The 48484-nt window shown below is 38.6% G+C and carries 48 protein-coding genes and 1 riboswitch; of the genes, 3 read left to right on the top strand and 45 right to left on the bottom strand.

The window, feature by feature from the left end; translation table 11 throughout:
- Window positions 1-81: 81 nt before the first annotated feature.
- From FFM59_RS01775 to parE, 15 genes are all read right to left on the bottom strand, one after another.
- Window positions 82-297, bottom strand: a complete 216-nt coding sequence (locus tag FFM59_RS01775) for an alcohol dehydrogenase catalytic domain-containing protein (RefSeq protein WP_137601347.1) — start codon at window positions 295-297, stop codon at window positions 82-84.
- A 14-nt stretch (window positions 298-311) separates the two neighbouring features.
- On the bottom strand, window positions 312-815 hold the full coding sequence (locus FFM59_RS01770; protein WP_137601346.1) for an SRPBCC family protein: 504 nt from the start codon (window positions 813-815) through the stop codon (window positions 312-314).
- Between the two features lie 157 nt (window positions 816-972).
- Window positions 973-1482 (bottom strand): GNAT family N-acetyltransferase, encoded by a 510-nt coding sequence (locus FFM59_RS01765; protein ID WP_225420268.1) that lies wholly within the window; start codon window positions 1480-1482, stop codon window positions 973-975.
- Between the two features lie 109 nt (window positions 1483-1591).
- A complete protein-coding gene (pgmB, locus tag FFM59_RS01760; protein ID WP_137601344.1) occupies window positions 1592-2263 on the bottom strand; it encodes a beta-phosphoglucomutase in 672 nt (223 codons plus the stop codon).
- Between the two features lie 113 nt (window positions 2264-2376).
- Window positions 2377-4632, bottom strand: a complete 2256-nt coding sequence (locus FFM59_RS01755; RefSeq protein ID WP_137601343.1) for a glycoside hydrolase family 65 protein — start codon at window positions 4630-4632, stop codon at window positions 2377-2379.
- 42 nt (window positions 4633-4674) lie between these two features.
- Window positions 4675-6036: an SLC45 family MFS transporter gene (locus FFM59_RS01750; RefSeq protein ID WP_137601342.1), complete on the bottom strand. Its 1362-nt coding sequence runs from the start codon at window positions 6034-6036 to the stop codon at window positions 4675-4677.
- A gap of 298 nt (window positions 6037-6334) precedes the next feature.
- Window positions 6335-7309 (bottom strand): LacI family DNA-binding transcriptional regulator, encoded by a 975-nt coding sequence (locus tag FFM59_RS01745; protein WP_137601341.1) that lies wholly within the window; start codon window positions 7307-7309, stop codon window positions 6335-6337.
- A 26-nt stretch (window positions 7310-7335) separates the two neighbouring features.
- Window positions 7336-8169, bottom strand: a complete 834-nt coding sequence (locus FFM59_RS01740; protein ID WP_137601340.1) for an aldo/keto reductase — start codon at window positions 8167-8169, stop codon at window positions 7336-7338.
- A 25-nt stretch (window positions 8170-8194) separates the two neighbouring features.
- On the bottom strand, window positions 8195-8578 hold the full coding sequence (locus tag FFM59_RS01735; protein WP_137601339.1) for a DUF1634 domain-containing protein: 384 nt from the start codon (window positions 8576-8578) through the stop codon (window positions 8195-8197).
- Entirely contained in the window at window positions 8578-9429 is an 852-nt protein-coding gene (locus tag FFM59_RS01730) for a sulfite exporter TauE/SafE family protein (RefSeq protein ID WP_137601338.1), read from the bottom strand. Before FFM59_RS01730 ends, FFM59_RS01735 begins: the two co-directional genes overlap by 1 nt.
- 23 nt (window positions 9430-9452) lie before the next feature.
- On the bottom strand, window positions 9453-9971 hold the full coding sequence (msrA, locus tag FFM59_RS01725; protein WP_137601337.1) for a peptide-methionine (S)-S-oxide reductase MsrA: 519 nt from the start codon (window positions 9969-9971) through the stop codon (window positions 9453-9455).
- A 152-nt stretch (window positions 9972-10123) separates the two neighbouring features.
- Window positions 10124-11053, bottom strand: a complete 930-nt coding sequence (locus FFM59_RS01720) for a manganese-dependent inorganic pyrophosphatase (RefSeq protein WP_137601350.1) — start codon at window positions 11051-11053, stop codon at window positions 10124-10126.
- Window positions 11054-11072: 19 nt separating this feature from the next.
- The gene (locus tag FFM59_RS01715; RefSeq protein ID WP_137601336.1) at window positions 11073-12083 is read right to left on the bottom strand and encodes a LysR family transcriptional regulator; all 1011 of its coding nucleotides are present in this window, start codon (window positions 12081-12083) and stop codon (window positions 11073-11075) included.
- A 187-nt stretch (window positions 12084-12270) separates the two neighbouring features.
- Complete coding sequence (gene parC, locus FFM59_RS01710; RefSeq protein ID WP_137601335.1) at window positions 12271-14718, bottom strand: DNA topoisomerase IV subunit A; 2448 nt, start codon at window positions 14716-14718, stop codon at window positions 12271-12273.
- A gap of 20 nt (window positions 14719-14738) precedes the next feature.
- A complete protein-coding gene (parE, locus tag FFM59_RS01705; RefSeq protein ID WP_137601334.1) occupies window positions 14739-16838 on the bottom strand; it encodes a DNA topoisomerase IV subunit B in 2100 nt (699 codons plus the stop codon).
- A 237-nt stretch (window positions 16839-17075) separates the two neighbouring features.
- Here parE and plsY point away from each other — a divergent pair, with 237 nt between their 5' ends.
- Window positions 17076-17690, top strand: a complete 615-nt coding sequence (plsY, locus tag FFM59_RS01700) for a glycerol-3-phosphate 1-O-acyltransferase PlsY (RefSeq protein WP_137601333.1) — start codon at window positions 17076-17078, stop codon at window positions 17688-17690.
- A gap of 62 nt (window positions 17691-17752) precedes the next feature.
- On the opposite strand, the gene FFM59_RS01695 is transcribed toward plsY, so the two are convergent.
- From FFM59_RS01695 to FFM59_RS01650, 10 genes are all read right to left on the bottom strand, one after another.
- Window positions 17753-18631 carry an aldose 1-epimerase family protein gene (locus FFM59_RS01695; RefSeq protein ID WP_137601332.1) on the bottom strand — a complete coding sequence of 293 codons (879 nt, stop codon included), beginning with the start codon at window positions 18629-18631 and terminating at the stop codon, window positions 17753-17755.
- Window positions 18631-19548 (bottom strand): tyrosine recombinase XerC, encoded by a 918-nt coding sequence (gene xerC, locus FFM59_RS01690; protein ID WP_137601331.1) that lies wholly within the window; start codon window positions 19546-19548, stop codon window positions 18631-18633. The genes FFM59_RS01695 and xerC overlap by 1 nt, the downstream gene beginning before the upstream one ends.
- 58 nt (window positions 19549-19606) lie before the next feature.
- Window positions 19607-21724, bottom strand: coding sequence for a type I DNA topoisomerase (topA, locus tag FFM59_RS01685; protein WP_137601330.1), 2118 nt, complete (start codon window positions 21722-21724; stop codon window positions 19607-19609).
- An 81-nt stretch (window positions 21725-21805) separates the two neighbouring features.
- Window positions 21806-22666: a DNA-processing protein DprA gene (gene dprA, locus FFM59_RS01680; RefSeq protein WP_137601329.1), complete on the bottom strand. Its 861-nt coding sequence runs from the start codon at window positions 22664-22666 to the stop codon at window positions 21806-21808.
- Between the two features lie 46 nt (window positions 22667-22712).
- On the bottom strand, window positions 22713-23477 hold the full coding sequence (rnhB, locus tag FFM59_RS01675) for a ribonuclease HII (RefSeq protein WP_371858070.1): 765 nt from the start codon (window positions 23475-23477) through the stop codon (window positions 22713-22715).
- The gene (ylqF, locus tag FFM59_RS01670; protein WP_137601327.1) at window positions 23461-24345 is read right to left on the bottom strand and encodes a ribosome biogenesis GTPase YlqF; all 885 of its coding nucleotides are present in this window, start codon (window positions 24343-24345) and stop codon (window positions 23461-23463) included. Before ylqF ends, rnhB begins: the two co-directional genes overlap by 17 nt.
- Before the next feature lie 9 nt (window positions 24346-24354).
- A complete protein-coding gene (locus tag FFM59_RS01665; protein WP_137601326.1) occupies window positions 24355-24576 on the bottom strand; it encodes a YozE family protein in 222 nt (73 codons plus the stop codon).
- 9 nt (window positions 24577-24585) lie between these two features.
- Window positions 24586-25194: a YpmS family protein gene (locus FFM59_RS01660; RefSeq protein WP_137601325.1), complete on the bottom strand. Its 609-nt coding sequence runs from the start codon at window positions 25192-25194 to the stop codon at window positions 24586-24588.
- Between the two features lie 11 nt (window positions 25195-25205).
- Window positions 25206-26132: an SGNH/GDSL hydrolase family protein gene (locus FFM59_RS01655; RefSeq protein WP_225420267.1), complete on the bottom strand. Its 927-nt coding sequence runs from the start codon at window positions 26130-26132 to the stop codon at window positions 25206-25208.
- Between the two features lie 88 nt (window positions 26133-26220).
- Complete coding sequence (locus FFM59_RS01650; protein WP_137601324.1) at window positions 26221-27063, bottom strand: DegV family protein; 843 nt, start codon at window positions 27061-27063, stop codon at window positions 26221-26223.
- A 172-nt stretch (window positions 27064-27235) separates the two neighbouring features.
- Here FFM59_RS01650 and trhA point away from each other — a divergent pair, with 172 nt between their 5' ends.
- Window positions 27236-27871: a PAQR family membrane homeostasis protein TrhA gene (gene trhA, locus FFM59_RS01645; protein ID WP_137601323.1), complete on the top strand. Its 636-nt coding sequence runs from the start codon at window positions 27236-27238 to the stop codon at window positions 27869-27871.
- Here trhA and FFM59_RS01640 read toward each other — a convergent pair.
- The 5 genes from FFM59_RS01640 to dapB all read right to left on the bottom strand — a co-directional run bounded on the left by FFM59_RS01640 (window position 27868) and on the right by dapB (window position 33267).
- Complete coding sequence (locus FFM59_RS01640; RefSeq protein WP_137601322.1) at window positions 27868-28350, bottom strand: dihydrofolate reductase; 483 nt, start codon at window positions 28348-28350, stop codon at window positions 27868-27870. The two genes, trhA and FFM59_RS01640, sit on opposite strands and share 4 nt — an antisense overlap.
- Before the next feature lie 67 nt (window positions 28351-28417).
- Window positions 28418-29380: a thymidylate synthase gene (locus tag FFM59_RS01635; RefSeq protein WP_137601321.1), complete on the bottom strand. Its 963-nt coding sequence runs from the start codon at window positions 29378-29380 to the stop codon at window positions 28418-28420.
- 20 nt (window positions 29381-29400) lie between these two features.
- Window positions 29401-31284: an ABC-F family ATP-binding cassette domain-containing protein gene (locus FFM59_RS01630; protein WP_137601320.1), complete on the bottom strand. Its 1884-nt coding sequence runs from the start codon at window positions 31282-31284 to the stop codon at window positions 29401-29403.
- Window position 31285: 1 nt separating this feature from the next.
- Window positions 31286-32500, bottom strand: a complete 1215-nt coding sequence (locus FFM59_RS01625) for a CCA tRNA nucleotidyltransferase (protein ID WP_137601319.1) — start codon at window positions 32498-32500, stop codon at window positions 31286-31288.
- Window positions 32497-33267: a 4-hydroxy-tetrahydrodipicolinate reductase gene (dapB, locus tag FFM59_RS01620; protein WP_137601318.1), complete on the bottom strand. Its 771-nt coding sequence runs from the start codon at window positions 33265-33267 to the stop codon at window positions 32497-32499. Before dapB ends, FFM59_RS01625 begins: the two co-directional genes overlap by 4 nt.
- A gap of 163 nt (window positions 33268-33430) precedes the next feature.
- Between dapB and FFM59_RS01615 the strand changes: the two genes are divergently transcribed.
- Entirely contained in the window at window positions 33431-34261 is an 831-nt protein-coding gene (locus tag FFM59_RS01615; RefSeq protein ID WP_170175898.1) for a site-specific integrase, read from the top strand.
- Window positions 34262-34366: 105 nt separating this feature from the next.
- Here the strand turns inward: FFM59_RS01615 and FFM59_RS01610 are convergent, their stop codons facing one another.
- The 15 genes from FFM59_RS01610 to FFM59_RS01540 form a co-directional block, all read right to left on the bottom strand.
- Window positions 34367-35626, bottom strand: a complete 1260-nt coding sequence (locus FFM59_RS01610; protein WP_137601316.1) for a tetratricopeptide repeat protein — start codon at window positions 35624-35626, stop codon at window positions 34367-34369.
- 139 nt (window positions 35627-35765) lie between these two features.
- The gene (gene hbs, locus FFM59_RS01605) at window positions 35766-36041 is read right to left on the bottom strand and encodes a non-specific DNA-binding protein Hbs (protein ID WP_137601315.1); all 276 of its coding nucleotides are present in this window, start codon (window positions 36039-36041) and stop codon (window positions 35766-35768) included.
- Window positions 36042-36414: 373 nt separating this feature from the next.
- Entirely contained in the window at window positions 36415-37725 is a 1311-nt protein-coding gene (gene der, locus FFM59_RS01600; protein WP_137601314.1) for a ribosome biogenesis GTPase Der, read from the bottom strand.
- An 80-nt stretch (window positions 37726-37805) separates the two neighbouring features.
- The gene (gene rpsA, locus FFM59_RS01595; RefSeq protein ID WP_137601313.1) at window positions 37806-39011 is read right to left on the bottom strand and encodes a 30S ribosomal protein S1; all 1206 of its coding nucleotides are present in this window, start codon (window positions 39009-39011) and stop codon (window positions 37806-37808) included.
- Between the two features lie 73 nt (window positions 39012-39084).
- Entirely contained in the window at window positions 39085-39768 is a 684-nt protein-coding gene (cmk, locus tag FFM59_RS01590; protein WP_137601312.1) for a (d)CMP kinase, read from the bottom strand.
- Window positions 39769-39783: 15 nt separating this feature from the next.
- Complete coding sequence (locus FFM59_RS01585) at window positions 39784-40320, bottom strand: SAG1386/EF1546 family surface-associated protein (RefSeq protein ID WP_137601311.1); 537 nt, start codon at window positions 40318-40320, stop codon at window positions 39784-39786.
- 61 nt (window positions 40321-40381) lie between these two features.
- On the bottom strand, window positions 40382-41827 hold the full coding sequence (locus tag FFM59_RS01580) for a RecQ family ATP-dependent DNA helicase (protein ID WP_137601310.1): 1446 nt from the start codon (window positions 41825-41827) through the stop codon (window positions 40382-40384).
- Window positions 41820-42845 (bottom strand): helix-turn-helix domain-containing protein, encoded by a 1026-nt coding sequence (locus FFM59_RS01575; RefSeq protein ID WP_137601309.1) that lies wholly within the window; start codon window positions 42843-42845, stop codon window positions 41820-41822. Before FFM59_RS01575 ends, FFM59_RS01580 begins: the two co-directional genes overlap by 8 nt.
- A 144-nt stretch (window positions 42846-42989) precedes the next feature.
- The gene (locus tag FFM59_RS01570) at window positions 42990-43568 is read right to left on the bottom strand and encodes an ECF transporter S component (protein ID WP_137601348.1); all 579 of its coding nucleotides are present in this window, start codon (window positions 43566-43568) and stop codon (window positions 42990-42992) included.
- An 88-nt stretch (window positions 43569-43656) separates the two neighbouring features.
- A riboswitch (FMN riboswitch) is annotated at window positions 43657-43780 on the bottom strand.
- An 87-nt stretch (window positions 43781-43867) separates the two neighbouring features.
- Window positions 43868-44596: a pseudouridine synthase gene (locus tag FFM59_RS01565; protein WP_137601308.1), complete on the bottom strand. Its 729-nt coding sequence runs from the start codon at window positions 44594-44596 to the stop codon at window positions 43868-43870.
- Window positions 44568-45182 carry an SMC-Scp complex subunit ScpB gene (gene scpB / locus FFM59_RS01560; protein WP_137601307.1) on the bottom strand — a complete coding sequence of 205 codons (615 nt, stop codon included), beginning with the start codon at window positions 45180-45182 and terminating at the stop codon, window positions 44568-44570. Before scpB ends, FFM59_RS01565 begins: the two co-directional genes overlap by 29 nt.
- Window positions 45160-45954 (bottom strand): segregation and condensation protein A, encoded by a 795-nt coding sequence (locus FFM59_RS01555; protein ID WP_137601306.1) that lies wholly within the window; start codon window positions 45952-45954, stop codon window positions 45160-45162. The genes scpB and FFM59_RS01555 overlap by 23 nt, the downstream gene beginning before the upstream one ends.
- Entirely contained in the window at window positions 45944-46306 is a 363-nt protein-coding gene (locus tag FFM59_RS01550; protein WP_137601305.1) for a reductase, read from the bottom strand. The genes FFM59_RS01555 and FFM59_RS01550 overlap by 11 nt, the downstream gene beginning before the upstream one ends.
- A 40-nt stretch (window positions 46307-46346) precedes the next feature.
- On the bottom strand, window positions 46347-47234 hold the full coding sequence (xerD, locus tag FFM59_RS01545) for a site-specific tyrosine recombinase XerD (RefSeq protein WP_137601304.1): 888 nt from the start codon (window positions 47232-47234) through the stop codon (window positions 46347-46349).
- A 3-nt stretch (window positions 47235-47237) separates the two neighbouring features.
- Window positions 47238-48113 (bottom strand): CvfB family protein, encoded by an 876-nt coding sequence (locus FFM59_RS01540; RefSeq protein WP_137601303.1) that lies wholly within the window; start codon window positions 48111-48113, stop codon window positions 47238-47240.
- Window positions 48114-48484 lie beyond the last annotated feature (371 nt).

Raw genomic sequence — 48484 nt, 5'->3', positions numbered from 1 at the left:
TGATCCTCCAATTTACTTCCTTAATTATACTAAATCAGAGTCTCTATTTAACTTGTACACTTTTTATTCTAGGCCCACTTTTTATTCTAGGCCCACCCCAATCGCAAGAACTTCCCCAATTGCATCATATCCCAACACTCTGGAGTCAGTGCTAGTTATTCGTTGAATCCTTTTGATATCAATGGGATTAATAGAAATTGAATGGATTTTTACTAAAACATCATGGCCGGAGATAATTGGCATTTGCAGATCAGTATCAACTAAGTGTCGATTTCCGTCAACAATCACAGCTTTCATTGATTTTTCCTACATTATTTTTTTGCAGCTTTGACTAATCCATCTATCCAAGCCTGATGACCATTAAGCATTGGATTTGGATTTTGTTTTACTAAATCGGCAGCAGGACGTCCAATTTGTGATTCTTGAGTTAAAAGTCTGATTCGCCCATCATTAAGTTTTTCAATTAAAAATGCATGGATGACATCAAACTGAGTTTCACTATCTCCATTTTGCCACCCATGCCAGGTAATTCGTGCTGTTTTTCCATCAACTGGTTCAACTAATTCCATGACTTGTGCATCAATCGGAAAACCAAACGTATCGAAATGAAAAGTCTCTGCAAAGTGCAAATAACTACTACTTTTATCTGCCAATTCAATATTTGTTGCATTATCGTAGTAAGTTTCCCAATTACTAGTGTCCACCAGATTAATCCAGGTGTCCTCCAAAGTAATTTCATTTGAAATAACCTCGTTAGAAACAAAGTTATCTGTAGTTCTGGGTAAATATTCCGAAGGCCAATTGATTGATTTCATAATAATAATTCTCCTTTATTTTCTTACTTTCGTAAGTTGATGAAATCATCTTATGACCTGGAGTCAACTTCAGGTCAAGCAATTTTAACTAATTAATTTTATAAATTTAATTGCAACAAAAAAAGTTGCTCAACAGCAACTTTCTATTTTCTAACGCTTAGCTATTAATTCCAAACTGATGTGCATATTTTAAAGTACCATTTAGCTCGACTTGGTCTTGAAGAATTTTCATTAAAAAGAATTCATTCGGAACTTCCATTGGTGCCTTCACGTTAAATTCATTAGCTGGTACGTAGCCAAATTTTTGATAATAATCAGGATATCCTAAAATACTGATAAACGAATAATCATTTTGAGTGGCGACTTCTTCAATAGCTTTCATTAATCCACTCCCAATTCCTTGATGTTGATGCTCAACTTGGACACTCAATGGTGCTAAGACCAATCCCGTTACGTTGCCAACCGTTGCTTCACTCAGCAACGCATGACCCGTAACTTGATTTTCTTCATCAAGTGCGACAATTTCAAACGTTTTTGCCTGGCCTTCACGTAAGGCTGTAGTTAATTCTGCTTCACCGTCATAGCCATGATCAGTATTAGTAAATGCACTAGTGATTAATGTAGTTACTTGGTCTGCCATACTAGGTTGATAATTTAAAATTTTCAATTGATTTACCTCATAATATTTTTGTCTATCATAGTATAGCATTTAACCAACATTTTACTCCATCAAAAAAAGGCCCCCACTATTGTGAGTGCCAATTTATCAACCTAATTTAGTTCATTTTTGCAGCAATGTTATCTAATGTAACTAAACTTGTTTGTTCAAAGTTTAGAGCCGCTTTATTTAATACTTTTGGATCACCAATACCTAACGAAACTTGGCCAGCGCCATTAATTGATTCAATCCCTGCAGCTGAATCTTCTAAGCCAATCACCGATTCAGGGACCAAATCAATAACCTCAGCAGCTCGAACAAAGATTTCTGGATCCGGTTTACCGGCATGTAAAGTAGCTGGGTCAACGATACCAACAAAATACTTCGTTAAACCAAGTTGCTTCAAAATTAACGGTGCATTCTTAGAAGCCGATGCAATTGACATTTTATAGCCAGCTTTGTCAGCTGAAGTAATGAAATCCAACATACCGGGTAAAATATCGTCTGGCGTTAACGTTTCAATCAACTTTTGATAATTTAGATTTTTTTTGGTGGCCAAGGCTTCTTTTTGTTCTTGCGAAAATTCATCAGCATGGTCTCCATGGTCTAAAATCATTTGTAATGAATCCATTCGACTAATGCCTTTAAGTGATTCGGCCAATTCTTCAGTCCAAGTGGTCCCAACTTCATCAGCCGTCTGATGCCATGCCTGACCATGAAAACGTGCCGTATCGGCAATGACACCATCTAAATCGAAGGCAAATCCCTTAATTTCGTCAAATTTGGTCATTCTAGTTACCTCTTTCTCTTCATGTTTTACATTCTAAATTTAAAAACTTCTAATCAACTTCGTCTCTTTGAATAACAATAACGGCCACCAAACGTGGCGTCCGTTATTATTAATTAACCTAATTTTTGATCAGAGCCGTTCAAATCAATTACTAATGGATCACCAGAAATTAATTCAACCTCGGTTCCCTTCTTATCAACATGAACTTCTAATACATGTCCACGGAAGACAAGACGGAACGAATATCCTGTCCATTTAGCAGGTAAAAATGGTGCCAAATGCAATTTGCCTTCTCTGACACGCATGCCAGCAAATCCTTGGACAATCGCTAACCATGACCCGGTCATCGCTGTGATGTGTAAGCCATCATCAGTATCATTATTATAATTATCTAAATCTAATCGAGCTGCCCGTTCATACATTTCAACAGCTTTGTCTTCCATCTTCAAATCAGCTGCTAAAATTGAGTGAACAGATGGTGATAAGGAAGATTCATGAACCGTTAATGGTTCATAGAATTCAAAGTTATTACGTTTTTCTTCTTCAGTAAATGCATCTGGGAAGTAGAACATTGCATGTAATGTATCGGATTGCTTGATATATGGTGAACGAAGAATTCGATCCCATGACCAGTGTTGATTAATTGGACGAATTTTTGGATCCAAATCGGCGGCTGGAATCAATTCTTTATCTAAGAATGTATCGTTTTGTTCAAAGATATGTTTAGTTTCACCGTTAATTTCAACATCAGCTTGTGGAAGATACATCTTGTTTGCAATTTCTTGCCAATGAGTTAACTCATCTGGTGTAATTCCTAACTTCTCTTTTTCGTTATCACCAACAGTTGGGTAATTATCAATCGAGTATTGTAAGACCCATTTAGCCATCCAATTGGTGTAGAAGTTATTGTTAACGTTATTTTCATATTCGTTTGGACCAGTAACACCGTGAATCATGTATTGATCTTTACGAGCTGAGTAGTGCACACGGTCTGCCCAGAAACGAGCAATGTTGTACAAAACTTGAGCTCCATCGCCTTCAATCCAGCTACGATCACCAGTGATATTCGTGTAATTGTAAATTGCGTAAGCAATTGTTGAATTACGATGAATTTCTTCAAAAGTAATTTCCCATTCATTATGTGATTCAATCCCATCGAACGTCACCATTGGGTACAAAGCACCTGCTAAGTTTTGTTGTTTAGCATTATGTTTGGCACCGTCAAGTTGGTCAAAACGGTATTGTAGTAATGAACGAGTAACCTTAGGATCTGCAACACCGAGATAAACTGGAATAGCGAAAGCTTCAGTATCCCAATATGTCGCACCACCATACTTTTCACCAGTGAACCCTTTAGGACCAATATTAAGGCGAGGATCATTACCATAATATGTTGAAAATAGATGGAACAAATTGAAACGGATTCCTTGTTGAGCGGCGTCGTCCCCTTCGATTTGAACGTCAGCTTTTTCCCAACGTTTACCCCATTCTGCTACATGAGCATCGTAAATATCTTGGTAACTTGCAGAAGTCAAAGTCTTGAGTAATTTTGCACCAGCGTTAACAATTGCATCAGTCCCGTCATAATCACGAGACGTAGTGACAATCACACGTTTTTCAAAGGTTGTACTGCCAGAAGTTGCAACATCGATTTCAAACGTATCAGTCACTTGTTCATCCGTCTTTTCTGAACCGGTCTTTTTACCACCGATAAAGGCTTGACGACCAACCACTGTAAACTGAGGTACTCCGAAATCATTTGGTACAGTTTGGGTAACAATGTATGACGCATCGCTTTCATTCCCTGCTCCCAAAACTTGCCAGAATTTTTCGTCGTAGTTTGAATCTTCATTTGCAACATCGGCATCGATTGACGCATCATACTTGATTGTATGTGCCTTGCCATCTGTTGAAGTGAATTCATAGTGTAAATCTGCCAATTCTTTCGTGGCGGCTGAAACTAACCGTGTAACGACAAACTTCACTCCGTAAACACTAAACGTCCGTGTTAAGGTTCCCTTTTGCATGTCTAATGAAATTTCAAATTCATCTGGCTTATTCACGGCCAAATCGACTTGTTGCCCATCGACATAAATATCAGTTTTCATGAAATTAAGTGCGTTGATAGCTTTACCAAAGTACAGTGGATAACCATTTTTCCACCAACCAACCCGAGTCTTATCTGGGAACCAAACACCCCCGATATAAATACCTTGGTGAGTATCGCCAGAATATTGTTCCTCAAACATTCCTCGCATACCCATATATTCATTACCCAAAGAGGTAATCGATTCTTGTAATCGTTTATCTTTGGGATTTAAATCGTGAGTTGTGAGGGTCCATGGATTCACTTCAAAAGTTCGTTTCATCTATTTTCTCCTTATTCAATAACCAAATTCATTTTTTAAAAATTATTGTGCAACATTAGCATTGGCACCATCAATTTCTTTGATACCAAAGACTGAAACTGCCCCGATGAGCATTAAAATACCAGCTAACAAAATCATTGACTTCATTTCTGATCCTAATAATGGATACAATCCAAATGATGCAACTGAGGCTACAATTTGTGGCAAACAGATTGAACCATTAAATAAGCCAAGATAAGTGCCCATGTGATCACCATTCAATGAATTAGTAACCATAATGAATGGGTATGCCATCATACCTGCCCATGAAATCCCAATCAAAATGAATGAGAAGATCAAGACCCATTTGTTTGTAACAAAGAAGACGGAAATAAATCCAAAGGCACCGATGAATAATGAAAGTGCGTAACCAACTTTACTTTTTTCAGCTGGAATTTTTGATAATACTAATGACCAAACAACAGCGGAAATTGCATAAACGGCAGACATAACACCATACCAGTTACCACCATCTTGGAAGGCTTGTGAAGCAGCATTAGTTGTGTGATAGATATTATCAGCAACAGTACCAGTTCCGTAAGTCCAAAGATATTGGAAGGCCATCCAACAGAAGAATTGAGTTAAAGCAACCATCCAAAATGTTTTTGGAGCACGTTTTAATAACGTGAATATGCCAACATGTGGTTCCGTTTTATCATTCAAAGCAACACCATGATAAAGTTCATATGTAGCATCATCGTATTCATGAACTGAGAAAACAGAAATTAATGAGAAAATAACTAAGACAATTGCACCAACGTAAAACGAAATAATAACAGATGCAGGTAATTGACCTTTGGCAGCAACGTTAGCAACCCCAATTGCAGTTAAGAAATATGGGAAGATAGTTGCCAACACTGAACCAGTATTTGATAAGAAAGATTGAATTGAGTATGCGTATGATTTTTGCTTTTCATTGACCATATCACCAACGACCATCTTGAATGGCTGCATGGCAACGTTAGAACTTAAATCCATAAACAAGATTGTGATAGCACCAAACCAGAGAGCCGCAAAGGTTGAGAATCCAAATGAACCCGAGTTAGGTAGCAAAAACATAACAATAACTGATACGAGTGCACCAATTAGCAGATATGGCATCCGACGCCCAAATCGTTTCGACCAGGTACGATCAGAATAGTAACCCACCATTGGTTGAACAACTAATCCTGCCAAAGGAGGCAAAATGAAGAAGAATCCTAGTTTAGTTGGATCAGCACCTAAGGTTTGGAAAATCCGAGACATTTGTGAAGATTGTAGTGAGAATGCCATCTGGACACCTAGGAAGCCGATACTCAACATCCAAATAGTGCTTTTTCGGAGGTCAGGCAAGCCTATCCCCTTTTTTTGCTTTGTTTCATCCATGAGTTCCACTCCTTCATAGTTTAAAGATAATTATAATTGTTGTAACCGATTACATTCATAATGATAACCCAAAACAATAATTTGCGCAAGCGCTTGCGCAAATAAAAATTTATTTATTTTAATTTATGTAAAAAAATAACAGACTATTCCCAAGCCACCGGGCTTTTGAGTCTGTTATATTAATTAGAAAAAAATCAGTAAATCAACTAAAAACTAGTTTAATTATTTATAAAAATGGTTTTCCAGCCTAATCTATCAGTAATCATAGTTTAAAACTTACCATAGTAATCGTTAAAAATTATGGAATAGATGGTAAGCGATATGGCACCATAATTTGCTTCAGGTTGTCCTTTTTATCCTTGTCATTAAAGAGCAAACGGACTGATTCAGAGCCCAGAATATTTGGTTGCACATCAACCGAATAAAAGTTTCCCTTGCTTAGTTGGCCATATTCAGATGCATTAAACGCAACAGTTGGCAGTTTTTGATGATTATCCAAAACATTTTCAGCTTGTAATTGGGCTAAAATCCCAATTTTATCATCGGTGGCAATGATGCCATCGACATTCGGATGAGTTTCAAAGAATTCTTTCAGCTGACTCTTCTGATCGACGAAAGATTGGGACAATTTGATAACTTCGCCATCTGGCCAAACTTGTTTAAAACCAGCTTCACGATTAATTTCGAAGAACCAATCGGCTTCCGTGCGAATAAAGATTGGATGGCTTAAGTTAAACTTGTCCGTCAATAATTGCGTCGCTTCTCGACTTGCCTGCTGATTATCATTATCGACAAAGAGTGTTTGCAATTTTGACTGGGGTTCACCAATCACGACTACGCGAGCATTAAATTCCTTTAACAGTTGGGTAATTGGATCATGGCCAGTCGTATATAACAAGATAAAACGACGGACTTTCCCCGCTTCAACCATCATTTTAACCGACTCAAATACCTCACCCCAAGAATTACCGGTCGCTGCAGCCAACAAATAATTCATTTTACAGAGCTGGTTATTAATACCAAATAATTCATGGAGCACGAAATCGTTGCCAGATATCTCAGGGTTTTGTGGCTGAAAGACCACTCCCACCGTGTTACTTTCATCTGCCATTAGGTTTCGAGCAGCAAAATTAGGAGTATATCCCATTTCTTGAGCGAGTGATTGAATTCGTTTCCGAGTTTCTAGGCTAATTCGGGTAGAATTATCTAAGGCTCGAGAAACGGTTGAAATCGATACGCCGGCTCTATTCGCAATGTCTTGTATTGTTATCATTCTTTATTTTCCTTTACAATAAAGGCTTAAAATTCCTCGTGAGTTGCTGGATCCTGATTTGAAGTTCGGCCATCAGGTCTAGTCAATGAATTAATAGTTTGCATTTCAGCTTCTGTCAATTGAAAATCAAACACGGCTAGATTTTCCAGTTGACGACTCTGACTAGTCGCTTTTGGCACTGGAATCGTATTGAGTTGTAATTCCCAGCGAAGAATTACTTGAGCAACTGATTTGCTGTGACTAGCTGCAATTACAGCAATTGTTTGATCTTTAAGCATTTGATTGGCATGACCAATCGGGCTCCAATCAATCGTAGCTATGCCTTTGCTAGCATTATAGGCACGCAAATCAGCATTATTGAAGTATGGTTGAACTTCAATTTCATTTACAACTGGTAACACACCAGTTTCTTGCTCCAACTTTTCCAAATGTTCTGGTAAAAAGTTAGACACCCCAATGGATTTGATTAATCCAAATTTTTGAGCATCAATCAATGCTTGCCAAGCTTCTACATAAAGCTTTTGATTGGGATTTGGCCAATGAATCAAATACAAATCAATATAATCCAATCCAGTCCTTAATACAGATTCTTGAATGGCTTTAATCGCTTGGTCATAGGCATGAAAACGCCCTGGTAATTTAGACAACACGGTAATCTCATCCCGAGAAATATTGCTACGCCGAATCGCCTCACCAACTGCTCCTTCATTATCATAGTTAAAGGCAGAATCTAAGAAACGATAACCATTATTTAACGCGCTACTAATCGCATTCACGCCTTGATAACCATTCAATAAATAAGTCCCAAATCCGACTCGTGGAATGATTCTGCCATCACTGAGTTTAATTAAATTTTCCATTCTACTAAACTTCCTTTTTGATTGATTAAATACCATACATTCCAATTACCATCGCAATCACCAAAATAATCAGCACGGCGGTCGTAATCCATACATATAGTTTATCACCAGCAACCACAAATGCGTATATTGAAACGACCACTCGTAGCACAGGAGTTAAAATTAATAAGAATAATCCACCCATAATAATCGCATACGACTTTAATTGAACAATGCCCAACAAAATTGAGCTAAAATCATGGGGATGGCTATTACCAACATACCCAGATTTACCGGAAACAAATAGTAATAAAATACCTACAATCATAAAGGCAGCGGCGATCATAACTCCAATTTGCATAACTTTGCCAATCATGATTTCAACTTTTTGCATTTCTGCTTGTTTGATTTCATCTTGTGCTTTTTTCATTAGAAGCTCACCCCGAATCCTTTAAGGAACATTTCGACTCCCATGATTAATAAGATGGGCACAAAAATCATTCTCAAAACTCTTGATTGAATGCGTGGCATAATCCGAGTCCCGATTGCAGCACCAATCAAAATTCCAATCGCTAATGGAGCAGCTATTTCAGGTTTGATGGCCCCGTTAAAGAAATAGACCGTTGCACTTGCAGCAGCTGTAACCCCCATCATCAAATTACTAGTCGCACTTGAGGGTTTGAGGGGCATTTTCATGATAGAATCCATGGCAATCACTTTGAAGACCCCACTACCAATCCCGAGTAGGCCACTGGCTAATCCAGCGCCATACATCATGGCAAAACCGCCCTTAACATGAGTCACTTCATAATCAACATGTTCCATGCTGACCTTGTCTGTGTAGGCGCCATTTAATTTCAATTGTGTTGATAAAACATCTGGTTCAACATCGGTGGCATCATCTTTTTTACCCTTGCCACGAAGCTTTTTGACCATGTTGAAGCATTGATACAGTAAGAATAAGCCAAAAATAGTTTCCAACCATAACGGATGAATAACGCCAGCAATCAAAGCACCACTAATTGCTCCAACTGTTGTGGCAATTTCCAAAAACATCGCCACACGTAAATTAATCAAATCATCTCTTAAATAAGCAATTGTCGCCCCTGAACTGGTGGCAATTACGGCAATGATACTCGCGCCAATCGCATATTGAATTGGTAATCCCATGAAAACGGTCAAAACAGGCGTGACAATCATTCCGCCACCAATTCCTAGTAATGAGCCTAATGTACCTGCGGCAATTCCCACAAGTAATAAAATAAATGCTGTTTGAACCAACTCTTCTTCCTCTTCCCTGTCTCTTATTTATCCCAATTATTGCGAATAAATTCTTTACGCTGAGCTTCCTCTGCATCGTGACGTAAAGGATCTTTTTTATAAAAATCCTGATGATACTCTTCGGCCACATAAAATGGCTTAACATCTTCAATCTTGGTTACAATCTCATCATCAAAGGGATTATTATCAATTAAATTTTGTCGTGATTGAGTCGCAATTTGGCGCTGTTCGTCACCATCGACAAAAATAACCGGGCGATAATTATCTCCGCGGTCTTGAAATTGTCCCATTGCGTCAGTTGGATCAGTTTGTCGCCAATAGATTTCAACTAAATCAGCATAGGAAATCACCGATGGATCAAAAGTGATTTCAACCGCTTCAGTATGACCTGTTGTATGGCTAGAGACTTCTTCATACGTTGGGTTCACAGTATGACCACCTGTATAGCCAGAAAGGACTTTTTTTATTCCGGGTTGTTGGTCAAAGGGCTCAACCATACACCAAAAACAACCGCCTGCAAATATTGCTTTTTCTTCTGCCATCTTGATCCTCCTTTTATAAAATCATGCTTATATTTTATCATAGTTATCAAATTATATTAATTAACTAGCAACTAATTCTACGATTACTAGAACAAACAAAAAGTACTCGGCATCAATTTACCAAGTACTTGAATACTTAATGAAAGTTATTATTATGCGAAAGCATCAGTCAATGGAGGCACAACTTGTTTCTTACGAGAAACAACGCCTGGAAGACTCATTGTATCATCAGCGGCAAATTTGCTACCAAAAGCAGTTTCAACCGTAGCTTTTGGTTCGCCAACTGCTAACAATTTTGAATCGCTGTTTAAGATGTTAGTAGCTAAGAGCAAGAAAATGTCATAACCTTTGGCATCAATTTCTGATTGCATGGTTTTGACTAATGCATCACGACGAGCAAAGACGTCATCTAAATCAACCGTGTTAACTTGGCCAATTCGTAAAGTTTTGCCGCCAAGTTCAAAGGTTTTAGCATCGCCATCAACAAGTTCCAAATCAGACTTACTATCTAAATCAGTGCCAGCTTTTAACAAATCCATGCCATATGAGTTAGCATCGATGCCAGCAATTTTAGCAAGTGTTTCTAACGCATTAACATCAAAATCAGTTGTGGTTGGTGACTTTAATAATAATGTGTCTGAAATAATGGCAGATGCCATTAAGCCAGCTAATTTAGCTGGGACTTCAATATCATTTTCAGTGAACAAATCAAGAATGATTGTGCTGGTACATCCAACTGGACGAGCAGTATACCAAACTGGACCTGCAGTAGCAAAATCAGCAATCCGATGGTGATCGACTACGTGAGTCACTTCAACGTCAGCGATGTCGCTAACACTTTGAGGTGCTTCATTATGGTCAACTAACATTACAGATTTAACTTCATTAGCGGCTGTCTTAATTACACGAGGTAATTCTTCGCCAAAATGATCAAATGCAAACTTAGTTTCAGCATTAGCTTCTCCTAAAGCAACGGCTTCAGTGTCAAAGCCAATTTCATTTTGTAAATATGAGAATGCTTTGGCTGCAATAATTGCATCCGTGTCTGGCTTTTGGTGCCCGAAAACTAATTCTTTACTCATGATTAATAAACTTCCTTCTTTAGTTTTTGTCATAGTTTTTGATCTTTTTTGCTACGATATCGTCCAATCTTTCAAAATAATCTCTATCTCCAAGATAATTATTAAACTCTGTTAAGAACTTGTCAATACGTGGAATATCTTGTTTTTCAGTCCGATAAACAAATGACAAATCAAATTTAATTTTTGGTTCAAAGTTAGCAGTCATAATTTCATCACGATCGTAACGTGACATGATATAACTCTTTGGTAAAGCTGTATACGTATCAGTTTCCTTTAAGAAACGATAGATTTGACCAGGCTGTGTAAATCGTGCAGCGACATCTGGGGATGCAACTAATTCACGTTTATAAGCATCGGTGATTACATCGTTTAAATAGAAGCCAACTGGATATGTGACCCATTTGCAATCATCTAACCGTGAAAGTTTAACCTTATTTTTACTGGCTAATTTTTCATTGTTATGAATTAACAATAAGTCTTCGGTCACAATTGTTTTTGAATCGTATGGTTTCCAATTTTTGATGCTGCCATCAGGTAAGTACATAATTGCCAAGTCAATTTTGTTAGATTCTAAGGCTGCCCAGATTTCACGACGTGTCAGCATGTGAACACTGACTTGAATGTCTGGATTATCACGATAATAATCGACAATAAAATCTTCAAAAACTTGTGATTCAATCGATGACAAAATTCCTAAATGGATTTCACCATGATTTTCACTAGTCGTTTGTTGAATTTCGTCAGCGGCTTTATTCAATAACGAATAGACTTGATTAGTTGTTTGTAACATTGTGTATCCAGCTTCGGACAAACGAAGACGTTTTCCAACTGAATAAAATAATGGTGCACCAACAATTCTTTCAAGTTTTTTAATTTGTTGTGTTAAGGCTGGTTGTGTAATACCCAGGATTTGTGCTGCTTGAGTATAATTCATAGTTTGAGTTAGTTGTAAAAAATAACTTAAACTCTTTGATGCGAAGATGTTCTCTTGTTGAGTCTTCTTTGGACGTACTCCTCGGTTGTTCTGCATGACAAATAAATCCTTTCAATATAAGCTAAAATTTAAGTTCATTATTCATAACTACATATCATTATAAATGATTATTTTTAATAATACAAAGAATAATGTTCATATGCTAATGATTATATTACCCTAACTAACAGATATTTTAATGAATAATATTTAGCTTTTTTATGATGATTTATTTAAGAACTAATTAAATTACTAGTTCTATAGCTTTTTGCTTAATCATCACTGGTGTTCCTTGAGTTTCAACATCTAACACAAACGAACCATTAGAATAACGTGATCCTAATCCATGTTCTTCTGCCAAAACTTCTTGAACCGTTGGTCGATCAGTGATAATTTCAAAGGCACCCTTAAAGTCAGCGTGATAACTGATAAAGCCACCAACACGATGCGGATCACTCTTTAACTCACGTAAAATGAGGACCCCTTTACGGGCACGAGAAGTAACAGGTACTTCTGCTAATTTCATAGCTTTAAATGCACCACGCGTGGTTACAATTGCAACGTTATCATCATCGCTAACGACTTGCATGTTCACTACATGGTCATCACCTTTAAGTCCCATCGACTTGACACCGGCCGTGCGAGCACCATTAACCGGTACTTCTGCTAAGTCAAAACGTAATGCCAACCCTGTGTAACTCATCAAAAGAACAGTAGAATTTTCGGAAACTGTCTTTCGATACGAAATTGAAACCACTCTTGAGTCATCGGACTTCAATTTGATGTATACGCTTGGATGTTTCTTGTAAGTCCGACCTGGTAAATAATCTTTAAAGGTTGTTTGCTTAATATAACCATCATCGGTGGCCATAATAAATTGACCCGTTTCATCCAACGTCTTAAACGTCATCGCTTCAATAATTTGCTCATCACTGTCTAACCCAATTGATTGAGAAATATGTTCGCCAGTGTCTTTCCATTTGGAATCGGCAATCTCGTAAACTGGGCGATAAATCAAATGACCTTTGTTGGTAAACAAGAACAGATGCGATAAAGTATTCGATTTTTCCAATAAAATTGGATAATCATCTTCCTTTAACCCATTCTCAGTTTCACCAGTGGCTGTAAATGAACGAAGACTGCTTCGCTTGATATAGCCATCTTTCGAGACCATAACCACAACATCTTCATCAGGTACCAAGACCTTCGTATCAATCTTTAATTCGGATACTTCGGATTGCACTTCAGATAATCGAGGAGTACCAAATTCTTTTTTAACTTCTAATAGTTCTTTTTTGAGAACTTTAAATAATTCTTTTTCATCGCCAATAATCAGTTTAAAATTCGTGATTGCGGCTTGTAACTTCTTTTGTTCATCTTCCAGTTCGGTAACATCAGTATTTGATAACCGATACAATTGCAAGGTTACAATGGCTTCTGCTTGTGGATCAGTGAACTCGAATTGATCAATTAAGTTTTGTTTGGCATCTTTACGGTTTTTACTAGCACGAATAGTAGTAATAATTTGATCTAAAATTGATAAGGCCTTAATCAAGCCTTCCACAATATGCATCCGGTTTTGTGCCTTATTCAAATCAAACTTAGTCCGTTTCAAAATGACTTCTTTACGGAATTCTAAATAAGCCGATAGCATCCTTAACAAACCAACTCGTTTGGGCGTCATCTTATCAATGGCCACCATATTAAAATTGTAATTCACTTGTAAGTCGGTGTTTTTAAAGAGAAAGTTTAAAATTCCCTCTTTGTTAGCTTCACGCTTTAATTCAATCGCAATTGACAGCCCATTACGATCAGATTCATCACGGACTTCAGCTATACCTTCAACTTTTTTGTTGATTCGCATTTCATCAATTCGCTTAACCAGTTGTGCTTTATTCACTTCATAAGGAATTTCAGTCACATTAATCTGTGACTTTCCGCCTTTTAAGTTTTCAGTGTTGGTTTTAGAACGAACAACAATTTTTCCACGTCCAGTGGTATAAGCTTTTTTAATTCCTTCTACACCTTGAATAATACCCCCGGTTGGAAAATCGGGTGCTGGAATAAATTCCATCATTTTATCTAAAGTGACGTTAGGATGGGCCAACATATAAATTAGTCCATCGACAACTTCACCTAAATTATGTGGTGGAATATCCGTTGCATACCCCGCTGAAATCCCAGTAGAACCATTCACTAATAAATTAGGTATCCGTGATGGTAATACGGTTGGTTCATTTTCTGTATCATCAAAATTCAAGACCATTTCAACGGTATCTTTTTCAATATCTTGCAACATCAAACCAGATATTTTACTTAATCTAGCTTCAGTGTACCGCATAGCGGCCGGTGGATCACCATCCATTGATCCGTTGTTTCCGTGCATTTCGACCAATGGAGCGCGTAATTTCCAATCTTGACTCAAGCGAACTTGGGCTTCATAGATTGAGCTATCTCCATGGGGATGAAAATTACCCATGATATTACCAACTGACTTGGCTGCCTTACGAAAGCCTTTATCGTAGGTATTACCATCTTTGTTCATCGCAAATAGAATTCGTCGTTGAACTGGTTTCAGTCCATCGCGAATATCTGGCAATGCACGTTCTTGAATGATTGACTTTGAGTACCGACCAAAACGGTCTCCCATCACATCTTCTAAGGTTAATTCCTCAATTTTTGTTCCACTCACAAACGTTACCTCACTTCAAATTACTCATTAAATAAATCCATTTGTTCCTCGCCACTATTATCCCAAGTCGTGATGGTTGGTTCTGATGATTTAGACTTTGGTTTCGAGTCAGTCGTTAATGTTTCTTCAACTGATTCCATTTCATCTTCTTCAGCTTCTGCATCAGCTTTTTCTTGAGTCGTATCCAAAATACTACCCGCTTCTTCCAAAGTGAATTGCACGTTATCTTCAATCCACTTACGACGTGGTTCCACTTTGTCACCCATCAGGGTAGTAACTCGACGTTCAGCCAAGGCTGCATCTTCAATCCGAACCCGAATTAAAGTCCGCGTATCTGGATTCATGGTTGTATCCCATAACTGATCCGCATTCATTTCACCTAAACCTTTAAATCGTTGTAAACTACCACCCTTACCAAATGTTTTGGATAGTGTGTCCAATTCTTCGTTGGTCCAAGCATATTCAATCTTAGTTTTAGCGCCTGCCCCTTTTTGCAACTTATAAAGTGGTGGCAACGCAATATATATCTTACCGGCATCAATCATAGGCCGCATATATTTATAAAAGAACGTTAATAACAAAATCTGGATATGAGCACCATCATCATCCGCATCGGTCATAATAATAATCTTGTCATAATTAGAATCGTCAGGATTAAATTCTGAACCAGCTCCAGCACCAACAGTATAGATAATTGTATTCAGTTCTTCGTTCTTCATCACATCATCAAGCTTAGCTTTTTCAGTGTTTAAAACCTTACCACGCAATGGCAAAATAGCTTGGAATTTACGGTCTCGGCCTTGTTTGGCAGAGCCACCGGCAGAATCACCTTCGACTAAAAATAATTCATTTTTAGCCGCATTTTTTGATTGTGCTGGGGTCAGCTTACCGGATAACAGGCGATCGTTCTTCCCCTTTTTCTTACCAGTTCGTGATAAATCACGTGCTTTCCGTGCGGCCTCACGTGCTTCACGTGCCTTTAGGGATTTGCGAATCAGCATTTGAGCGAATTCACCATTTTCCATTAAGGTATAGCCAAGTTGTTCGTTCACAACTGTATCCACGATTTTACGGGCTTCTGGAGTACCTAACTTATCCTTGGTCTGTCCTTCAAATTGAAGAATTTTTTCTGGAATTCGGACCGAAATGACTGCTGAGAGTCCTTCACGAACATCACTACCCTCAAGATTCTTGTCTTTGTCTTTCAACAAGCCAACTTTTCGAGCATATTCATTAAAGGCCTTCGTCCAAGCTGAACGCATACCGGCTTCATGAGTTCCACCATCTGGCGTCCGCACATTATTAACGAACGACAGTAAGTTCTCTGAGTAACCATCGTTGTATTGTGCTGCCACTTCAACTTCGACGCCTTCACTGGTACCATCAAAATATAAGACATCGCCTAGGACATCCTTATCTTCATTTAAGTAAGCGACAAAGGCCTTAATCCCGTCATCATACAAGAAAATATCTTCTTTTTCTTGCCCGACCCGCTTGTCAGTGAGCGTGATTTTAATTCCTTTTAACAAGAACGCTGATTCACGCAGACGTTCAGCGAGCGTGCCGTAATTATAAACAATCGTTGAAAAAATCGAACTGTCTGGTTTAAAAGTCACTAATGTACCATTAGGCTTTTTAGTCTTACCCAATTTTTCTAGGGTTCCTACGGGATGACCACCATTTTCAAATTGTTCTTCGTATTCCATACCGTCACGGACAATTTTTAAAGTAACGTGGGTTGACAGAGCGTTCACAACGGAAGCCCCCACCCCATGTAAGCCACCAGATGTTTTGTAACCGTCTGCTTGGCCAAATTTACCACCCGCATGTAGCACGGTCATAATTACTTCTGCAGTAGGTACTCCTGATGAATGCATCCCAACCGGCATTCCCCGTCCATGATCTTGGACGGTAATTGAATTGTCCGCTTCAATAATGACGTTTATTTCGTCACCAAAACCAGACAATGCTTCATCAACAGCATTATCCACAATCTCATAAACCAAATGGTGTAATCCACGTGTGTCTGTAGAACCTATATACATTCCTGGTCGTTTCCGAACCGCTTCTAATCCTTCAAGCACTTGGATTGAAGAATCATCATATTTATTTTTTGCCAATCTAAAAGACTCCTTGCCACTTCGAAATCAAATTTCGAGTAATAACATATTTAAGTATATCTGTTTTTCGGCATAAATGCTTGCCCAATTTTTTGACTACCAGTTCTGATAATAAAACAAAGTAACTCATATTTTCAACTAATTTAAAATTAGTTGATGCAATGTTGTAAAAATATTTCTCAAATGCGTCGTGAAATGATAGAATTAACAGGACGAATTTTAAGGAGTATTTATATCATGCAAATTGCAATAATGATTATTATCGCGTACCTAATTGGTTCGATTCCTTCGGGAGTCTGGATTGGAAAAATCTTTTTCCATGTCGACATCCATCAAGAAGGTAGCGGTAATAGTGGTGCGACAAACACTTTTCGTGTTTTTGGTAAAAAAGCCGGCATTGCTGTCTTATTAATCGATATTCTCAAGGGAACTTTGGCCGCTAGTCAACCCTATTTCATTGGAAGTGACATCAATCCACTTCTCATTGGGGTGTTTGCATCACTGGGACACACTTTTTCAATCTTTGATCATTTCAAAGGCGGCAAAGCAGTGGCAACCAGTGCCGGAATCTTGCTCGCTTACAACCCATTATTATTTTTAATGGCCAGTTCAATTTTTGTAATTACCTTGTGTCTATCAAGCATGGCCAGTGTGGCGAGTGTGTTAGGTATTACTATTACCGCCATTGTAGCAATTATCATGCAAGACTGGATTTTTGCAGCGATTGCTAGTTTCTTAGCGATTGTGGTCATTTTACGACACCGTGGTAATTTCAAACGAATTTTCAGTGGCACCGAGTCAATGGTCCCATTTGGCCTGGGCAACTACTTGCGACATAAAAAAGAACAATAATTTAACATCCGTAAAAGGACTGTGCACTCTCACCATATTGGTAGAGTCACAGTCCTTTATTGTTAGAACAATGAAATTGAATATCCATGTTCTGCGCTGGCTTCAGGTGCCAGTTTATTAATAGCCATTTTGTTTTCTAGTCGTTGATTGGAATCCACACTATCAGCAATTCCCCACCATGGTTCGATACAAACAAATGGTGATTGCGTTGGATATGGAGACCAAATACCAGTATAAGGGGCATTAGCGACGTTCACATTGATACCATGTTCAGAGTGCGCACCTTGAATTTTAAACTGCACTGGTTGATTCTCTAGGTCTAGAATTAACGCATCTTGATAAAATAACTCATGATCCAGAGTTAATGGTTGTTCAAAATTTAACGTCTTAGGGTGTTTGGCATCATTAAATGGACCGACTAATGGAATTTGTTGAAATTTTTGATTTGGTTCAACACTTACAGTGGTAGTCTCAAAAGTGTCTCCGGCTGCTAACGGAACATTAAATCCGGGGTGTGCACCTACTGAATACAGCATTTCAGACTCGCTGTCATTAGAAACCACAAAGTTAACTGTTAATTCATTGTCATCGGTTAGCTCATATGTAACCTTTAATTCAAAGTAAAATGGATACACGCTCAGTGTTTTACGACTACTTTTTAACTGAAAGACTGCATAAGTATCTTTATGTTCTAACACGTCAAATTGTGAATCTCGTGCAAAGCCGTGTTGCCCCATTTCAAATGGTTCATTTCGATAAGTGTATTTATTGTCTTTGAGCCGACCAACGATTGGAAATAAAACCGGTGAAGTTCGACACCAAAATTTAGGATCAGCTTGCCACATGTACTCAATTTGCGTTTCGGGGCAAAAAATACTTTTTAATTGTGCCCCTTGTTCATCTATTTTAACCGTTAAATTACCATTATCCAGTGTAATCATTATTTGTTCTCCTTTTTCGCCCGTGGGAAATATTTTTGATAATCACTTTGTAAATGTTCAGTAGTAACGTGTGTATAAATTTGAGTGGTTGAGAGACTCGAATGTCCCAATAGTTCTTGTACTGTTCGCATGTCTGCCCCGTTATTTAACATGTGTGTGGCAAAGGTGTGCCGTAACATGTGGGGATGAATGTCGGCCGTAAGACTACTTTTCTTAATCACTTGGTTGAGCACGTATTCAACTCCCGTGGAAGTAATTGGCTCACCATGCTGGTTAATAAATACTATATCATGTTCGTGATGATATTTGGTCATCAATGGTGTGCGACATTCATCAAAATATTTCTTTAAGGCACGTTCGGCATAGCTACCAAACATCACATAACGTTCTTTGTCACCTTTACCACGAACTAAAATCATGTGTGTCGAAAAATCGATTTGATTTAAGGTTAATGACGTACATTCGCTCACTCGCATACCAGTGCCATACAGGATTTCTAAGATTGCCTCATTGCGAAAATCTAACGGCTTCCCGGTGCCTTTAGCAGCCTCAAATAGAGCTGTCATCTCTTGCTCATAAAAGAACCGAGGTAAATGGTGTTGATGCTTTTTTAACACAATATTTTCAAATGGATTTTTAGTGGCCAAATCATTTCGAGTTAAGAAATTATAAAACGACCGTAGACTGGAAATTCTACGTGAGATGGTCGTTCGAGCGTAATGCTGGTCGTTTAAGTACGACAAATAAACTTGAACATCTAGCTTATCAATTTGATCCCAAGCTTTCATTCCACCATTCTCGTCAAGAAAATGGGTAAAGTCATTCATATCCTCTTGATAAGCGATAATCGTATCATCTGAATATTGTCGTTCAACTTTTAAGTATTGTAAAAATAACGCTTCTAAATTTTCGCTCATACAAAAAGCCCCCATAACTGCACGATAGCAGAGTATGAGGACAATTTCAAATATAATCTTATTTTTGAACGGCTTCTTCGTAATCGCCGTTTGGACAAAGAACTTGTTTGCCACCTTTGACCTTCTTTTCAACCAAGTAGTATCCATCTTTTGGACAATCTCGGCCGATTGGACGGTCCCATGAAACAAAATCACAGTCTGGATAACGTGAGCAACCAAAGAAAGTACGATTCTTCTTTGATTTACGTTCAACAATGGTTCCTTCATGACAAGTAGGACAAATGATTCCTGTGTCTTTGACGATTGCCTTGGTATTCCGACAATTTGGGAAGCGTGAACAGGCGAAGAACTTACCATACTTACCCATCTTAACGACCATCGGTGCACCACAGACATCACAGTCAAGACCGGCAAGTTCATCTTTAATCTCAATTTTTTCAACGGCTTCTTCAGCTTCAGAAACTTCTTTTGAGAAAGGTTGATAAAATTGGTCAATAACTTTAACCCATTTTTCTTTACCTAATTCGACTTCATCCAATTCACCTTCAACTTTAGCCGTGAATTTAACATCAACAATATCAGGGAATTGTTCAATAATAATTTTATTAACGATTTCACCTAATTCAGTTGGTTCAAATCGTTTCGACTCAAGTTTCACGTAATAACGTCGTTGGATTGTGTCCAAAGTTGGTGCATAAGTTGATGGACGACCCACTCCGTTTTCTTCCAAGGCCTTAATTAAGTTGGCTTCTGAATAACGTGCGGGTGGCTGTGTAAAGTGCTGACTTGGGTCAGTTTGAACCAAATCAACCATGTCACCTTCCGTTAAATCAGGCAAGATATTATCTTTTTCATTACCGTTATTATAAATCACCGTAAACCCTGGGAACTTAACTTTAGAACCATTGGCACGAAAATCTACATTACTTTGTGAAATCGTCACCGTCATAGTATCAGTAATTTGAGCAGTCATTTGACTGGCGACAAAACGTGACCAAATCAAGTTATATAACTTGTATTGATCATTCGTCAAAAATTCCTTCATATCAGCTGGTGTTCTAAAGACAGACGTTGGACGGATAGCTTCATGGGCATCTTGTGCGCCTTCAGCTAATTTACCCTTAACTGGTTTGGTTGCTGCATATTCTTCCCCATATTTTTCATGGATGAAGGTTGATGCATCGTGTTTTGCGCCCGTTGAAATCCGTGTTGAATCGGTACGCATATAGGTGATTAGCCCCACGGAGCCACCCTTACCGATATTAATTCCTTCGTACAACTGTTGTGCTGCCATCATCGTTTTGCGAGTTCTGAAACTCAACTTACGGTTAGCATCTTGTTGCATCGTGGAAGTAGTAAATGGAGGTTGTGGATTGCGTTTACGTTCCTTCTTAACAACTTTGGTAATTTCAAAGTCACCCTTACGATCCAATTGACCTAAGATCTTTTGAACAGCCTCATTATTACCTAAATCTTGCTTCTTACCGTTGACACTATAAAATGAGGCATCAAACTTAGCGCGGCCTTTTTTGAATTTTGAATCAATCGTCCAATATTCTTCTGGCTCAAACGCTTTGATTTCATTTTCACGGTCGATGATTAGCTTCAAGGCAATCGATTGAACACGACCTGCACTTAATCCTTTTTTAACTTTCTTCCATAAAATAGGACTAATTGAATAACCCACAATTCGGTCAAGTACACGACGAGCTTGTTGTGCGTCCACCAAATCCATGTCAATTCCACGTGGTTCTTTGAATGCATCTTTAACAGCATCCTTGGTAATTTCATTGAAAGTGACACGATGGATTTCATCAGGTTCCAATTTGAGAATATTCGAAACGTGCCAAGCAATTGCTTCGCCTTCACGATCCGGATCAGATGCGAGATAAACAGCTTTAGCGTTCTTAGCATCCTTACGTAGCGACTTAATAATGTCTCCCTTACCACGAATCGAAATGTATTCCGGTTCGTAGTCATTCTCAAAATCAACGGCCATTCGACTCTTGGGTAAGTCACGAATATGTCCAATACTTGCGACGACTTTATAACTTCGTCCTAAATATTTTTCAATCGTTTTGGCTTTAGAAGGTGATTCGACAATCACAAGATTTTTCTTAGGCTTTGCACGTTTTTTTGTTGTTTTTTTAGTTTTAGTTGCGGTTTTTGTTGGCATTCACCATGCTCCTAACATACAGTTTTCTTCATTAATACGAGTATCAAACACAAAACATCATATTTCAGAAAAAAATTATTGTCAAATCAAAAACTCATTTAAAATGTCTTTTGCGGTCAAAATTGGCTTCGCACCTGCCGCAATTAGCTCGTTACAACCAGCTGATAATTGTTCGTCAATTCGGCCCGGGATTGCACACACGTTACGGTTTTCTTGTAATGCTAAGTTAGCCGTAATCAAGCTACCACTTTTTATTTTTGCTTCAATCACTAATAAAGTTTCACTTAAGCCAGAAATTATCCGATTTCTTTCCGGAAAATGTGAACGATATGGTTGAGTTCCGAGTGGATATTCCGAAATAACTAAGCCATGAGTTTCCATTTGAGATTGCAATTCATGATGATTTCTGGGATAAACTTGGTCCAATCCAGTGCCAATCACGCCAATTGTGCTCCCACCATACTTTAATGCGACTTGATGACTAATTCCATCGATGCCAGTCGCTAAGCCACTGACAATCGTGATCGAATTTTCAATCATAGTTGGCATCAGTTCTAATAATACTTTTTTGCCGTAATTTGTGCTCTGCCTTGCTCCAACTACTCCTAACATTTTTGTACTAAATAGTTCTTTCTTGCCGCGATAGAACAAAATAATGGGTGGACAATAAATTTCTTTCAGTTGGGCAGGATAGTCTTCATCCAAAATAGAAATGAATTTACATTCAAACCAATGACGTTGCACATTATCTGATAATTCTGGTAAATTCCAGTTAATCAAAATTTTCTCAGTTGTCGCCGCCGTTAAACCGGCCAACTGACAACATTCCAAAATATTCGTTTGATAATCATTGAACTGAAACGCGGTAAAGATTTTTTGCTCCGTCATCAAGCCAATGCCCTTACATAAATGTACTTTTAACAAAAATAATTTTTTTAACATAAAAAAGCCTCCTACATATTAAGTACGTATGCGAAGGCAAAATACATTATTTATATTCTGGAACCGGTGAAAATGACATCCGATGAATAGGCGTTATTCCGAGTTGTTTCAATCCAGCTAAGTGTTTAGCCGTGCCATAACCTTTATTATGCGCAAAGTCATAACCTGGATAAACTTTGTCATATGTATCCATCAAATGGTCACGATATTCTTTGGCAACAATACTGGCAGCGGCGACACTAATACTTTTTTGATCACCTTTAATCAGTGTTGTTTGAGGAATATTCAAATCTAGCGGAACGGCATCGACAATAATTTGTGTTGGTTGATGCTGAAGTCCTTGAATAGTTTCAATCATCGCTAATTGAGTAGCATGGTAAATATTGTGTTGATCAATGAAATCACGATCTTTGACGCAGATATTGACTTCAATGGCTTCCTCAATAATTTTCAAATACAAATGTTCTCGCTCATTCGCCGTCAGTAGTTTCGAGTCAGTTACACCGATTAAATCAAAACTTTCATCTAAAATAACTGCAGCAGTCACTACCGGTCCCGCTAAAGGGCCACGACCCACTTCATCCATGCCGGCAACATATTGATTCCCTGTCGACCAAAATGATTTTTCATACTTAAATCGTTTTTCGAATGCTTCCTTGGCGATAATTTGTTTTTGAATTCGTTTTTCAAACGCCACTAATGCACTTTGAACGCCCTTACGTGTATCAGTTCTGAGCTCTGCCACTAATGGATCATCTAAATGATTAAGTGACTTCAATTGTGTTTTAACTTCACTAATTGTCAGCGTCAATTTGATTAATTTCCTCTTTAATTTCAGCCGGAGTTTCTAGAGTGAATCGTCCTAATTTACCTTTACGTAAATCAAAAATAATTCGTTCACTAGCACGATCATAATCGTCTTTAAATCCGAGCTTGCTTGTAATCGTTAATAACACGTCAGCATCTGACACTGATTCATCAACATCTGAATCATTCAAGTGATAACGTTCTACTAATGCATCTGGATTAGTCTTCCGTAAATGCTCAATAGCATATAATCCAATGTCATCCTTGGCATAAAGTGTATCCTTGATTGCACCGGATAAGGCCATTTTTTTACCAATCAGTTGTGTCTGGAACTTAGGCCACAGCACTCCTGGGGTATCTAAGAGTTCCAGCTCATCGGTCGACCGTAACCATTGCTGACCAGTTGTGACCCCTGGCCGATTACCTGTACTAGCCACATTTTTTTGAACTAAATGATTGAGCAACGTCGATTTACCAACGTTAGGGACCCCAACACACATGGCGCGAATGGCTTTATCTTGCATACCTTTTTGCTTTTGAAGTGCTAATTTATCACGCAACACTTCCTGGCTTTTGCGGGTGACAATTTTAGCCACGTTGTGTTCGCGAGAATCTAAAGCTAGCACCGGTTGACCCTCTGCTTCAAAATACTTAATCCAATCTGCAATTACTTTCGGATCAGCCAAATCTAGTTTAGTCATGATTAACAAATGAGGCTTATCCCCCATCGCTTTTTTAACTTCTGGATTTTGCGATGAATATGGCACTCTGGCATCAATTAATTCAAACACAATATCAACCAACGGCATTTGTTCTCGAATTTGACGCAAGGCTTTTGCCATGTGTCCTGGGAACCATTGTATAACACGCATATTATTCTCCTAATTCATTTTCTCTAAATATAATTTCCACGCTTCATCAAAGATGGTCATTGATGGTAAATAGCGTGCATTGTCTTCCAGGTAATGTGACACTTCATCAAAATCCTGAGACTGTTTGGGAAACAAAGTATCAAAAAATGCATTATTGGCGAACTGTTCAACCTCATCTGCACCATCTGGATTGCGTTGTGTCATTAAAAACTGATAGAAACTTAGTCGCATTTGATTCTCCTATTGTTTGGGGATGGTTATCGTAAAAATAAATTCTTTATTAGGTAAATCTATCTTTTTAGCAGCATAATGCACCGACTGTTTTTTACTATATTTGTTTATATCCAATAAAACCGTCTTTTTACGCTGATTAATCGTTACCCACTCTGGTAATTTATTATGCTTATTAATGTACCCTAAAACGTACGTAACTGGCAAATTTAGGCGTCCAACAGACATACCCTTAGCTTTCAGCAAGACATTTCCATTTTTTTGACGAATTGGCACAAAATTAACCGCAAAGGCGACTTTGGCACCTAAAAACTTACTGCTACCCGAAACGGTGGCATATTTTTCACCAACAACAAAGTTATAATGTTGTTTGTCTTGCAGTCTTGTTAAATAGTTATCCGCCAACGCATTAACCTGAGTGGAATTCAATTTAACTTCAAAGGTCGTTTCGTTTGTCGCCAATGCACTAGATTCGTTCGCATTCTCTACTGGGGCGGTAACTTGATACATCACGAACACAATTAAAATGACAATTAGTGACGTGACACAGCCAAATGCCCACTTCCACATATTGCGTTCACGTTTTTTTAAATTCTGATTCTTTCTCGAGTCTGCCATGGTGCTCCCATCTACTTATTCAACCAACTATTATTGGTTTTCATTACACTTAATAGTTTATCACTCATTTTTTCATATCCTAGATGATTTGGATGGAAATTGTCATCTGTCGAAATATATTTGTTCAGGTTTTTATCGCTTTCTGACATGATTTTTGAAGTTACTTTTTGCGTCAGTTTATTTTGGCTATTAGTCGCAGCGTCTTCCTTAGCAAGTTTAGCTTGTTCCGCCTTAGTTGTATACTGCCCGTGTGACATCAGGTCATCAACATCTACAAAGTATGCTGGTCCATATTTTGAAAGTGTCTCTTTGCTGGTGTCGTTCCACTCATGAACCGAATCCGTCAAAGAATCAACATGAGCAAAGTATACATAGAATGGATTATAAATACTAAATAGGAATATTGGAGCATCCGTATTATATTTACGTACTTGAGTTAATAACTGATTCAATTTTTTATCATAAGTCTTTGAGCCTGAATTCAAACTTGAAGTGATCTCAGAAGTTGAACTGGCAAATGCAACTTTTTGTAATAGCTGCAATAAATCGTTACCACCAACAGTCATCACGATGACGTCCGCGGACTTGAGGTTATTTTGAAATTTTGTACTTTTGTCCAACCGTGTCAGAATTTGATCTGACCGGTCTCCTGAAACGCCATAGTTACTGGTATGTACCTTAATATCATAAGTCGAAGCGAGTTTATCCTTGATAATGCCAACATAACCACCATTTTTAGACTGATCACCAACTCCTTGGGTCAAGGAATCACCTAACGCTACCAAATTAATGGAACTTTTCGTTTGTTTAGAATCAGCCTTAGTTTGCTGAGTTACCGGGGTATTCGAGTCATGTTTTGTGATTTGCATGTATGCAATTCCGCCAATTGCTAAAACCAAAATAACTAGAATCGATACAATCCAGCCACGCTTTTTCACTATTCTTCCCCCTTTTTTCTTCCTATTTCATAAATAATCAATAAAAGGCTGAACAAACCTAGGTTTGTGCCAGCCTCACAATCTTAACTTATTCAGTATAATACAACAAACAGTATGCTCCCATACCGGTATGTGTTGCAATAATTGGAACCGTTGTTCTTTCAACGATTTCAATATCAGGGAACAATTCTGACAACTTAGCTTTCATCTTATCGACTTCGGCTCCACCGCGAACATGAGAAATCCCAATACCTTTAATTTTCTTACCTGATGCCATTTGTTGATAAACATCATCTAAAAACTTATTGATTGGTTTCATGCCTCGTCCTTTCAGACGAATTTCAATTTGTCCCTTGGCAACTTCAAGCATTAACTTGATATTTAACAAGTTTGATAAGGCACCTGAAAAACGGCTAATCCGTCCACCAGCAACTAAATTATTTAAGTTCATGATGGCAAGATAGATTTTGCTGTTATCACGCACGTGTTCTAGTTTTGTGAGAATTTCAGGCACTTCAGCGCCCTTTTCAATTAATTCAGCTGCTTCAATAATTTGGAAGGCTAAACCACGGTCTGTTTCTTGACTGTCAATTACTGTCACTTTTGTTGAACTCATGGCAGCAGCTTGTTCAGCCGCATGTACAGTCCCACTGATTGATTCCATCATATTGATACAAAGCACTTCACTTCCATCTTGACCTAAACGATCAAAGACGTCCACAAATTTACCAATTGGAGGTTGTGAAGTTTTTGGTAACGATTTAGCAGCACTCATCATATCTGGAAATTCTTCTGCGGAAATTGTTTCACGCTCCACATAAATTGTTCCGTCAATCATTACAGATAAAGGTACAATCGTAATATCATATTTTTTTATTTCATCCTCAGTTAAACCGGCAGATGAGTCAGTGACGATTTTAATTTTAGACATGACTTGACCACTCTTTCTTACAGATGTATTATGTGTTATAGTTCATCTAGTATGATAAACCAGATAAGCTAGTTTGTGCAACTTTATTTGTAAATATTTATTCAACACCGTAAATTATAGCAGAATTCACAACTGATTTCATTTCAATTAACTATTTTCTGGAGGGAAAATTATGCAACCGACCAAAACAAAAAAAACAATCATCATTGAGGTGATAAATTCAGTCACTCACGGCATTGGCGCAGCTTTAGCCATTGCAGGTTTGGTATTGTTAGTCATTCGGGCAGCTCATACAGGTAGCCCAATGAGAATCGTAACCTTTTCAATCTACGGCAGTATCCTAGTTCTATTTTATCTATCGTCAACCCTATTTCATTCACTGGTCTTTACTCGTGCCTATCACTTGTTTCAAGTGTTCGATCATTCAATGATTTTTCTATTAATTGCGGGTACCTACACCCCTTATTGTCTGGTAACAATTGGTGGCTGGGCTGGTTGGACATTGTTTGGCATTATCTGGGCAATGGCGATTGCCGGTGTCGTTTATAAAAGTATTTGGTTAAATAAGGCCAGCGTAATTTCAACCGTCATCTACATCGTGATGGGTTGGATGTGTGTGTTTGCCTTCAAACCACTCTGGGACTCATTATCACCAGTTGGATTTTACTTGTTACTTGCTGGTGGTGTCTTATATACACTTGGTGCGTTAGTTTATTTGAAACCAAATGCGTATTCGCATTTAATCTGGCACTTCTTCGTACTTGGAGGGTCAGCAACCATGTACTTTTCAATCTTATTTTACGTTTAAAGTTTTTCCCAAGTTTCAAAGTCATAAGAGTACTTATTTTTTTCATCAGGTTCAAAAGATTCACTCTGAATTAATCGCCATTGATTATAATCGATGGCGATTATTTTTGTATCGCCATTAAAATGGTCCTTAATGACAGTTCGATATAAGCGATTAACTAGCGGTAACGTCTCCGCAAATATTTTGGCGCCACCAATAATCACAATTTCTCCATCGACATCTTCAAGTTTGTCCGCCAACTCTTCAATACTGCGAACAATTTCAATACCTGCTTGTTTTTCTAAAGAATGAGAAACTACGATATTACGGCGATTTGGCAATGGCTTGCCCAGTGATAAGTAGGTGTTTGTTCCCATGACAATCGTTTTTTCGACCGTTAAGGCTTTAAAATGCTTTAAATCTGCTGGTAAATGCCATGGCATCGTATTATTTTTTCCAATGTAACCATCCAAATCTTCCGCCCAAATAAAACTAATCATATTGAACCTCCATTATTTTAAAAAAAATAGCCACAAATTGATTGTCGACTACCTTATTGTTGTTTTGTTAAACTGCAACCGGAGCTTTGATAGCTGGTTCAGGATTGTATCCTTCTAACTTAATATCATCAATATCAAGTTGGTCTAAAGGACCAATTTCATCCGGTAAAATCAATGTTGGTGCATTTTTAGGAGTTCTAGCTAATTGTGTTTCGATTTGATCAATATGGTTGTTATAAATATGGGCATCACCTAATGTATGAACGAATTCGCCCACTTCAATTCCACATTGTTTAGCAATCAAATGCGTTAATAATGCGTAGCTAGCAATATTAAATGGCACACCAAGGAAGATATCACCACTACGTTGATATAATTGACAACTCAATTTTCCATCAGCAACATAAAATTGAAACATCGTGTGACATGGTGGTAGCGCAACAGTTGGTACATCCTCTGGATTCCAAGCTGTCACAATCATCCGGCGAGAATCTGGAGTATTTTTGATTTGATCAACCACATTTTGAATCTGATCAATAGAATCGCCATTACTCTTCTTCCAATCACGCCATTGGCTACCATAGACCAGTCCTAAATCTCCATATTTTTGTGAGAATTGATCATCTTCTAAAATACGATTACAAAATTGCTTTTTTTGATCTAAATAAACTGCCTTAAACTCTGCATCTTCTTCAGCACGCAAACCAAAATCAGTCATGTCAGGACCATCGTATTCATCACTATTAACCCACTTTTCAAAGGCCCATTCGTCCCAAATGTGATTTTTATGTTCTAACAAGAAACGAATGTTAGTGTCGCCACGCAAAAACCAAAGTAATTCACTTTTGATTAATCCAAAGGGAACTTTCTTCGTCGTTAACAATGGAAAACCTTGTGATAAATCAAAACGCATTTGGTATCCAAATAATGAATGGGTTCCGGTACCAGTACGGTCAGTCTTCTTGTTGCCATGATCTAAAACGTCTTTTGCTAATTGCAGATATTGTTCTTCACCAGTTGTCGTGGTCATCAAAGTTTCCCCCTATTACCTTACTCGGCATATTCACTTAAGTATTCCCAACGAGCCATCTTTTCATCAGCTAGTTTCGAAACTTTAGTTAATTCTTCTTGATATTCTGATAGTTTCGAATAGTCAGCACCATTTTCTTCCATCAGTCGTTTCAAGTCAGTTTGCTTTTCATCAAGTTCTTCAATTTCAGTTTCAATTGTTTCCCATTCTTTTTGTTCAGAATAGGTCAACTTTTTCTTCTTTTCAGTTGGCTTTTCTTCAGATTGAGAAGTTGCTGGCTTCACTTTTTCTGGAGCAGCGACAGTCTCATTTTGTTTGGCCAAGTAATCAGTATACAAACCATTATAGCTATCAATTTGACCTTGTCCACTAAAGACCATCAGCCGGTCAGCTACTTTATCTAAGAAATAACGATCATGGGAAACAGTGATGACTGTCCCTGCAAAAGTATCTAAATAATCTTCCAAAATCGTTAACGTTCCAATGTCTAAATCATTGGTTGGTTCGTCAAGAAGCAACACATTGGGTTGTGACATTAAAATCTTTAGTAAAAACAAACGTCGCTTTTCTCCACCGGAGAGTTTCCGAATTAATGTACCGTGCATAAATCTTGGAAATAGGAATCTTTCCAATAATTGTGTGGAACTCACGGAATCCCCGTTTGAATCAGTTACGGTTTCTGCCACATCACTCAAGTAACTGAGCATTCGTTTATCACCATCAATTGGTTCAGTTTGTTGCGTGTAATAACCCAACTTGACGGTCTCACCAATTTTAACCACCCCTGAATCAAGCGGCAATTTACCAGCTAATACGTTAAGCAGGCTTGATTTACCAGTACCGTTTTCTCCGGTAATTCCAATTCGGTCGCCGGCTTGAACCAAAAGATTAAAGTCGTCTAAAATTTTATGGTTGCCAAGGGTAAGACCGCCATTGGTGATTTCAATGACATCTTTACCCAATCGTTGTTGTCCCAAATCAATAGCGATATTTTCATCAGTTTGCACGTTACCAATTGAATCTTGTAACTCATTAAAATGATTGATACGACCCTTTTGCTTAGTTGAACGAGCTTTCGCACCAGTGCGCATCCACGCCAATTCTTTTTGATACAACTGGGTCTGCTTATGTTCTTGTTCGGCTTCACGAGCAACCCGCTCTGCTTTTTGAGCCACAAAACTTTGATAGTTACCAGAATATTTGTAAAGTGCCCCAAATGAAAGTTCCCAAATTTGATTAGCAACTTCATCCAAAAAATAACGATCATGTGTGACGATAATAACTGCTCCACGATACGATTTCAAATATGACTGTAGCCAAACAATCGATTCTAAATCTAAGTGGTTGGTCGGTTCGTCCAATAATAACAAGTCAGGTGCTTCAATCAAAATTTGTGCAAAGCCAACCCGCTTTTTTTGACCACCAGATAAAGTTGAAATTTTTTGATTTAAGTTCGTAATCTTGAGTTGCGTTAAAATCGTTTTTACTTCGCTCTCAGCCGTCCAAGCATCTTGAGCATCCATTTGAGCCTGAGCACGTGTAAAACAATCGACAGCACCCTCATCTTCAGGATTTTGGCTATATTCCTCCAAAGCTGCTTCATACAGACGGATTGTTGCAAAAACTTTTTGAGCACCAGAAAAAATGGCATCTAAAATAGTTAAGCTCTCATCAAGTTCTGGTTGTTGCTTTAAATAACCGATTGAATAATCATTCGGAGTCGTAATTTGACCAGCTTCAGCACCCACTTGGCCACTGATAACGTTCAATAATGACGTTTTACCTGATCCATTTGTTCCAATGAGTCCAATTCGATCATTTTCATTGATTAAAAATGATATTTTTTCAAATAATGTTTTCTCACCATACGTACTGGTTAAATCATCTGCTCTAAAAGTCTGCATGCTATCCCTCTTCTGTTACCATCTGTGTGGCAAAACTAACCAGTTCTTCTTGCTTATTTGCTAAGTCCCCATTAACTACTTGATTTTCAATTGCAAACAAAACTTTGCCAAGCAATGGTCCTGGTTTGATGTGTGCCACTTTAATTAATTGGCCACCATCAATATTTAAGTCACTTTTATTTTTTATGGGTAAATTTTGATAAATATTTTTAATTTCATCGTTCTTAATCGTACCACCAAAGAAAGTCGCAATCTTTTGAGCAGATAATGCGCGTTCAAGTCCAGCATCATAAACTACTTTTGGGGTTAATTGTTCTGCCAATATGGCCTCTATTACTTTTTGAATTTTCAATACATCAGTAATAATTTGATTTGACGTTTTCCAAGTTTTTAAGAAATGAGTGCTGCTTCCATTTTGTAGTCCAAATAAATACGTGATAAACGTCCAAACTTCTGTATCACTATCCAGACTAGGTAACTCTGATTCAGTTAATGACTGCAGCTCAGTACGATAGATATCCATTCCTGGGCAGTATCTGTACAAATCAGTATCGATAAACGCATCCAGACCAGCTTGAACCGTCTGACCCATAAACATTTTTTCTAATTCAACTCGAATTCGCTCCACTGCAATTTTTTCCAGTAATGCAGAATTTTCTTCAATTCCAGTCAACGTGGCTGAATCAATTTTAAAATTTAATTGACTAGCAAAGCGGACGGCACGCATCATTCTTAGCGCATCTTCATGAAAACGTTCATAGGCTTCACCAACTGTACGAATCAGCTGATTGTCTAAATCCCGTAATCCATCGAACAGATCAATAATTTCACCAGTTTCTTTCATCGCTAGGGCATTGATGGTAAAGTCACGACGTTGTAAATCTTCCGATAAAGATCGGACAAAAGTTACTTCGTCTGGTCGCCTGAAATCTTGATAGCCGCTTTCGGTCCGAAATGTAGTTGTTTCGTAACCTTCTCCGTGATCTAAAATCATTACCGTCCCATGTTCAATGCCAGTATCCACGGTTCGTTTGAAAATCTTTTTTATTTCTTCAGGATATGCACTGGTTGCGATGTCAACATCATGAATGGGCTTGTTTAAAATTGTATCTCGCACACTGCCGCCAACAAAATAAGCCTCAAAACCAGCAGATTCGATTGCCTGCATGATGGGCCGAGCTTGTTCAAATTCAGTTGGTAAATTTTTAATTATCATAAAATATTTTCAAGACCTACAAATAATTCTTTTTCTGCTGAAATTTTTTCAACTGCCACAGCAACTCCACTCATAAATGAAACGCGGTCAAAACTGTCTTGGCGAATGGTCAAGCCTTCACCAGTTGAGCCAAACATCACTTGTTCATGAGCCACTAATCCAGGTAACCGGACAGCATGAATTGGAATTCCGTCATATGTTCCACCGCGGACACCAGGAATAGTTTCTTTTTCATCAGAATTACCTTGTTTGTGTGGTTTTCTGACTTTACTAATCAGCTTAGCAGTGTTCAATGCAGTACCACTTGGTGCATCAAGTTTTTGATCGTGGTGCATTTCAATAATTTCAACATCAGGCATGTATTTAGCTGCTTGTTGAGCAAATTGCATCAACAAGACGGCACTAATTCCAAAATTAGGTGCGATTAATCCACCCAATTGTTTGTTAGCTGCCAATGCTTGTAGCTCTGTAATCTGATCATCTTTCAAGCCGGTTGTCCCGACAACTGGAGAGTAGTTATGTTCAATTGCAAACTTAGTGTTTTCAAAGACAGTCGCTGGAATTGTAAAATCAACCCATACGTCAGCATCCACATCAATGTCATCAAGCTTGTCAAATACCTTTGTATTATCGGCTAACGGAGTCGCAGATGATTGTCCAGGCTGTCCATAGACTGCAACCAAATCAAAATCATCACGATCTTGAACCATTTTAACTGCATTTTGCCCCATTTTACCTGCATAACCAGCAATAATTACTTTTGTCATAATCTTCTCTCCATTCAAATAAATTCTCTATCAATCTTAACAGATTTTTCCGTCGAATTAAACGGTCTATTGTGGTCTTTCGCTGCGGGGTTTGCAGCGAGTTGTTTTTTACGTTATAGTTAAAGTAACTTTTTACGGTTTACTAATTTAAGGAGTGATGCTTTTGACTTCCCAATATCCGTTCCAATTACAATATGAAATGTATTTGAAAACGACCGAACTGGCTACCTCAACTCAAATTACTTATAGCCAAACTATCGTTAATTTTTTCAATTTTCTCACAGAATTTAATCCAGGTTTTGCACAAGATCCTTCAGTCAATAATATTTTTGACCGTGATGTATCTAACTATCTCGCCAACCTGCAAGAACAACAGTCTATTACTAATGGAAGTTACAATAAATTACTATCGCAACTAAATCATTACTTTAATTTTTTATTTAGTCATGACCTATCGACACAATTGCCCACCCTCAATTTGCATGGACAAACCAAACAAGTGAATATCAGTCATTCAACAAAATGGTTAACAATGCTATCAGAAATTTTACAAGACCATCAAATTCATGTATATACCAAAATGGTGTTGTTATTAAGTTCTAAAGGATATACCATCCAGGAATTTATGCAGCCCGGATTTTATCAAGAGTTCAATCGATTATCCGTGACTGATCCAATCGAGCAAGCCTTTATACAAGGTTTTAACTCGTTTATCAAGCCAATCCAACAACGACAAAATTCACGTGACTTATTTTTAAAACAACGAGTTAATTTATCACAACCACTACTTTCAAATGCTGGTCTCCACAAATATTTAAGTAAAGATGAACAGTATCTTGCACTTGACTTAAGTCCTAAGAAACTACATCAGTCGTATTTGTTACAACAATTAATAAAGCTCAACGACCAACCGGACTCTGTTTTAATGGAGCAGTTAAAATTGGACCCGTCTTCGTTGGCGTACTACAAACATTTATCACAACAAAATCTATAATCCAGTCAGGAAAAGGAACCGTAATACAAAATAACTTTTTGTATTACGGTTCCTTTCATGCTTGAACATTTTTAATAATCAGTTCCAGCAATCAACTTAGATCGCTTATATCTCGTAATCTTCCAACATTAAGGCCATCTCAGCATCGTCTGGGACTAAGGCTACATATTTTCTTAACGTCTCTAACATCTGGTCAAATTGACCCATTTCTCGATAATAGTAGGTCGCCTGTCTCAAGAAATCTGGTTGATCGGTGAAAAATGGTTGTGCAGCTTCAAAATACTGACCAGCTAACTCTAATTTTTCTGTATGTTGGTAAGAAATAGCTAAATTCCAATACATTTGTGGATCAACTTCATCTTGTTCAATAATTGGTTTCAACAACTCCACATTGGCGGAGTACTGATTTTGTTTCAAGAGCCAATTGCTATATTTCAAGACAATTGATAAGTTCTCTGGATTAATTTGATAAGCATCTAACAAATATTCACCAACCAATTGCTCCTCATCCAAGTGACTCGCAACGTCAGCGGCATATTCGTACAAGTTTTCATTATACTCATCGACTCCCATACCTTCTTTGAGCGTCTGTAGCGCCTGCTCCTCATCATTATCTTGTTGATAAGCCTTAGCTAAGGGCTGATATAGTGTGGCGTACTGTGGGTCTTCTTCACGCAAATTTTCCAAGGTTTCAATAGCATCTTTGGTTTGCTTTAATTGTAATTGAGTAAAACCAGTTTGAAACTTAACGTCACTCGTTTGAAACTCTGGTTTAACCTGTTCCAAATACCCTAGTGCTTGTTCAAAATGGCCACGTTGAGCTTCTGCGGTACCAATTCTACCGGCTAAGTCAACTTGTGCAAAGGTAGTTTCACCTGATTTAATCAAGTCAAAATAATACGGAATGGCTTGCTCATATTGTCCCATCATGTAATAAAATTCTGCCAAGGCAAATAAGACGACGGGTTCATCCGGGGCAATTTCATACGCATTTAGCAACTTACGTTCTGAAACTTCAAATAACTCTTGTGTTTGGTATAAATCAGCTGCCACTAATAATGATTCCAAGTAAGCTGGTGAATCTTCATTGATTTGATCTAGATAAGATAAAGCTTCATCGCTTTCCCCTTCATCAATGGCAATATCAGCTAACGCTGTTCTTAATTGATCCTCATCAGGATATTTTTCTAATAATTTTAAATATGTTCTTCTAGATTGGTTCAAAAAACCAAGTCCATATAATTCTTCAGCAAGACTATATAAAGTATCATCGTCATCGTTTCTCAAGGCTAAAGCAAACGATTTTTTGGCGTCATCTAATTGACCACCGCTCAACTGATCTAACATTGTTTCTGAATAACTCATTTTGTTTCCACCTTTCCAACCTGAACAATCATACCAAACTATCTGCGTTCATGCAGTTAAATTCACTTTTTATCAAATCAAAAACACAAAAAAACCAGCATGAATAAATTCATACTGGCAGCATTGAAGTTGTTAAATACTATTTAACAGCGTCCTTTAAAGCCTTACCTGGCTTGAATGCTGGAACCTTGCTTGCAGGGATTTGGATTTCTTCCCCAGTTTGAGGATTGCGTCCTTTACGTGCAGCACGTTCACGTACTTCGAAGTTACCGAAGCCGATTAATTGAACCTTTTCACCTTTAGCTAAAGATGATTGAACTGAACCAAATACAGCATCTACTGCTGCAGTTGCGTCCTTCTTTGTTAAACCAGTTGCAGCAGCAACATCGTTAACTAATTCTGCTTTGTTTGCCATGTAATTTCACCTCCCAACCAAAATTATAGACATAAGGATCATCTATATTGCATGTTGATTTTGAGTGGTCCAAAACCAACGAAACAAAAACGGGTAACCGCACTTTATTTCAATGACTAGATTATCATACGAAATCAATACTGGCAAGGGTTTTAGTGTCTTTTTTTATTAAAAACGTCGAAAAATTAAGGAAGTTAACCATTTTTAATTGAAATGTAACAAAAAAGTACTTTTTTGTACGTTTAAATTGGTATACACGCCAGTCTTTCAACGTTTATAAGTTTCCTACTTTATTAAAAATTTTTAAAAATAATTAAAAACGTTCCAAAATGATTTCTCCATTTTGAAACGTTAGTAATTCATCAAAATATTTCTATTTTCTCGTCCGTTTAATCAAGTGAATTGGTGTTCCAGTAAAATCAAATGCTTTACGAATTTGGTTTTCTAAATACCTCTCATATGAGAAATGCATCAATTCAGTATCATTCATAAAAATGACAAACGTTGGGGGCTGAATAGCCACTTGAGTACCATAAAAGACTCTCAAACGTTTACCATTCTTACTTGGGGTCGGATTAGCAGCAATGGCATCCATCAAAACATCATTCAGAGTTGATGACTGAATGCGACGAGTATGATGGGTATAAACTTCTTTCACCAAATCAGGAATCTTAGTTAATCGTTGCTTAGTCATTGCAGACACAAACATAATTGGCGCATAGCTCAGATATTGAAATTCAAACCGAATCAGATTTTCAAAATCTTGCATCGTATGATTGTCTTTTTCAATCGTGTCCCACTTATTGACAATAATAATCACACCACGACCAGCTTCATGCGCATAGCCAGCAATTCGCTTGTCATGTTCCCGAATACCTTCTTCAGCATTCAAAACCACGAGCACAATGTCACTATTATCAATAGCGCGCATGGCTCTTAGCATCGCATAGTGTTCAGTATTTTCGTAAATCTTCCCACGTTTTTTGATTCCGGCGGTATCGACCATCGTAAACTTGTCACCATCTTCACTCGTAAACTGAGTGTCAATCGCATCACGGGTAGTGCCGGCAACATCAGATACAATCACCCGATTTTCACCTAAAATAGCGTTGACTAAGGATGATTTACCAACATTGGGACGACCAATTAAACTAAAGCGAATGCTATCATCTTTTTCAATAACACCTTCTTCAGGAAAGTTATCAATCACAGTATCCAACAAATCGCCAAGTCCAATGCCATGGGCACCAGAAATTGGATATGGATCGCCAAAACCGAGTGAATAAAAATCATAAACTTGCGAACGTAATTCAAAATTATCGACTTTATTCACAGCCAACACAACTGGCTTATTCGAGCGGTACAAAATTTGTGCTACTTGTTCATCCGCATCAGTCATGCCACTTTGAATATCAACCAAAAAGATAATCACGTCTGCTTCATCAATCGCAATTTCAGCTTGTTGCTTGATTTGTTCAACAAATGGCGCATTAGAAATTTCAATTCCACCAGTATCAATCAGGTTAAATTCTTTTCCAAGCCATTCGCCATGTGCGTAAATTCGATCACGCGTTACACCGGGAGTATCTTCGACAATCGAGATTCGTTCACCGGCAATTCTATTAAAAATCGTTGATTTCCCAACATTAGGACGTCCAACGACTGCCACGACAGGGTTTGCCATGATATCACCTCATTTTATTGCAAAAATTAAGCCGGGAATCATCCCAGCCTAATTTAAAGTATTATTCGAATGTTGTTAGACTATTCTTTGTTATCATCTTTTAGAGCTTGTCCAGCAATTTCGCCGAGGGTAAAGCCAGTTTCTTCTTCAGGAGCATCTGCAGCCACGTTACGTGATTGTGATGGTTTCTTTTCTTCAGTAGCTGGTTTTTCTTCCAATGCTTTGATTGAAAGACCAAGACGTTGATTTTCTGGATGTACTTCTAACACTTTAACTTGAACTTCTTGTCCAGGAGTTAAAACATCAGCAGGTGTATCGATATGGTTGTGTGAGATTTGTGAAATATGAACCAAACCTTCAACACCAGGGAACACTTCAACAAAGGCACCAAATGCAGTCAAACGCTTAACAGTACCTGTTAAGACACTACCTTCTGGAGCTTTTTCAGCGATATCATCCCAAGGTCCAGGCAATGTTTGCTTGATTGATAATGAAATTCGTCCACGTTCTTGGTCTACTGAAAGCACCTTAACGTTAACTTTTTGTCCATTTTCAAGTACATCTGAAGCTTTTTCAACACGGTCATATGAAATTTCTGACACGTGAACAAGTCCATCAACACCACCAAGGTCAACGAAAGCACCAAAGTTGGTCATACGAGCAACAGTACCTTCAACGATTGAACCAACTTCAAGAGTTGCGAACAACTTCTCAGCAGCTTCTTTACGTTGAGCTTGAACAATAGCCTTATGTGAAAGGATCAAACGATTTTCGCTTGGTTCAATTTCGATAATCTTAAATTCAAGTTCTTGACCTTTAAATTCATTTAAATCTTCAACAAAGTGATTTGTAATCATTGATGCAGGAACAAATCCACGCACACCAACTTCAACCACAAGTCCACCCTTAACAACTTGGCTAACGGTTCCTGTGATTGTTTCACCAGCATCAGCTTGTTTTTGAATTTCGTCCCAAACTTTACGTGCTTCAAGACGACGATGTGATAGCAAGTAGCTACCATTTTCTTTGTCATTTCCAATTTTTGAAATAACTACCAAGTCTAATACATCCCCGACTCTAACTTCGTCTTTGACGTTTTCAACTGGCTTTGTTGATAATTCTTTTGCGGGAACAACCCCTTCAACACCGGCGCCCTCGATCCCAACAATTACTTGTCGGTCATCATCAATGGTAAGTACTTCACCCTTGACAACATCGCCAACATTTACTTCTTCTACGCTATTTAAAGCATCTAATAGGTCGTTTCTATCTTCATTTTCAGACATGAAAAATATTTCCTCCTTGCGACTCAACTGTACACATTTAATAATACCTAAAAACAACTGATAAAGCTAGTATTTAGCGTAATTCATCTTGTTTTTTTCTGATTATTTCACTAATTGCTTCAACAACTTGATTAATGTTTAATTTAGTTGTATCTAGCAAGATGGCGTCATCAGCCTGTTTTAATGGTGATACCTTGCGAGTTGAGTCTTTTTTATCTCGTAATTCAATTTCAGCTTGTAACTTATCTAATGGAGTCGTGATTCCTTTAGCGATGTTTTCATGGTAACGACGGAGTGCACGTTCATGTGCACTGGCAATCATAAAGACTTTGACATCTGCGTTGGGTAACACGGTTGTTCCAATGTCTCGTCCGTCCATCACAATGCCACCTTGGTCCGCGATGATTTGCTGTTGTTTCACCAACTCTTCACGCACTGCACCAATGGCGGCGACGGTCGAAACATTGTTTGTGATTTCTGGTTGCCGAATGGCTTCAGTTATTTCTTGGTCACCAATAAAGACCCGCTGTACTGGATCTCCTGGTAAGAATTTAATTAACGTTTGCTGTGCGATGTTCGTCACAGCTGAATCATCCGTTAAATCAACTTTAGCTTCCAGCGCCGCCACGGTAATTGCCCGATACATGGCGCCAGTGTCACAGTAGACATAGCCAAATTTTTTTGCGACTAACTTAGCCACCGTACTTTTTCCAGCAGATGCTGGTCCATCAATTGCTACCTGTAATGCTTCTGTCATTGCCTATTCCGACTCCTATTTAACTCTGATTTGTTGGCCTGGCGTTAATGTTGCTCCGCTACTCAAGCCGTTTAGTTGATACAATTCATCAACTGAAATACCGTTGTTGACTGCGACCCGGTAAGCCCCTTGTCCAGATTCAACAGTCACGTACTTTTCATCTGCATTAGAACTGCTAGAACTCGAACTAGATGTCTTTTTTTCCGAACTAGCAGAAGCTTTTTTTGAGCTAGTAACTTTACTGTTTTCTACAGAAGTTTTAGCTGAACTGGCCGAACTCTTTTTTTTACTACTAGATGCACTGGCCACCTGCTCCGTATTACTTGGATGATTAAATGAATTTTGGTGATTCACCCAATAGATGATTGGTGTGGCAGCTAAAGCAATAATTACCACAATCAACAGCGTGGTGAACATTGTATGGTGTGAAGTTTGTCGCCGTCTTCTAGTTCTTGACAGGTTACCCTCTTGATCTTTATCTTGATCATCACTAAAAGTTTTTTCCCAAGGTTTTGTTTCTTTTTTCTGTTGGTCCTCCCGATTGCCACTCATCAAGCGTGCCCCCTTTGCATTTTCATTTACTTAATTGTATCATACCGCATTTTATTTTTACTTAAGATTTTACAAAATATAGTTGATTGAGTCTACTCTGCCAACTTTGGACGTTTGGTTTTATCGATGTTTTCTCAATTTTTTTCAATCCCAGTTGTTCAATGTTTAATGGATTATCGAAACCATCACAACAGCTCTCATTGTGATTTAACAATTGTTCACCAAAATAATTCAAGATAACCGCCCGACGACACTCAGTTGTATTCACGTATTGTAGTAATTGGTCTAAATTATGGCGATTCTTTTGACGTTGCTGCTGAAAGATTTGAATAATCTGTTCCGCTTGTAAGTGCTGGGAGCGATAAAAGTCTAGTAAATCACCCACATCCCCCAACTGCTCCGCCTTAACTTGCCCAGACATAAAATCATTGACCACTGCATCACTAGGAATCGTCAAATCACTGAGATTAACTTGGATATACTCATCCCCTGGTGAATACAAAATGACCGCTAAACTTTGCTGACCATCGCGACCGGCCCGGCCAATTTCTTGCACATAATTTTCTAGGTTAGCGGGCACATGATAATGAATGACAAAGCGAATATCTTCTTTATCGATTCCCATCCCAAAGGCACTAGTAGCACAGATCACTTGGAGTTGATTGTTCATGAATTGATGTTGAATCTTGTAACGGGTGGTTTGACTCATCCCCGCATGATATGCTGCCACGTTCAGACCAGTTTGTTCTTGTAACCACTGTGCCACTTGGCTGGTTTGTTTTCGACTAGAAAAATAGACAATTCCAGCCCCACCTAACGTCTTCACTAACTGCAGTAATTGGGTTTGCTTGTCAGTTTGCGAGGTAGAAGTTTGGACGCTCAAAAAAATATTTGGGCGATTCACCGACTGTCGCACCACCGTGACTTGTCGCACCCTTAAACCTAATTTGATTAGAATGTCATCTTGCACTCGCTGCGTCGCAGTGGCGGTTAACATTAAGGTCACATCATGGGAAACGTCCGCTAACAGTGTTTTTAATAATAAGTACTGCGGCCGAAATTCAGGCCCCCACTGAGAGACACAGTGTGCTTCATCAATCACAATCATCGCAATCTTAATTTGCTTTAATTGCGCCATCACCTCTGTCTTGGTGATTGTTTCCGGTGAGGCAAAGATGTACTTGAAATGCGCTAAATGATTCATCGTAGCTTGTTGTTGAGCGCGGGTCTGAATTGAACTCAACATCGTCACCTGTTTTTCACCTAACTGACGTAACCGATTCACTTGATCTTGCATTAGAGACAATAACGGTGAAATCACAATCACGCTACCTGGTAAAATACGAGCTGGCAATTGATACAATAGGGTCTTGCCAGCGCCAGTTGGTAAAATAGCTAAGGTATCTTGGTGATTCAAAATTGCTTCAATCACCGGTTGTTGGCCTGGCCGAAAATCATCAAAGCCAAATTGTTGTTGTAAAACTTCATGTAATTGTTGCTCATTCATGACTGGTACTCCTCATAATCTGAAACAATCGAAAGTTAAAGAAATCTAGGTTCTTATCGCCACTCACATTTTGCACTTGCCAATCATCAATATTTCCAGCATATTGAGCGTCAAAATCCGCCAGTTGTTCCGCAGTTAGTAACCGCTGATATGGAAATTGAGGACCATCAAAAATAGCCGCTTCCAATAAGTGTTCGCGGACCGTGCTTAATTTCAAAAACCGTTGTTGTTCAATTTGTGCAATCGAATGATTCGCTACAAACAGTTGGTAGGTCACATAGCCACTATGACTCATCGGTGACTCAAGATGTAAGTCGGCAAATAACTGTTTTAATAACGTCGTTTGCTGATCAGCATATTGCATTAACCCGACAATTAAATCATTGGCCATAATCTCGCCATCAATTGACGGCAACTTTAGTTTTCCCGTTAACTGGTCAATCGACAAGCCGGGGCTGTCATGACCGACTAATAATTCCGTCATAAAGGTGGCTTCGGTTTCACTTAAGGTACCTAAAAAACCGGTTAACTCGTCCTTAAAATCTTGAATAATGGCCGCTGATTTGTTGGCAGCAAACCATCGCTTTACGTACCTGAGTTCATGATCTTCAAACGAAATCGGCGCATATTTGGCATTTTCATAACTAAACTCCGAAATCACCTGACTGGCAAACATCAGCCGTGGCCAGGCAGCATTCACTTGATAATTTAAATAGTCACTGGTAAACCGTGGTTGGTAGTGCTGGCTCAAGAATTGGGCTTGCACTGCTTTTCCCTGGGACGTTAATAAAATAAATTGATTATCTAGCTGTAGCAGTCCATCGTCTTGCATTTGGCGTAATTGCCCATCAAAATCAGCGCGCACTAATTGGCGGTCGCTACCGAGCCAATTTAAAATACCATAACGAAGTCCCCAAAATAACGTCGTCACTGTATGGCGATTGGTTAAGATATTCTCAATCACGCGCATCCGTCGTGGCTGTTGATCTGATAATAATGTAATTAAATAAGTGTCCACGATAAACTTCCTTGTCTTTAAGTATCGATGACCGAGCCCATCGGCTAATTAAATCCGTCCAAAATAAAAATTATCCAGCTTTTACACTGAATAATTTACTTTATACTATTAAGTTATGCGAGTTAACGGTTGGCGTCAAGGAATTTATTTGGCCGTCCGTTTCCCTAGCCAGTGGTTTAAACGTGTCGCCACAAACCAAAAGACCACCCCAACCACAATTCCCTTGATGATATTAAATGGAACTACGCCAAACAAGACCATTTGGGCCAGTGGAATTGATAATTTCATCCCAAACACAGCCATATACACCGGAATAATCACTAACCAATCTAGTAACGACATGATTACCGTCATGGTGAGGGTACTACTAATCACACCCCAACTCATCTTCTTTTTCATCGACCAGTCACGGCCCAAGAAGTAGTGATAAGGGATAATCAACGTGAGCGAAGCTAAGAAATTGCTCCCCACGCCAATCAATTCGCCTAATGACATTCCATAAATAATGGCATGTAGGAGACACTTAATCGCGGCAATACAAACTGCCCCAATGGGTCCATAAATGACTAAACCTAATAACACCGGAATATCTGAAAAATCAATTTTCAAAAACGGTGTGATTGGAATAATCGGAAATTCAATAAACATGAGGACAAAAGCCATCGCACCTAACAGTGCCATCATGACTAATTTCCGGACATTGAACTCTTTGCTGTTGCTCATCATAAAAACCTCCGTGGAGGCCATCTTCACGATTGACGTTCGAAAAGAAAAACCGCAAATCAAATAAGATTTACGGCTATTAATTAGCGAAAATCTTCTTTATACCAGACTCTACTGTCGGCACTCGGAATTCCACCGAGTTCAGCTGCACATAATGCAGGTCGCGGGCTATTACCGCCGGTCGGGAATTACACCCTGCCCTGAAGACGAACCTATTAAATTTTTTTGGCGTACTCACATACGCTTCAGTTGCATTGTATCAAATGATTTTGTAACCTTCAATACTTTTGTACCAAAAGTTATTCAGTTGTCCCTGTTTGCTTTCTCAGTTCTAGCACTTCACTCGTTCGAAGTGGGCGATATTGGCCACTAGGCACGCCTTGTAAATTCAAAAAGCCATAAGATTCCCGATGAAGTTTGATAACTTCGTGGCCAACCGCTTTCAGCATTTTCTTAACTTGATGATTGCGCCCTTCATGAATGGTTAATTGTATTAACGACGTCTTTTTTGAGGTATCGGTATCGAGTAACTTTGTTTTGGCCGGTTTAGTTTTCCGTCCATCCACTTTGACCCCAATCCGTAACTGTTTCATTTCTTCATTACGAATAATACCTTGGACCTTAGCAACATAGGTTTTTTCAAATTCAAACCGTGGATGTGTGAGTTTGTTCGCCATTTCCCCATCGTTGGTCAACAGTAACAGACCGGTTGTATCATAATCTAATCGTCCGACTGGGTAAACACGAGTAGTGACGGTGTCGGCCAAGATATCGACCACCGTCTTTCGACCCTTATCATCTTTCGCTGATGAGATCACGCCACGTGGCTTATTAAGCAGGTAATACACCAACTTAGCATGATTTAACGGAATGCCATCGACACTTACCTGGTCGTGCACACCGACTTTAATTCCTTGTTCCGTCACTGTTTCGCCGTTAACTTGGACGTGGCCTTCTGCAATCAAGACTTCTGACTTTCTACGTGATGCCACGCCGGCCTCAGCCATTACTTTTTGTAGTCGTTCCATGTTGTTCTCCTTCGCGTTGCCGCTTTTCAAATGCTTGTAAAAATAAATTGCCAGACATCTCTTCTGGGTCAATGTCGGTTTGTTCGCTCAATGGGGGTAATTGTTCTAAGGTATGTAAGCCAAAATAATCTAAGAAATAACTACTTGTAATATACAAGAACGGACGGCCTGGGGCATTTAGTCGACCATTTTCTTCAATTAAATTTTGTAAGACGAGCTTTTGCACGGTGGCGGAACTCTGCACCCCGCGAATTTCATCAATTTCTAAGCGGGTAATTGGTTGCCGGTACGCTATAATTGCCAATACTTCTAATGAAGCTTGCGACAATGGCGTACTCAATGGCACTTCAAAATAACGCTTAATGATTGGCGACAATTCTTGTTTCGTTGCCAAGCGATAGGTTTGATCACTATTTAATAAAATTAAGGCTGAATCATTATCTTCCGCATATTTTTCCGCTAATTTATCCAACATTAAACTAATTACTGGTCGCATAAGCCCAGTAATTTGCTCAATATCAGTCACAGTGATGCCCTCATCACCACTAATGAATAATAGTCCCTCAATCTGCTCCAAATTGGTCATCGTTATACCCCTCACTCTTTGGTCCGATAGCAAGTGTCAAAGGGCCAAACGTGTCATCTTGATTAATTAATATTGCTTGATGCTTAGAAAGCTCCAGAATTGCAAAAAAGGTGGTCACCAAATCTTCAACCGTCACTTGATCTTCAAACAAATCTTCGAAATTCTGGGTACCGGTAATCACTTGTTGTAAGACCGTCTTGATTCTGGCTGAAATACTTTCGGCCTCACCTTGGACCGTCTGATTCAGCGGTTGATTAATTTGTTTACGTTTCAAAACTTTATCAAAGGCGGCTTGTAATTGTTGAATGGTGACCCCTGGTGCTAATTTAGAACTAACCACTCCGGCAGGAATCCCCATCGCCTGTCGCGTATATTCTTGCTGGCGCAATTCTTCTTTTTCTTTGAGTTGCTGCGCTGCTTGTTTATAACGTTTATATTCAATTAATTGATCCACTAATTCTTGTCGTGGATCAACTGGTTCTTCATCGTCGACAAATTCATCTTCCACTGGTTCGTTTGGCAATAACATCCGACTCTTAATCGACATTAAAGTGGCCGCCATTACTACATATTCGCCTGCCACTTCGAGTTGGTTTTCTTTCATATTATGCAAGTAATCCAAGTATTGGCCAGTGATATCACTGATTTGAATATCGTAAATATCCATCTCTGAACTACGAATTAAATGCAGCAATAAATCCAGTGGTCCTTCAAAATCGCTAACTTTAATCGTTGGCTGGCTGATTGGCGAGAGATTGTCATCATTGGCCATGTTGCATTCGCCTCCAATTAGTCACGATGGGTTGTGTCTCCAACGTGCCCATCAATCGCTTGCCTGGGTACTTGTCACTAATCGCACTTAATAAGCCAAAAATATCACGACCAGTCCGGTTAGTCGGGGTAAATGATAAACGGCGAATTAAGACATAATCTTCACCGACTTCACAACAGCCGATGCCAATAAAATGATCATCTTCATCGCGCCACAAATAAACCGGCCGACTTTCACTCTTTAAATGCCATTGCATTTCTTGTTGAAGTCGAGCCAGCGGTTTTAATTCTGGTACAAACGAAAGCAGTCCCATTGCAATTTTTTCGTAATCACTACGATAGTTTACTAGCATTGAATTGCTCCTTTAAATTTCTTCAGTTTATTTTATCATTTTACGCCCGTGGATGAAATTGTTTATAAACTTCCGCCAATCGTTTTTGCGAAATGTGGGTGTAAATCTGGGTGGTAGAAATATCGGCATGACCTAATAACTCTTGGACCACCCGTAAATCAGCCCCATTTTCCAAAATATGGGTTGCAAATGAATGGCGTAAAGTATGCGGCGTGACATTCTTGGTAATTCCAGCCTTCACCACAATGGCTTTCAAATTTTTCCAAATACCTTGCCGAGTCAATTGACGGCCATGGGCATTCAAGAAAATGTATTTACTCGATTGTTGTTTTAATAGGGTTTCCCGGGCGCCATTTATATACTTCTGTAACCAGTCAATTGCAACCTCACCGATGGGAATAATCCGTTCTTTATCACCTTTTCCAAGTGGTTGAATTAGTCCCATTTCTAAATGTAACTCATCCATCGATAAATTGATTAATTCACTAACTCGCAAACCCGTTGCATACATGACCTCTAAAATCGTTCGGTCACGAATCCCGAGTGGCTTGGAAACGTCTGGCACGGCTAGCAAGCGTTCAACTTCTTCACTAGTTAAGACTTGTGGTAAATGTTGGGCCCCTTTAGGTGGATCAATATGCACCATTGGATTGGCTTCAATTTTTTCTTCATTGGTTAAGTACGAAAAAAACTGGCGTAATGTCGACACTAAATGCGCCACTGAACTTTTAGCCTTTTTTTCGTCTTGCAACTTAGCTAAATAGTTCAGCACGTCATAGCGATCAACTTTATCCCAGCTAGTAATTTTTTGTTCGGTTAGAAATTCTGAAAAGGCAACTAAGTCTTGTTTATAGCTAATAATCGTATTTTCGACTAACCCTCGTTGAATTCGTAAATAATGCAAATAATCTTGCAATATATCATTCATCGATTATTCTCCGTCTGATTTGTTTAATAACCTTAATTCACCATCAACTTGTTCCACCAAGCGTTGTTTTAATAAATTACCAATCGCCCGCTTGAATTGGCCCTTACTGATGCCAAAGACATCCCGAATCGTTTCTGGATCACTTTTATCGGTGTAAGGAATTGAATTGGTTCCAGAATGTTCCATCATTGCGACTAACATCTGGGCGTCTTCAGGAATAGCTTCATAAGCCCGTGGTTTCATCGATAAGTTCAAGGTGCCGTCTGGACGAACACCGATGACCCGTACTTTAACTTGCTGACCGAGTCGAGGTTCCACATCCCGTTCGCTCGGGTGAATAAAGCCTAGATAATATTCGTCAGTCAACACCAACGTACCGACCATTTTTAAGCGATAAACGGTGGCAGTCATATCCACGTTCTTTAAATGATCATCCGCACGGTTGGCGATGGCCGTATACATCTCTTCATCGGCTAATTGGCCCCACATCCGGTCATGATTATCAAACTTCAAGCCAATCATCAACTTATCACCTTGTTGAGGCCACAATGGCTTAACAGTAGGTAATTCATCCAATGAGACAACTACATCCTTATTAGCTAAACCAATATCCACAAACACACCTAAATCACGACGAACGGCCACAACCGTCCCGTAAGCGAAATGTTCGCGGCGAACTTCCGGAATTTTGGTTGTCATTTGGAGTTGATGATCTTCATTTTCATAAACAAAACCCTTGACCATCCCTCCAATGTGGAGTTCTTTGTCCATTTCCTGCTTGGGTAATTTGTATGTTTCACCGTCAATCTGTACAAAGTAATTGTCGTCATTATCGTCAATCATTTTGGCAGTGACAATATTTCCTAAATTTGGATTCATTATTTTTCCTCGAGATTCTTATATTCCATATCGTTATTCATTTTACACGTAAACAACTGAATATGAAAGCAGCTAACGTAGATACTTCTATTCAGGCGCTATTTTACTGCAAAAAAACTGACTAACATTAGTGGTGAATCATAATTCGACGGAATTATGATTCACCACTTTTCCTTTTTTGTTAAAGTGGTAATGAAGTTGACATGTCGAGGTTCTATTTGGCGCACCTTCTGGTGACGTCGTAACAAAAACTGGCAACTTCATTTGGTTCACAAATTAACTCGCTCGAAGTCTGTTGGCTATTTAAAGTCGTGTATTGAAAATTGAGATGAGTGAATCAGTGAATACAACTTTCATAAAGGTGGTAGTTA

Source organism: Paucilactobacillus nenjiangensis (assembly GCF_005405445.1).
GTDB classification, from domain to species: Bacteria; Bacillota; Bacilli; order Lactobacillales; family Lactobacillaceae; genus Paucilactobacillus; species Paucilactobacillus nenjiangensis.
Note: the sequence above shows the minus strand (reverse complement) of the source record. Positions and strands in the feature narration are given on the sequence as shown.

What these genes read in the sequence shown, in the direction of transcription:
- FFM59_RS01775 (WP_137601347.1), bottom strand. Translation starts at nt 297, where the DNA reads ATGAAAGCTGTGATTGTTGACGGAAATCGACACTTAGTTGATACTGAT.
- FFM59_RS01770 (WP_137601346.1), bottom strand. Translation starts at nt 815, where the DNA reads ATGAAATCAATCAATTGGCCTTCGGAATATTTACCCAGAACTACAGAT.
- pgmB (WP_137601344.1), bottom strand. Translation starts at nt 2,263, where the DNA reads ATGACCAAATTTGACGAAATTAAGGGATTTGCCTTCGATTTAGATGGT.
- FFM59_RS01755 (WP_137601343.1), bottom strand. Translation starts at nt 4,632, where the DNA reads ATGAAACGAACTTTTGAAGTGAATCCATGGACCCTCACAACTCACGAT.
- FFM59_RS01750 (WP_137601342.1), bottom strand. Translation starts at nt 6,036, where the DNA reads ATGGATGAAACAAAGCAAAAAAAGGGGATAGGCTTGCCTGACCTCCGA.
- FFM59_RS01745 (WP_137601341.1), bottom strand. Translation starts at nt 7,309, where the DNA reads ATGATAACAATACAAGACATTGCGAATAGAGCCGGCGTATCGATTTCA.
- FFM59_RS01740 (WP_137601340.1), bottom strand. Translation starts at nt 8,169, where the DNA reads ATGGAAAATTTAATTAAACTCAGTGATGGCAGAATCATTCCACGAGTC.
- FFM59_RS01735 (WP_137601339.1), bottom strand. Translation starts at nt 8,578, where the DNA reads ATGAAAAAAGCACAAGATGAAATCAAACAAGCAGAAATGCAAAAAGTT.
- msrA (WP_137601337.1), bottom strand. Translation starts at nt 9,971, where the DNA reads ATGGCAGAAGAAAAAGCAATATTTGCAGGCGGTTGTTTTTGGTGTATG.
- FFM59_RS01720 (WP_137601350.1), bottom strand. Translation starts at nt 11,053, where the DNA reads ATGAGTAAAGAATTAGTTTTCGGGCACCAAAAGCCAGACACGGATGCA.
- FFM59_RS01715 (WP_137601336.1), bottom strand. Translation starts at nt 12,083, where the DNA reads ATGCAGAACAACCGAGGAGTACGTCCAAAGAAGACTCAACAAGAGAAC.
- plsY (WP_137601333.1), top strand. Translation starts at nt 17,076, where the DNA reads ATGCAAATTGCAATAATGATTATTATCGCGTACCTAATTGGTTCGATT.
- FFM59_RS01695 (WP_137601332.1), bottom strand. Translation starts at nt 18,631, where the DNA reads ATGATTACACTGGATAATGGTAATTTAACGGTTAAAATAGATGAACAA.
- xerC (WP_137601331.1), bottom strand. Translation starts at nt 19,548, where the DNA reads ATGAGCGAAAATTTAGAAGCGTTATTTTTACAATACTTAAAAGTTGAA.
- topA (WP_137601330.1), bottom strand. Translation starts at nt 21,724, where the DNA reads ATGCCAACAAAAACCGCAACTAAAACTAAAAAAACAACAAAAAAACGT.
- dprA (WP_137601329.1), bottom strand. Translation starts at nt 22,666, where the DNA reads ATGTTAAAAAAATTATTTTTGTTAAAAGTACATTTATGTAAGGGCATT.
- ylqF (WP_137601327.1), bottom strand. Translation starts at nt 24,345, where the DNA reads ATGCGTGTTATACAATGGTTCCCAGGACACATGGCAAAAGCCTTGCGT.
- FFM59_RS01665 (WP_137601326.1), bottom strand. Translation starts at nt 24,576, where the DNA reads ATGCGACTAAGTTTCTATCAGTTTTTAATGACACAACGCAATCCAGAT.
- FFM59_RS01660 (WP_137601325.1), bottom strand. Translation starts at nt 25,194, where the DNA reads ATGGCAGACTCGAGAAAGAATCAGAATTTAAAAAAACGTGAACGCAAT.
- FFM59_RS01650 (WP_137601324.1), bottom strand. Translation starts at nt 27,063, where the DNA reads ATGTCTAAAATTAAAATCGTCACTGACTCATCTGCCGGTTTAACTGAG.
- trhA (WP_137601323.1), top strand. Translation starts at nt 27,236, where the DNA reads ATGCAACCGACCAAAACAAAAAAAACAATCATCATTGAGGTGATAAAT.
- FFM59_RS01640 (WP_137601322.1), bottom strand. Translation starts at nt 28,350, where the DNA reads ATGATTAGTTTTATTTGGGCGGAAGATTTGGATGGTTACATTGGAAAA.
- FFM59_RS01635 (WP_137601321.1), bottom strand. Translation starts at nt 29,380, where the DNA reads ATGACCACGACAACTGGTGAAGAACAATATCTGCAATTAGCAAAAGAC.
- FFM59_RS01630 (WP_137601320.1), bottom strand. Translation starts at nt 31,284, where the DNA reads ATGCAGACTTTTAGAGCAGATGATTTAACCAGTACGTATGGTGAGAAA.
- FFM59_RS01625 (WP_137601319.1), bottom strand. Translation starts at nt 32,500, where the DNA reads ATGATAATTAAAAATTTACCAACTGAATTTGAACAAGCTCGGCCCATC.
- dapB (WP_137601318.1), bottom strand. Translation starts at nt 33,267, where the DNA reads ATGACAAAAGTAATTATTGCTGGTTATGCAGGTAAAATGGGGCAAAAT.
- FFM59_RS01610 (WP_137601316.1), bottom strand. Translation starts at nt 35,626, where the DNA reads ATGAGTTATTCAGAAACAATGTTAGATCAGTTGAGCGGTGGTCAATTA.
- hbs (WP_137601315.1), bottom strand. Translation starts at nt 36,041, where the DNA reads ATGGCAAACAAAGCAGAATTAGTTAACGATGTTGCTGCTGCAACTGGT.
- der (WP_137601314.1), bottom strand. Translation starts at nt 37,725, where the DNA reads ATGGCAAACCCTGTCGTGGCAGTCGTTGGACGTCCTAATGTTGGGAAA.
- rpsA (WP_137601313.1), bottom strand. Translation starts at nt 39,011, where the DNA reads ATGTCTGAAAATGAAGATAGAAACGACCTATTAGATGCTTTAAATAGC.
- cmk (WP_137601312.1), bottom strand. Translation starts at nt 39,768, where the DNA reads ATGACAGAAGCATTACAGGTAGCAATTGATGGACCAGCATCTGCTGGA.
- FFM59_RS01585 (WP_137601311.1), bottom strand. Translation starts at nt 40,320, where the DNA reads ATGAGTGGCAATCGGGAGGACCAACAGAAAAAAGAAACAAAACCTTGG.
- FFM59_RS01580 (WP_137601310.1), bottom strand. Translation starts at nt 41,827, where the DNA reads ATGAATGAGCAACAATTACATGAAGTTTTACAACAACAATTTGGCTTT.
- FFM59_RS01570 (WP_137601348.1), bottom strand. Translation starts at nt 43,568, where the DNA reads ATGAGCAACAGCAAAGAGTTCAATGTCCGGAAATTAGTCATGATGGCA.
- FFM59_RS01565 (WP_137601308.1), bottom strand. Translation starts at nt 44,596, where the DNA reads ATGGAACGACTACAAAAAGTAATGGCTGAGGCCGGCGTGGCATCACGT.
- scpB (WP_137601307.1), bottom strand. Translation starts at nt 45,182, where the DNA reads ATGACCAATTTGGAGCAGATTGAGGGACTATTATTCATTAGTGGTGAT.
- FFM59_RS01555 (WP_137601306.1), bottom strand. Translation starts at nt 45,954, where the DNA reads ATGGCCAATGATGACAATCTCTCGCCAATCAGCCAGCCAACGATTAAA.
- FFM59_RS01550 (WP_137601305.1), bottom strand. Translation starts at nt 46,306, where the DNA reads ATGCTAGTAAACTATCGTAGTGATTACGAAAAAATTGCAATGGGACTG.
- xerD (WP_137601304.1), bottom strand. Translation starts at nt 47,234, where the DNA reads ATGAATGATATATTGCAAGATTATTTGCATTATTTACGAATTCAACGA.
- FFM59_RS01540 (WP_137601303.1), bottom strand. Translation starts at nt 48,113, where the DNA reads ATGAATCCAAATTTAGGAAATATTGTCACTGCCAAAATGATTGACGAT.